Origin of the sequence: Colwellia sp. Bg11-28, from assembly GCF_002836245.1 — a bacterium.
Taxonomy (GTDB): Bacteria; Pseudomonadota; Gammaproteobacteria; order Enterobacterales; family Alteromonadaceae; genus Colwellia; species Colwellia psychrerythraea_A.
On sequence record NZ_PJBA01000018.1, the window covers coordinates 1,326,441 to 1,384,111 of the forward strand.

At 36.4% G+C, this 57,671-nt stretch carries 43 protein-coding genes (2 of these 43 cut by a window edge); 8 read left to right on the forward strand and 35 right to left on the reverse strand.

Translation table 11 applies throughout. The features are described from left to right. A protein-coding gene (locus CXF79_RS22870) for an EAL domain-containing protein (protein ID WP_101158095.1) crosses the window boundary here: on the reverse strand, nucleotides 1-2,437 show its 5' portion. Its footprint begins 2,153 nt before the window's first position; the window shows 2,437 of its 4,590 coding nt (coding positions 1-2,437); it begins with the start codon at nucleotides 2,435-2,437; its stop codon lies beyond the left edge, outside the window. Between the two features lie 282 nt (nucleotides 2,438-2,719). Between CXF79_RS22870 and prlC the strand changes: the two genes are divergently transcribed. Continuing rightward, on the forward strand, nucleotides 2,720-4,771 hold the full coding sequence (gene prlC / locus CXF79_RS22875) for an oligopeptidase A (RefSeq protein WP_101158097.1): 2,052 nt from the start codon (nucleotides 2,720-2,722) through the stop codon (nucleotides 4,769-4,771). Between the two features lie 171 nt (nucleotides 4,772-4,942). Next, on the forward strand, nucleotides 4,943-5,674 hold the full coding sequence (locus CXF79_RS22880) for a DNA-3-methyladenine glycosylase I (protein ID WP_101158099.1): 732 nt from the start codon (nucleotides 4,943-4,945) through the stop codon (nucleotides 5,672-5,674). 197 nt (nucleotides 5,675-5,871) lie between these two features. Here CXF79_RS22880 and CXF79_RS22885 read toward each other — a convergent pair whose 3' ends face one another. The 4 genes from CXF79_RS22885 to CXF79_RS22900 form a co-directional block, all read right to left on the reverse strand. Next, nucleotides 5,872-8,193 carry a hypothetical protein gene (locus CXF79_RS22885; protein ID WP_101158101.1) on the reverse strand — a complete coding sequence of 774 codons (2,322 nt, stop codon included), beginning with the start codon at nucleotides 8,191-8,193 and terminating at the stop codon, nucleotides 5,872-5,874. 60 nt (nucleotides 8,194-8,253) lie between these two features. Then, on the reverse strand, nucleotides 8,254-9,327 hold the full coding sequence (locus CXF79_RS22890; protein ID WP_101158103.1) for a sugar-transfer associated ATP-grasp domain-containing protein: 1,074 nt from the start codon (nucleotides 9,325-9,327) through the stop codon (nucleotides 8,254-8,256). Nucleotides 9,328-9,360: 33 nt separating this feature from the next. Beyond that, nucleotides 9,361-10,782 carry a mannose-1-phosphate guanylyltransferase/mannose-6-phosphate isomerase gene (locus CXF79_RS22895; RefSeq protein ID WP_101158106.1) on the reverse strand — a complete coding sequence of 474 codons (1,422 nt, stop codon included), beginning with the start codon at nucleotides 10,780-10,782 and terminating at the stop codon, nucleotides 9,361-9,363. Nucleotides 10,783-10,916: 134 nt separating this feature from the next. Continuing rightward, on the reverse strand, nucleotides 10,917-14,186 hold the full coding sequence (locus CXF79_RS22900; protein WP_101158108.1) for a VanZ family protein: 3,270 nt from the start codon (nucleotides 14,184-14,186) through the stop codon (nucleotides 10,917-10,919). A gap of 156 nt (nucleotides 14,187-14,342) precedes the next feature. On the opposite strand from CXF79_RS22900, the gene CXF79_RS22905 reads away from it, so the two are divergent. Further along, complete coding sequence (locus CXF79_RS22905; protein ID WP_101158110.1) at nucleotides 14,343-15,449, forward strand: hypothetical protein; 1,107 nt, start codon at nucleotides 14,343-14,345, stop codon at nucleotides 15,447-15,449. A 77-nt stretch (nucleotides 15,450-15,526) separates the two neighbouring features. On the opposite strand, the gene CXF79_RS22910 is transcribed toward CXF79_RS22905, so the two are convergent. The 23 genes from CXF79_RS22910 to CXF79_RS23010 all read right to left on the reverse strand — a co-directional run bounded on the left by CXF79_RS22910 (nucleotide 15,527) and on the right by CXF79_RS23010 (nucleotide 42,269). Further along, nucleotides 15,527-16,654, reverse strand: a complete 1,128-nt coding sequence (locus CXF79_RS22910) for an acyltransferase family protein (protein WP_101158112.1) — start codon at nucleotides 16,652-16,654, stop codon at nucleotides 15,527-15,529. A gap of 152 nt (nucleotides 16,655-16,806) precedes the next feature. Then, nucleotides 16,807-16,968 carry a hypothetical protein gene (locus CXF79_RS23445; protein ID WP_157825910.1) on the reverse strand — a complete coding sequence of 54 codons (162 nt, stop codon included), beginning with the start codon at nucleotides 16,966-16,968 and terminating at the stop codon, nucleotides 16,807-16,809. Nucleotides 16,969-16,999: 31 nt separating this feature from the next. Then, entirely contained in the window at nucleotides 17,000-18,175 is a 1,176-nt protein-coding gene (locus tag CXF79_RS22915) for a DegT/DnrJ/EryC1/StrS family aminotransferase (protein WP_157825911.1), read from the reverse strand. A 1-nt stretch (nucleotide 18,176) separates the two neighbouring features. After that, a complete protein-coding gene (locus tag CXF79_RS22920) occupies nucleotides 18,177-19,313 on the reverse strand; it encodes a carboxylate--amine ligase (RefSeq protein ID WP_101158116.1) in 1,137 nt (378 codons plus the stop codon). Nucleotides 19,314-19,315: 2 nt separating this feature from the next. Further along, nucleotides 19,316-20,815 carry a lipopolysaccharide biosynthesis protein gene (locus CXF79_RS22925; protein ID WP_101158118.1) on the reverse strand — a complete coding sequence of 500 codons (1,500 nt, stop codon included), beginning with the start codon at nucleotides 20,813-20,815 and terminating at the stop codon, nucleotides 19,316-19,318. Further along, nucleotides 20,812-22,035: a glycosyltransferase gene (locus CXF79_RS22930; RefSeq protein WP_101158120.1), complete on the reverse strand. Its 1,224-nt coding sequence runs from the start codon at nucleotides 22,033-22,035 to the stop codon at nucleotides 20,812-20,814. Before CXF79_RS22930 ends, CXF79_RS22925 begins: the two co-directional genes overlap by 4 nt. A gap of 5 nt (nucleotides 22,036-22,040) precedes the next feature. Beyond that, a complete protein-coding gene (locus CXF79_RS22935; RefSeq protein WP_101158122.1) occupies nucleotides 22,041-23,447 on the reverse strand; it encodes a hypothetical protein in 1,407 nt (468 codons plus the stop codon). 49 nt (nucleotides 23,448-23,496) lie between these two features. Next, nucleotides 23,497-24,588, reverse strand: coding sequence for a sugar-transfer associated ATP-grasp domain-containing protein (locus tag CXF79_RS22940; RefSeq protein ID WP_101158124.1), 1,092 nt, complete (start codon nucleotides 24,586-24,588; stop codon nucleotides 23,497-23,499). A 57-nt stretch (nucleotides 24,589-24,645) separates the two neighbouring features. Continuing rightward, entirely contained in the window at nucleotides 24,646-25,653 is a 1,008-nt protein-coding gene (locus CXF79_RS22945; protein ID WP_101158126.1) for a polysaccharide deacetylase family protein, read from the reverse strand. Continuing rightward, entirely contained in the window at nucleotides 25,632-26,864 is a 1,233-nt protein-coding gene (locus CXF79_RS22950) for a hypothetical protein (RefSeq protein ID WP_101158128.1), read from the reverse strand. Before CXF79_RS22950 ends, CXF79_RS22945 begins: the two co-directional genes overlap by 22 nt. A 65-nt stretch (nucleotides 26,865-26,929) precedes the next feature. After that, nucleotides 26,930-27,886, reverse strand: a complete 957-nt coding sequence (locus CXF79_RS22955; RefSeq protein ID WP_157825912.1) for a polysaccharide deacetylase family protein — start codon at nucleotides 27,884-27,886, stop codon at nucleotides 26,930-26,932. Beyond that, the gene (locus CXF79_RS22960; protein ID WP_101158132.1) at nucleotides 27,879-29,201 is read right to left on the reverse strand and encodes a putative O-glycosylation ligase, exosortase A system-associated; all 1,323 of its coding nucleotides are present in this window, start codon (nucleotides 29,199-29,201) and stop codon (nucleotides 27,879-27,881) included. Before CXF79_RS22960 ends, CXF79_RS22955 begins: the two co-directional genes overlap by 8 nt. A 2-nt stretch (nucleotides 29,202-29,203) precedes the next feature. Then, complete coding sequence (locus tag CXF79_RS23885) at nucleotides 29,204-29,338, reverse strand: hypothetical protein (RefSeq protein WP_269801497.1); 135 nt, start codon at nucleotides 29,336-29,338, stop codon at nucleotides 29,204-29,206. Between the two features lies 1 nt (nucleotide 29,339). Further along, a complete protein-coding gene (locus tag CXF79_RS22965) occupies nucleotides 29,340-30,695 on the reverse strand; it encodes a phenylacetate--CoA ligase family protein (protein ID WP_101158134.1) in 1,356 nt (451 codons plus the stop codon). Between the two features lie 23 nt (nucleotides 30,696-30,718). Then, the gene (locus tag CXF79_RS22970) at nucleotides 30,719-31,810 is read right to left on the reverse strand and encodes a glycosyltransferase family 4 protein (RefSeq protein ID WP_101158135.1); all 1,092 of its coding nucleotides are present in this window, start codon (nucleotides 31,808-31,810) and stop codon (nucleotides 30,719-30,721) included. Between the two features lie 5 nt (nucleotides 31,811-31,815). Further along, a complete protein-coding gene (locus CXF79_RS22975) occupies nucleotides 31,816-33,033 on the reverse strand; it encodes a TIGR04063 family PEP-CTERM/XrtA system glycosyltransferase (protein WP_101158136.1) in 1,218 nt (405 codons plus the stop codon). A gap of 14 nt (nucleotides 33,034-33,047) precedes the next feature. Beyond that, nucleotides 33,048-35,015 carry an XrtA/PEP-CTERM system amidotransferase gene (locus CXF79_RS22980; RefSeq protein ID WP_101158137.1) on the reverse strand — a complete coding sequence of 656 codons (1,968 nt, stop codon included), beginning with the start codon at nucleotides 35,013-35,015 and terminating at the stop codon, nucleotides 33,048-33,050. Between the two features lie 7 nt (nucleotides 35,016-35,022). After that, the gene (locus CXF79_RS22985; protein ID WP_101158138.1) at nucleotides 35,023-36,120 is read right to left on the reverse strand and encodes a TIGR03088 family PEP-CTERM/XrtA system glycosyltransferase; all 1,098 of its coding nucleotides are present in this window, start codon (nucleotides 36,118-36,120) and stop codon (nucleotides 35,023-35,025) included. Beyond that, nucleotides 36,113-37,591 (reverse strand): exosortase A, encoded by a 1,479-nt coding sequence (xrtA, locus tag CXF79_RS22990; protein WP_198560111.1) that lies wholly within the window; start codon nucleotides 37,589-37,591, stop codon nucleotides 36,113-36,115. The genes CXF79_RS22985 and xrtA overlap by 8 nt, the downstream gene beginning before the upstream one ends. Continuing rightward, nucleotides 37,578-38,870, reverse strand: a complete 1,293-nt coding sequence (locus CXF79_RS22995; protein WP_101158140.1) for a TIGR03087 family PEP-CTERM/XrtA system glycosyltransferase — start codon at nucleotides 38,868-38,870, stop codon at nucleotides 37,578-37,580. Before CXF79_RS22995 ends, xrtA begins: the two co-directional genes overlap by 14 nt. 4 nt (nucleotides 38,871-38,874) lie before the next feature. Next, a complete protein-coding gene (locus CXF79_RS23000; protein ID WP_232769294.1) occupies nucleotides 38,875-39,933 on the reverse strand; it encodes a FemAB family XrtA/PEP-CTERM system-associated protein in 1,059 nt (352 codons plus the stop codon). A gap of 66 nt (nucleotides 39,934-39,999) precedes the next feature. Next, nucleotides 40,000-40,866, reverse strand: coding sequence for an XrtA system polysaccharide deacetylase (locus CXF79_RS23005; protein WP_442871904.1), 867 nt, complete (start codon nucleotides 40,864-40,866; stop codon nucleotides 40,000-40,002). Next, a complete protein-coding gene (locus CXF79_RS23010) occupies nucleotides 40,866-42,269 on the reverse strand; it encodes a TIGR03013 family XrtA/PEP-CTERM system glycosyltransferase (protein ID WP_101158141.1) in 1,404 nt (467 codons plus the stop codon). Before CXF79_RS23010 ends, CXF79_RS23005 begins: the two co-directional genes overlap by 1 nt. Nucleotides 42,270-42,471: 202 nt before the next feature. On the opposite strand from CXF79_RS23010, the gene CXF79_RS23015 reads away from it, so the two are divergent. Genes CXF79_RS23015 through CXF79_RS23035 form a run of 5 tightly spaced genes read left to right on the forward strand, consistent with a single transcriptional unit; the run spans nucleotide 42,472 to nucleotide 48,238 of the window. Next, nucleotides 42,472-43,107 carry an XrtA/PEP-CTERM system exopolysaccharide export protein gene (locus tag CXF79_RS23015; protein ID WP_101158142.1) on the forward strand — a complete coding sequence of 212 codons (636 nt, stop codon included), beginning with the start codon at nucleotides 42,472-42,474 and terminating at the stop codon, nucleotides 43,105-43,107. A 51-nt stretch (nucleotides 43,108-43,158) separates the two neighbouring features. After that, the gene (locus tag CXF79_RS23020) at nucleotides 43,159-44,745 is read left to right on the forward strand and encodes an XrtA system polysaccharide chain length determinant (protein WP_101158144.1); all 1,587 of its coding nucleotides are present in this window, start codon (nucleotides 43,159-43,161) and stop codon (nucleotides 44,743-44,745) included. Nucleotides 44,746-44,747: 2 nt separating this feature from the next. Then, nucleotides 44,748-45,641, forward strand: coding sequence for an XrtA-associated tyrosine autokinase (locus CXF79_RS23025; protein WP_101158146.1), 894 nt, complete (start codon nucleotides 44,748-44,750; stop codon nucleotides 45,639-45,641). Then, nucleotides 45,601-47,196: a TIGR03016 family PEP-CTERM system-associated outer membrane protein gene (locus tag CXF79_RS23030; protein WP_101158148.1), complete on the forward strand. Its 1,596-nt coding sequence runs from the start codon at nucleotides 45,601-45,603 to the stop codon at nucleotides 47,194-47,196. Before CXF79_RS23025 ends, CXF79_RS23030 begins: the two co-directional genes overlap by 41 nt. A gap of 1 nt (nucleotide 47,197) precedes the next feature. Next, complete coding sequence (locus CXF79_RS23035) at nucleotides 47,198-48,238, forward strand: XrtA/PEP-CTERM system-associated ATPase (RefSeq protein ID WP_101158150.1); 1,041 nt, start codon at nucleotides 47,198-47,200, stop codon at nucleotides 48,236-48,238. A 24-nt stretch (nucleotides 48,239-48,262) separates the two neighbouring features. On the opposite strand, the gene prsR is transcribed toward CXF79_RS23035, so the two are convergent. The 7 genes from prsR to CXF79_RS23070 form a co-directional block, all read right to left on the reverse strand. Beyond that, the gene (gene prsR, locus CXF79_RS23040; protein ID WP_101158152.1) at nucleotides 48,263-49,612 is read right to left on the reverse strand and encodes a PEP-CTERM-box response regulator transcription factor; all 1,350 of its coding nucleotides are present in this window, start codon (nucleotides 49,610-49,612) and stop codon (nucleotides 48,263-48,265) included. 32 nt (nucleotides 49,613-49,644) lie between these two features. After that, nucleotides 49,645-51,678 (reverse strand): XrtA/PEP-CTERM system histidine kinase PrsK, encoded by a 2,034-nt coding sequence (gene prsK / locus CXF79_RS23045; protein ID WP_101158154.1) that lies wholly within the window; start codon nucleotides 51,676-51,678, stop codon nucleotides 49,645-49,647. A gap of 120 nt (nucleotides 51,679-51,798) precedes the next feature. Then, nucleotides 51,799-54,873: an efflux RND transporter permease subunit gene (locus CXF79_RS23050; protein WP_101158156.1), complete on the reverse strand. Its 3,075-nt coding sequence runs from the start codon at nucleotides 54,871-54,873 to the stop codon at nucleotides 51,799-51,801. 27 nt (nucleotides 54,874-54,900) lie between these two features. Beyond that, a complete protein-coding gene (locus tag CXF79_RS23055) occupies nucleotides 54,901-55,923 on the reverse strand; it encodes an efflux RND transporter periplasmic adaptor subunit (RefSeq protein ID WP_101158158.1) in 1,023 nt (340 codons plus the stop codon). Nucleotides 55,924-56,141: 218 nt separating this feature from the next. Then, nucleotides 56,142-56,903, reverse strand: a complete 762-nt coding sequence (locus CXF79_RS23060) for a hypothetical protein (protein ID WP_101158160.1) — start codon at nucleotides 56,901-56,903, stop codon at nucleotides 56,142-56,144. A 279-nt stretch (nucleotides 56,904-57,182) separates the two neighbouring features. Beyond that, nucleotides 57,183-57,491: a hypothetical protein gene (locus tag CXF79_RS23065; RefSeq protein WP_101158162.1), complete on the reverse strand. Its 309-nt coding sequence runs from the start codon at nucleotides 57,489-57,491 to the stop codon at nucleotides 57,183-57,185. 2 nt (nucleotides 57,492-57,493) lie between these two features. Then, nucleotides 57,494-57,671, reverse strand: partial view of an OmpA family protein gene (locus CXF79_RS23070; RefSeq protein WP_101158164.1) — the end only. The gene runs 491 nt beyond the window's last position; 178 of the gene's 669 nt are visible here — the last part of the coding sequence; the start codon falls outside the window, past its right edge — the gene reads right to left on this strand; its stop codon occupies nucleotides 57,494-57,496.

The window sequence follows — 57,671 nt, forward strand, 5'->3', positions numbered from 1 at the left end:
TAGCATAAAGTAATATCGCTAAAGGTGAACGCCATGGAGCAAAGCCTACGTTAAATTTAATATGTACAGGCGAAGAGAACTCTCCTGTATAAGGGGATTTAGCTTGAATTGATAAAGTATGTTTACCTGAAGCGAGGCTAGGGAAGGTAACATGAGCCTCACGACTTGCCGGAAAATCAATGTTGTCTTGTCCAGTTAAATGATATTTATAGATGATACTTTTCTCATTACCGTAAGAAAAAGTAGAGAAATCAATACGAATACCTACATCATCATGGTTTAGGTTAATAACAGCATTATCTTCAATGACTAAAGGTAGGACTAAATCTCGAGATAATAATTCTACGGCGGTAACTTTGACTGTAATATTTTCATTATCATATATTTTTTTTAGCTGTAAAGGGTCAAAAAGACTAATACCCTCCATAGAACCATAGACAAATAAACCATTCGCTAATTTTGCATTAGCCCTAGCATTAAATTCTGTCGCTCCAAGACCATTTTTACGAGTGAAATGACTTATATGTTGGTTATCAGAATCCAACATAAATATACCATCATGACTAGAGAACCAGATATCCCCAGATTCATCTGCCATGACACCATAAACGTTATTTTCAATAATGGAGTTAGCTTTATGGTAAAAATATTTCTCTTTAAAATCAGGTAATGTTAAACCAATAAGGCCTTTACCACTGAAGCTTAACCAGAGAACTTGGTTTTTATCAATCGCCCAATTATCGATATAAACGTTTTCACCTGCGAGTATCCCTTCCAGTTGATAAAGCTGTACAAATTCTCGTGTATTGACATTAAATCCCCATAAACCATCATTACTGGTGAGTAAAAACCAATCACGATTTGGTAATGAGCCCAAGAAATACAATAAACGTTCCGGGGAGAACTGTGCCGTAATTTCACTTAACGTATCAATTTGATAAGTAATTAAGTTAATTTTAAAAATACCTTTTTCATTCGTTAGCCATAAGAAATCACCTTCTTTTAGGATGTCAAATTGCTCTAATGCTAGTAGTTGATTAACTTCATCATTAAAGGGTAATGCTAATGTTTTCTCCTGCTTTTTATCAAATAGAAGTACACCTTGGGCAGTAGAGACAAGTAACTGCTCAGGCGATAACGTCACTAGACTATAAATATGGCTTTTGGTATAGATGCTTTTGGAGTCGTCATTCACCAAAAAGGGAGTCACTTGCTGCTTAGTTAGATCAATTAAGTTCAAACCATTTGAGGTAGCAACCCAAAGTAAATCATTATTGAGGCTGTCAGGTAAAGCATGCCACACTTCGTTATAACTCAAACTAGCGGGATTATTCTTTTTATAACCATAGTTTTTAACTAATTCTTTTTGAGGGTCCCATTGATAAGCTCCTACAGTATTTGAGCCTAGCCAGAAAACTCCGTGATTGTCTTTAATCAATGTATGTATGTTGTCATCGGTAATATTGTCAAAATAATCACTAAAACCAAACAAGAACTCACTACTATTATTGAGTGTATTAATAACATACAAACCTTTATCAGAGGCTACATACAGCATTTCGCCATCAAGTAAGGTCTGCCATGCGGCCATATTTTCAATAAGTTTTTGGTAGTTTGGTAATTGCGATTTTTCCGCAATATATGCTTTAATATCAGCTACGTTTATAGCAAAAAAACCATCGAAGGAGCCTAAATATAAAGTATGATTGTTATCTGCATGTACAGTATATATTTTATTAAGTTCTTCAATGCTTGATTGCTTAGATATATCAACGGGTATTTGCGGTAGTTTTTTCCAATGGTTTTTCTCAATATCATAAGCAAAAACACCTATCTTAGAAGCCAGGTATATCACGCCATCATACAATGACATCTGAAATAGTGATAAATTACCTGCTAATTCTGATTCTAAATCGACTACTTGCTTATACTCGTCAGTAACTTGATTATAAACACCAAGCGTTTTTGATGTTAACACCCATATTTTATTGTCATAATCATTAATTAAGTCAGTAATATAGTAATCAAAACCTTGCGCAAGTTTTATTGGAATATGCCGGTAACTATCTGTTTTAGGGTTATAACAATAAAGTTTTCGACCATCAACATTTAACCAAATCAAACCACTTTTATCTTCAAGTACATTGTATATAGCAACATTTTCAAAACTGTTTTTTGGTCCTGGCAATTGCCTAACTTCATTGCCATCATAAACATTGACACCACTTTCAGTACCTAGCCAAATGAAACCTGTTTTGTCTTGAATAATTGAATGAATACTACCTTGTGATAAACCATCATCAACAGAGAGGAGTTCTAGGGAAAGGTTTTCTATTGCAGCATAACTGGTACTAGATGCGACTATACCGCCAATGAAAATAACGCTAAAAATAATACTTAACAATAGTCGACAGGAAATAAGTAATCTCTTAAGCATAGTTACTCAACAACAGAATTAATTATAAAAATATAAAGGTCCCATAAAGTATAGTTTACGATGACGTTGTGCAAACAAAAATCAATAAAAAATACAACTGCTAACAACAGGTTTACTTACGCTATACAATAAAATCACACCAATAAGTAATTGAGTAAAACTTTAACAAGTGTATTTATAACTTCATATGATGAATATTTCATAACTATTGATTGAATAGCCTTGAATAAAGCCTCTCTAGGTCTTACATCTCTTAATAACATAAACTAATTTTTAAGCATTATGACCAATCCATTATTAGTATCTAGCGAACTACCTGCCTTTTCAAAAATTAAGCCTGAACATGTAAAACCTGCTGTTGAGCAATCAATTAGTAATTGCAAAAAAATTATTGAGCAAGTTCTCGCTAATGATGACGCCTTTACTTGGGATAATTTAGTATTACCCATTGATGAAGTTGATGATGTGCTATCTAAACTTTGGTCACCTGTTTCCCATATGAATTCAGTTGTGAGTAGTGATGCATTGCGTGATGCGTATGAGTCTTGTCTGCCTCTTTTATCAGAATATGGCACCTTTGTTGGTCAACATGAAGGTTTATATCAAGCCTACCTTAGCGTTAAGAACAGTAAGCAATTTGAACAGCTTAATATAGCTCAACAAAAAGTGATCACGAATGCCCTTCGTGACTTTAAACTATCAGGTATTGCTTTAAGTGATAATGATAAGAAGCGTTATGGTGAAATAGCGACTCGCTTATCAGAACTCAGCTCTAGTTTTAGCAATAATGTACTCGATGCTACCCATGCCTTTAGTATTGCCATTGAAGACGAAAAAGAGCTTACCGGCTTGCCGGAGAGTGCTTTAGCTGCGGCAAAAGAACTTGCCACAGCAAAAGAGCAACAGGGGTTTACTTTTACTCTTGATATTCCAAGTTATCTACCGGTAATGATGTATTGTGATAATGCTGATTTACGTGAGCAACTTTATACGGCATTTGTTACTCGTGCGTCAGACCAGGGGCCTAATGCAAATAAATTTGATAATAGCGCCATCATGGATGAGTTACTAAGCTTGCGACATGAATTAGCTAATTTACTTGATTTTGACAACTATGCTCAACATTCATTAGCCACTAAAATGGCCAATACCACGAGTGAAGTCATGGCGTTTCTTGAAAACTTAGCTATTAAATCACAACACCAAGGTAAACGAGACTTTAAAGAACTAAGCGACTTTGCTGCGACTGCATTCAAGACAGATAATTTACAGGCTTGGGATCTGGCTTATTACAGCGAAAAGTTAAAACAAAGTCGTTACGCCATTTCAGATGAACAATTACGCCCATATTTCCCTAAAGACAAAGTTGTTTCTGGTCTATTTGCAGTGGTCCATAAGTTATTTGGCCTATCTATCAAACATCGTGAAGGTGTTGATGTATGGCATGACGATGTTAACTTTTATGATGTATTTGATAAATCAGGTGAAAGACGAGGCAGCTTTTATCTTGACCTTTATGCCCGTGAGAAAAAACGTGGTGGGGCTTGGATGGATGACTGTGTTGGTCGAAGCCAACTAGCTGATGGCTCTATTCAATATCCAGTTGCCTATTTAACGTGTAATTTTAACGGCCCTGTAGGCAATCAACCGGCATTATTTACTCATGATGAAGTTGTCACCTTATTCCATGAGTTTGGTCATGGCATTCATCACATGTTAAGCCAAATAAACGCCAGCAGTGTTGCCGGTATTAATGGTGTTCCTTGGGATGCAGTAGAACTTCCTAGTCAGTTTTTAGAAAACTGGTGTTGGCAACCAGAAGCACTTGCGTTTATTTCAGGCCATTTTGAAAGTGGCGAGCCATTGCCTCAGGAAATGTTAACTAAAATGCTGGCGGCGAAAAACTTCCAATCAGCCATGCAAATGTTACGTCAGATTGAATTCAGCATCTTTGATTTTACTATGCATGAAAGCTTTGACCCGAAAGCATCGAACAATGAGAAACATATTCAGCAAGTGCTCGATAATGTTAGAACCAAGTACTCTGTAGTAACAGCGCCTGAATTTAATCGTTTTCAACATGGTTTTAGCCACATCTTTGGCGGTGGTTATTCAGCAGGTTACTACAGCTACAAGTGGGCTGAAGTATTATCCGCTGACGCATTTGGTTTATTTGAAGAGCAAGGCATCTTCAATGAAGAAACCGGTCAGTCATTCTTAAACAACATTTTAGAAAAAGGCGGCAGCGAAGAGCCAAGCGTGTTGTTTAAAAACTTCAGAGGCAGAGCACCAGAAATTGATGCGCTATTGCGTCACTGTGGTATTGAAGCGTAAATATTAATGTAAACATTCAACATGAAGGACGTCATCCCCGAGGTGTATTAATCGGGGATCCAGTATCTGTGTCACTTACACCCAAGGTTTATTGTGCATAATATGGATTCCTGCTCAGATAATGTGGAAATGACATCACCCAATAATAATGCCTAATTTAATTAAGAAGTTATGACCCACGAATCATTTAAATCATTATACCAGCGTGCCGCCGATCGAAAAGGTGGCAAGTTGGCACTTGAGCTATTGCTAGGTAAAAGAATATTGGGCAAGAAATTACTCGATGATAACGCCGCAGAAGAAAGTATTAGCCAACTCACTGACGATAGAGTTTTAGCTGCTTTTACCAAACAAATTTTTAAATCTGGTTTTGTTTGGCGAGTGGTTGAGAATAAATGGCCTGACTTTGAGGAACATTTTTTTAATTTTAATATCGAAAAAATGCTAATGATGCCTGAAGAAATGTTGGAACGAAAAGCGGCAGATCCGAAAATAATTCGTAATTATAATAAAGTAAAAACGATTAAAGCCAATGCGCAGATGATGTTTGATATCTCACTAGAAAAAAATATCAGCTTTGCGCAATTTATTAATGACTGGCCAAGTGAAGATATCATTGGCTTGTGGGCTTATTTGAAAAAGCATGGTCAACGCTTAGGCGGCAATACTGGCCCATACGCCCTTAGATTATTAGGCAAGGATACTTTTATTTTAAGCAGTGATGTTGAAGCTTACTTAAGAGCACAGCAAATCATTGATGGTGGTTTGCAAAGTAAAAAAAGCTTAACAGCTATACAAGCGCATTTTAATAAATTGCAAAATGAAAGTGGTTATAGCTTAACGCAACTGAGCCGACTAATTGCTTTTGCTAGTGGCGATAATTATGTGCAAGTTGAAGCGTAAATAGAAATTATTCCGAGAATTAAAAGCTTCTGATGCGTGGTATTTAAATCTTTTATACTCGTCCATCAGGAGCCATTTAGTAAGTAGAAAGTTTAAGATTGAATATCATCACATGAACCCGTTACATTCACTTTAACCGGGTTCATGTGGCCCTGAACGGGGGGTAATCCTTAAAGTATCAAAATTTAAGCTTGTAACTACTCGTTGTTAGTCTCATTTAATTGCTGCAAGTAATAGTTATAAAGTTGACCTTCATACTGTCCTTGCCACGTTGCCCATTTACCATAGGATTTTACTCCCCCAACGCCCTTTTGAACAAAGTTTATCGCATGATCTGCGTACTTTGCTTCGCCTGAAATCAAAGTATACCAAATAGCTGCGTCAACATAAGTAGCACTACTGCCTGAGGCTTTTGTTGAGATATCGTTGCTAATAATACTGCGATAATAGCCATAATTAGCGTAAGTAAGGTTCCACTTCATATAGTTTTGTATTAAAGCTAAGGTTTTTTCTTGGTCAGAAAATTCGTTATATAAATTAATAAAACCTTTTACTAAAAAACCTTGTTGGAAAACTGCCGCAGAAGGCTTTTTCTTATCCAAGCGACCAATAGATAAATTATGTGGCGGTAATAAATATTTACTATGTACTTTCACTACATAACTTGACAGCAGCTCACCTAATTGCAAATCACCTGTAACTCTATAAGCGGCAAGTGCAGTGTTTAATGCATGTCCTTCACTACGATTGGAGCGATCGGGCCAAGGGTCTAATTCTTGTAAATAGATTTTTTTAAACTCCGCCATAAAAACATACCAGTCTTTAATCCATTTATTACCCGACATCAAATAGGCCTGTTCGACATGATAAAACCATGCGTGTTGGTCGTCTCTAGGATTTGCTGTTTGTCGGCTACCTGGAATATATTCTCGCGTTAAAGTTGGCGCTTTATGATTAACAAACTGACGCCAGCTAGTACCGCCATACGGATTAGTTGATGGTGTAATTGATTTAAAATGTTTTGCATGTAAATAACCACCTAACCACTGCGGTCTGATATTAATCTCTGCTTTTGCCATTTCTTGGGCATAATAATAATCATTTGGATTACCTGACACGAAAAACTTTCGATTTGAATATGGCCATCCACCACCATTGGAAGTACGTTTTTTTCTATAGCTATCAATGGCATAATTATCCATACCAAATTTTAAGGCTCCATGTTTTTTCTTCGTTAATCCTTTAGTTCTATAAGTCAAACTACGTTGTTTTTTGGGCGAAATTTGTGTCTTAGGAAAATACCCCCCTAATTCTAGGGTCGCTTTTGTTTTTGCATAATAATCTTGTGGGATAATAGCAACGGGTGGATTTTGTACCGTTTTAGCAAAAGCTTCCACATGCTCTATAGAGTTATCTGTTGAGAAATCAAGCCAAACCTCATGATAGGTTTGCTTCATATCATCTAACCAATAAAGCCCAATATCAACAAAGTGGTCATTAAGAAATTGGCTTGTCCATGTTGGCCACATTTCTATTTTTAATTTTCCTTCTGCCGTTGATAATCCATTCGGGAAAGTTTGCCAAAAGTTTTGAAAGAAAACACTTACATTTTTACTGCTAATATACCCTGCTGAGGTTGATTGAATTTCTTTAGAATTAAGCTTATCAGCTCGTACCGTTTTTTCATGTTCAATTTTAACATCATCAAGAATCAGATTATGCCCTTTAAAATAAAGAGGGGCTGAAACTGTAGTATTTATCGCCGAGTTTTGTAATTGAAAATCAAGTTTGACTTGAGGTGAATTAGCATAAACATAAAGCCTAAGCGCCCAGCCATGCTTTATTTGTGTTGGTTTTTTATATTCAGTAGCCGAATATATTTTTAGTACTGTACGTATAGGACCAGACTCTTCAATATCAAACTGAATATTGGCGTGCTTAAATGAGTAATCGATTTCATTGTTTTCTTGATAAAAAACAGAATGGAGTTTACCTGCGGGTGTTGTGATAACTAAGGGATATTTTTTAATGTTTATTGACAGTAAATTATTACTAATATTTATTTCATTATTTCTGTCTTCTAACTTAACAGAGTTAAGTACCTCTGCTTTTTTAGAACCCGTAAACAACTGGTATTTTTTAACGCCTGAATTTGCTTGTCCTTGTTTATAAGCCGATAACTCAGCATTAAAAATAGCTTGGACATGACGTAATGAATTATCTTTCCCCCACCAACGATTTAATATTTCAAATTGAGCAGGAACAATGTTGCCTTTACTATCTTTAAGGTGAAAACTGTTAATATTTTCATACTCACCGTACTGCAAAGGGAATATCGCAACATTAGGGTAATTATTGGAGCCTACTTGAGCTGACTCTTTAACAACAAATGAAGTCAACATTATCGGCGGCGTATTATGTTCAAGGTTCGTCTGTGCAAACAATAGTTGATTATTTACTAGGTAAATAAGTAGCCCACAGAAAAAAAGGCTCAATGGTCTAAGTGCTTTTTTAGTCATGATTATTGTCCGTTAATATATCTAACTACAAAAGATAATTAAATCAGAAAGCTAATCCTCTTAGCTGTATTGACTCAATAACTGTGATAACTCTTTTTTCAGCCCTTTATCAAAAGAAATTTGTAATATGTCACAATCATAACGCCAATTCCCTTCAATTAAGCAAGGACCATTTTCTGTCAGTGCGACATCCCAACCCACGGTTTTTAATTCAGAAAAATCAGTTGACGCCTTATTTACTAATGCCAACATTTCATCCCAAAATGGAAACTGAAACCCTTCTATTTTAAATTGATTCGAAGGATGAACATCGACTTTTTCAACTAAGCCTAAACCTAAAGAGTCAGGACCATACGGCCGACTTAAACAACCTGTATCTAAGTCAACTGCGGCAATTAAATTTTTAGGGTGACCATGAGAAAAGTTATCAGTAACATTTTTTCCTACTGGAATTCTAAGACAAGGTAAAAATACAGCTAACTCCGAACCATGACCAATAGTCACCATGCGGACAGTCCCTAGACTTCCATCGGGCATTAACTGATTTAAACTTGAATGGGGTAACAAGCATCTTTGTAATATATAGCAATTTGCTGATAATTTAGTAGAAAAAAGATCTGACAAGTCAACTTCCAGATTATCATCATTTAAAATTTGGTTGTCTCGGAAAGAAAATCGCACAATACCTGCGCCATAGGAACCACCAATTGGTTTAAACAAAAAACGACCATCACCTTGTTTTTTAAGCTCTGGGATTAACTGATTTATATTTTCAATAAAATTAAACTCACCTCTGTATTGGCTATAACCATCATTGGCGATAATAGCCAAAATATCAGGTGTTGGTAAATCATGTTTACGACATTTTATATTAAACTCAAGCTTACTATTAACTAACTCCCTCACAGACTCTTTATTAATACGCGATTGGATAGCTTCCAATTCTAATTTCTTCATATACCCTGAAGCTTTGGAAAAGGGTTTACCATTAAAATTATATAATACGTAATCTTGAGGACCAAACTTATATAAAAGACGACAGGTAATCATCTGAATAAAAATAAAGAATTTATTTTTATCTTTATATATTGCAATATTATTAGCGGTATTCCAATATTCTTTTATTTTATCCATGCTGAATACCTACCCTTCCTTTTTGATATGAATTTATGACTCAACTCGGCCGTAACGGTCTTCAAAGCGAATGATATCATCTTCACCTAAATAACTACCTGATTGTACTTCAATCATCTCTAACGGTAATTTCCCTGGATTTTCTAATGCATGAACAGCACCAATGGGTATATAAGCTGATTGGTTTTCACTAAGTAGCACTGATTTATCATCTATTGTAACTTTTGCTGTACCCGATACAACAATCCAATGTTCGGCGCGATGATGATGCATTTGCACTGATAGTTTCGCACCTGGTTTTACAGTAATACGTTTAACTTGAAAACGTTCCCCGCTATCAACACTGTCATACTTCCCCCAAGGACGGTAAACTTCACGATGCAAAACGGCTTCTGTTCGCTGCTCTTTCTTAAGTTGCTCAACTATTTGTTTAACTTCTTGTACTTTATCTTTATTAGCAACTAAAACAGCATCAGGTGTATCAATAATAACTAAATTATCTACACCTATAGTTGTAATCAATTTATTTTGACTGTGGATGTAACTATTCGTTGTTTGATGAGCTATAACATCGCCTTTTAAGACATTTTTATCTTCATTTTTTTCACAGACTTCCCACAAGGCTGAATACGAGCCAACATCACTCCAACCAGCATCAAGAGGAATAACAACTGCTGCGTCAGTTTTTTCCATAACAGCATAATCAATAGATTCATTTGCACAGGCTAGAAAAGCAGTTTTGTTTGGTCTTAAAAAGTCTAGATCATATTCAACATCCGTCATTGCCTGTTGGCATTGTTCTAAAATATCAGGACGATATTTTGCTAACTCTTCAATGTAACGTGATGCTTTAAATAAAAACATACCGCTGTTCCATAGGAACTCACCTGACGCCAAATAGCTTATAGCTGTTGCTTCATCTGGTTTTTCAACAAACTGCGCAACTTTAAATGTACTATCTTTTTGCTGTTCACCTTTTTTAATATAACCATACCCAGTTTCAGCATGTGTAGGCACTATACCAAACGTCACAAGCTTTCCTTCTTCTGCAGCAACGCTGGCTTGAGAGACTACTTGATGGAATGCTTCGGTATTTTTTATAACATGATCAGCAGCTAACACTAATAAAATAGCATCTTCATCTTTTTTTAGTGCATTCAAAGCCGCTAATGCTACAGCAGGGGCTGTATTGCGGCCTTCGGGCTCAAGTAAAATAGTGCCTTGTGATAATGATAACTGCCTCACTTGCTCTGCAACTAAAAACCGATGCTCTTCATTACAAATAAATACGGGGTCACTACAGTTATTGGGCAGGCGCTTTAAAGTATCTTGAAGCATACTGGTATCATTGACTAATGGTAAAAACTGCTTAGGAAAAAGTGCACGGGAAAGTGGCCATAGACGTGTGCCACTACCACCACACATAATGACTGGGGAGATTGTTAATTGACTCATTTATATTCCATTAAAGATAATCGGCATGTAGCCATTATAGTAAGCTATGATGGTAAAGTTTTAAACAAAAAGACTTAATCTCATAGCTAAATACTTAAAAACATATTAACAAGATTCTAAACGTGCTCTTTGTCTTAATTATTATTCAATTCAGGAATAAATGGCGCAGCTTTAATAGATAACGCTTCACGATTTTCAAAGAAGAAATTATCATCTACATTAACCCCTTTCACATTGCCCACAACAAAATTTCCTTCCACTATAAATATATTAGGCTGTTTTTTTAGAGAGATCAGTTTAGCTTGGGATTTATCTGAAATAATGATGTTATCTTTAATGATGACTTGCTCTGATGGATGTTTTATTCCTTCAACCCCCCAACTTAATAAATCATGATTCTCGCTAAACGGTCCTTCAATTAGAATGTTATTTTTTATAATGAGCGAACCGCCATTAGGCACATCAATTAATCGGCTATCCCGACTTTGGCTACTCGCAATAATGGAATGGGTAATTTCGGTATGAGTCGAACGAGACTTGATTTCATGACCACCATTTCGGTTATTTAAAAAATATGAATTATTAATAAACAAACGGCTTGGAGCTAAGGTGTATATACCATGATAAAAGGCGCTATCACCTAAATGCTCAAAACGACTATTTTCTATCACAATATCACCGCCTTTTTTCGAGCCTAGTAAACCACCCTGAGCATGATGAAAATAAACATTATTAAGTGTAATCCCCCTACCTTCTAGGCGTATGCATACACCATTGTTGTCAGAAACATATATTGAGTGACACTCTAAGCCTTCGATATAATTATCATCTCCTTTGATTACTAAAGCTCCTTTACCATGCTTTGTTTTTCCAAAAATAACAGCCCCTGGCTCTGCAATAATAGATACGTGACTTGCCTTCAAAACTGCAGCTTGTTGGTAATACCCTTTAGATAGACGGATAGTGTCATGATCTTTAGCTTTGGCAAACGCTTTAACTAGGTTTTCTACTGGCTTTCCATTCAGGTAAATAATACCGCTGGTGATAATATCAGGGACTTGCGCTTCAGAGTTATCTAGATTAAAACTGCGTTCAGCATCTTGAGTGAAATATTGAGCCAATGTTTGCCAATGCAAGTGTTCACCAAATAAACGGTTACCAACATAACCAAAAATAATGAGTAAACACCCAAGGTATACATGGTGGGCTTTAACCTTACCTGTTTGATAGGGTAAAGAAACGTTGGGCAGATGCTTCAATGCAAATAAACCACTAAGCAGCAGGCCCTGAAATGCTATAAGAATTAAACTCCAGCGCATCATCAATGTTATCTCACTTAACTTCTCTACTCGTCCTGCACCAATCAAAAAATCAAAAGCTGAAAATATATAGCCATACTTAATTATTTGTAACTCAAAAACAGCCTGCGCAACAAACCACGAACACACACTTATACTGCCAATTAATGCGAAGGAAATTATATATTTTTTCTGAATAATAAATTTCCACTCCAGTGCTATTCCCGCAGCCAAAGCGACTAAAGATAGCGCGAGTATAATAGGACTGGCGATCAACTCAGTTAAGTTATCAGTAACAGCTGCATAAAAAGCTACATATAAGCACAGTGGTAAGATAACTACACTGGTTACAATATATTTCACTAATTTGAATTTTTTAACTGGCGAGGTAAAAATTAATAAGGCCATTGTTAATGGAATTTGCACTAAGCCATATAAGGCAATAAAGCGAAATAGAAATTCAAAAAACTGTGCCATTTTTGCCATCAATGACAAGCTTAATACATTAACTAACATTGGCATGAAGTGATCTGAGGTTTGGTTGCGATATAGTGATTGCGATAACTTTGATGAACCAACGAGATCTTCAAGACTCTCAATAGTTACTGCTAAATACAAACAAATAAACGCGAATGCTAAGGTGATACAATGCAGGCTAATAAACTTAACAATATTAACATCGTTCTCTGTTAATAATTTTTGAGTAATATAACCGCTGCCTCCCCCTAAAAATAGCAAGAATAAAGAAAAGAAAAACAAATCTAGTGCCGATGCGTTGTGAGAAAACAACTCAACAATGTTGTAAGGCACACCGGGTAGCTCTAATGCTATATTTACTATCGTATAAAACAAAACGAAGCATAGAATGAATAAACCAAGGTACTGCTGCAATGGTGTAAAAATACCAACAAACTTATTAGGTGCAGTTTGTTCATAGCTCGGTTGAGTTTTTGCTGATACAGGCACTTTAGTTGAAGAAGTAGTCACAGTCATTTCCAGTGAAGCTAAATAGTCTCCTAAATTCCTTACTGTTAAGTACGCAATTACCACTAAAAACACATCACCGAAATCTGTCACTCTTGTTGGCATAAATAGCTGTAAAAACTCAATGAAAAACACATAAATAGCGAGTAAACAGGATATTCTTTTAGCATTTTTTCCTAATTCAATCGCCAACCAGATAACACTAGAGAATATAAATAACTTAAAGAAAAGAGCTTCTATTCCCCTATAAAGTTGTCCATTTAAATAACTTTGAAAAGGGATAAAGGTTTCTAGGGATAAATAAAATGAATCCATAGCTGCCATTGAAGACACGCCAAAGGCGACGAGTAATAAGGATAATAGAGCCCTTGTCACTTTTTCGTGATTCACACTAATATTCGCAGCAATGACAATTGCAATTAATGGAGCAATTATGTCGGTAATAACGAGCACATTAATAACGATAACAATCTTGGCACCGAGCATTAAGCCCCATAAACCGACAATCAATTTGATAGGTGTTTTGGTTTGTTGAAATGACAATAAGCGGATGACGATCAACCAAATCGTACTCTTAATGAATAAATCCCACACAAAAGTGACTGAGGGTTGAATGAATAAGGGTTTTAAGCTGTCTTTGAATGATTGTAGGTCAATGGTAGGAACAAATGGTGATAACTCTGACAGAATATAGGTTAGCGCAATCATGGTAGGTAAATATTTCAGTTGAGGCTGAATATTAATTGATTGAGCATTAACAGCAGAAATCCCGATATACCCTATAGCAAAACCTGCCATGTTAAATAAAACATCGAGTATATTTTGATCTCGTTCAGGCATTGCTATCTGTAAAATCTGTAAAACAAAAGCAAACAAAAACACATAAAACCATAGCAGGTATGTATGTTTAGCCGATTGGCACGGCTCTGTAGAGTTCTTTAAAGCATAAAGGAAACCTAATGGTGTAAATAATAGAATATTCCCTAAGACATCACCAATACCTGAAACCTGAATGCTGAGTAATTGATCATAATGCTGACTAAACTCATCAACAGAGAAATGAAAAGGGAAAAGAGAGCCATAAGCTATCAGTAAATACACAAAAGCAATCAGTAAACGCATACTATATCCATGTTATGTGAATAGTATTTATACTTCCATCTCATACTATTTTTTAGAAGTTAATTTTGCCTGTATTAAAGGATTTCAACAAGGCATTTTATTTCTAGTCATAATATGCAAAAATCCCCTCTATTAAAGGCTAACTAAAGAAAAAACATGGAAGAATTAATCCATCCTTCAGCATTATCCGTTATCAAAAACAAACTTATGGTGCACTTTTCCACTGAAGAGTATTGTTTATGTAGCCAAGATCATTTTGTATTTAGTTATCACTACAAAAGCCAAAAATTACAACAGGTTTGTAAGATACCTCCTGTAAATAATCAATTGCCAACCGTCTTAAAAGACAAAATACGCCGAAGTGCATTAGCGCGTTCTTTGTCAGACTCTATGGGGTTAGGTCATGTAGTGCAATTACCCAATGGCACTATTATTATTATTTACGACAAAGTTTATCGTTATAGCGCTGATAACAAAGGCAAAGTAGCACAGCCGATTTTTGACTTAAAAAAACATAAAGTTCAGCCACCATTACGCAACGGAATTGGTGTTCACCCAAGATCAAACAATGCGTATTTTGGCGAATATGTAAATGGTATAAAACGAGCAGTACGTATTTTTCGTATTGCTGATAATGGCGAAAGATGTGAAGTATGTCATACCTTTAAAGAAGGGGAAATTAAACATGTTCATGGTATTTTTTGGGATAAATACCGCCAACGCTTTTGGATAACGACTGGCGATGCAGACAACGAATCGCATTTTTATTTCACAGATAATGAATTTAAAACAGTGCACAAATTTCGTGGTGGCGATCAAAGTTGGCGAGCAGTTTCATTGATTATAACCGAGCACCACCTTGTTTGGGGAATGGATGCAGGTAAGGATGCTCCTGCTGAAGCCATTAATCATGTTTATCGACTTAATCTTGCAACGGATAAACGTGAACAAGTGGCAACAATAGGAAACCCTGCGTACCACATGGTACAAACAGTTTCAGGCGCCATAATAATGGGCGTAACTTTTGAACCAGGAAGAAAACAAGCAACTAAAGAAGAAGCGTGTTTGTATTATAGTGAAACAGGTGAACATTGGCAGTTGCTTGCTTCTTTTCCCTATCAGAAACAGGGATTAACCGGTCGTAGTCAATATGCTTATTTATTTCCACCTTCAGGAATAATCCCTGATAATGAATTAATTTTTACCCCTATTAATGTCAAACATCATGATGCAAAAACTTTACATATAGATTTACCTAGTTAACGAAGAGTTAGCATACTGTAATGTATTCAAGATTGATTACAACTTTAATAATTGAAAGCGATTTCAGTTCTCCCACATTAACTACTCTTATTTGGAATACAAAAAGACTTTAATATAGGCATTGCTTTAACAAAATTAATAGCAATTTTGAGGCTATAGACAACAACAGGTTTAAATTTGTATTTACGCTGTTCCGTCAAAAGACCGACTCCCCAAGTTACGAATGCAACCAATAATAGTATACTGATAGAGGTGTAAATAGAATCAGTATTTAATACCATATTATGTTCGATTGTCTTCATAATAGGTGCATGTACTAAATACAATGTAAAAGTATATGAGGCTAAGGTAACAATTGGCTTTTTAAATTTGAGCACCCAAGTTAAATCTACATATTTAGCCGCATACAAGTGTAAAATAACAAAAATACATACAGCATAATCACTTAAGTATTTTTGTGCGCTACCTAAAGATAAATCCCCAAAAGGCCAAGTTTGTTTACCTAACTCTATTAAATAATGGTCTGCGCCAAATTTCTTGAATAAAAAGTAGCCCACTAAGCTCCCCACAAAAATAATATTTGCCAGCCAAGGTGCTAGTTTCCATCTATCATGATTTTTATATAACCAAACCCCAGCAAGCCATAATGGAAACAGTAACCACAACTTATAACCAACAAAAACAAATAATAAAGTAAAGATAACTACCCGCTTAATGCCTGAATAAAAATACAAAGCCGCAAACAAGACATAATACCAAACCTCATAACCTAATGACCAATACGGAGTAACAGTAAAAGGCTGTTCAGATATGGTCCAAATTTCACCTAAAAAACTTAAGTGGAATGGAATATATATATATAATTTTTCATATTGGTATAACCCAGTATAATTCTCAGGGTTAAACTGCAAACCAATAAGGTCCAAACTTACTGTTAGGGCGATAATAGGAATAGCAACCGAATAAATCCTCGTAGCACGAGACACAAAGTATTCCCGTATATCACTTTGTTTTTTTTCAGTTGTATAAGCAATGACATAGCCCGATAATAAAAAAAACAATATTACAGCATCCCTACCGCTCAACGGTAACCACTCTATCCACTCACCTGTAGCTATATCAAAGACAACCATATGAGCCAGCACCACTACTAAAGCAGCGGTAAAACGGCATAAATCTAAATATACGGAAAGTTGTGGTGTCATATAGTTTTTCTCACGTCATTTGTTATTCAATATATATTTAAAGTAAAGTTATATAAAAATTAATCCCTATAACCTTTGTATCCAAATTTTATGTAGTTTACTGAACTACAAGTGGATATAAATACAATGCATCAGACCTAAATATAGAACTCCTACAAAGAGTTAAACTCGTTATCTTCTGACTGCAATATAATATAAGCCAACTGCCATTTGATGCTGACCTTTTCATGGTCGAATACTGGTTCTAAATAACGATGAAGTACATAATAACTATTTGCACGTTGTGAAAATATGTCTTCGTAGGTATTAAACATTTAACATCCTGTATTAAATAAAAAATAAGTATTATACATATGAATTATCTTCAATTTTTTTAAGTGCACAGACCACCTTATCAATGTCTACAAGAGCTAAACCCTGCAAAGGGAGCTCTAACAAGCCCGAAAGGCTAGTTCCATCAAAAATTTTAGACCCAGTACCATAAACCGTATTGGAAACCACTCCTTGCTGCAATAGCAATTTTGCAAGTATGTTGGGCGCTATTCTTTTCGACTGAAGGATCATTCGAGTTAAATAAATATTGTCTTGTGTGATCTGAGGAAATGTAAAACTGGTCAATAATTGTTGGTTTGCTTGGTAATATTCAATATTTTTTTTTGTCGCACTGATTCTTTGCGACAAACTGGCAAACTGCGCTAAGGCAATCCCTGCCTCCATATTCGATATTTTGCTCACCTGAGCATAATAATCAGGATGAACATCCCATATTCTTTGTTTGAGGCGCTGAATATAGTAATCCATACGTTTCCACACTCGTTGCCATTTATATACCATTAAAAAATGACATAAAGTACTTAAACGACCCTTTGTAAAAGGTAACATTTGCAAGTTTTCTGTTAGTGCTCCGATTAAATCCTTATTGTTAACAAATAACACGCCACCAGAAGCACGCACACCTGTGACGATAGTTTTCGCTTGAGCAAAACTTAATAAACCTACATCACCAAAACCACCTAAAGGTTTACTCTCAATATTAACACCTGCAACTTGTGCCGCATCATCAATAAGATAAATTTTTTTCTCTTTTAAAAGCACCTCTGCTTGGCCAATATTCGCAGATTTTCCATACATATGAGGTAAAATAACGGCTAAAGTTTTTTCATTACATCCTGTATAAAGTGACGATATATTAAGATTTAAATCATCCGACACGGGTAAAAAAACGGGTACTAGACCACATTTTTTTACCGCTTGAGGCACACTATCACAAATGAATTCAGGGATAATAACTTGAGTTTTGTCTGGTTGTTTTTTTTTAAATAATAATAATGAAGCAATTAAGCCTGCTCGTGCAGAGTTGAGTACAAAAACAGTTGAATTAGGATATTTTTCTGCAAGAGTTTTAGATAATAATTCGACATTATTACCTTTATTCACACTACCTGAAATAATGCTCTTAGCAATATATAGCCATTCTTCTTTTCCCCAAACAGCGGTTTCAGGCTTAATAAGGTTGCCCACGCTAGGATACAACTTTCATTTTTATGCGCTTACAAAGTGCCGATAAATACGGCCAAGGATCATTCCACCGTTTAATTGCACCATAAACTTCGGCATCAAAAGGTTCATCAGGATTTCCTCCGTGGGCAAGTGCATTGGCATCAGCTATCTCATCACGCCATATGATAGGCTTCATCATAAGTGGGTATTTAAAGAGATTGTCATTCTTTAGATAACAATAAATTTGCCTTAATAAGTTATGCCCTGACAAGGTAGCAATTTCATGCTGATAATCTGTACGCCCTACCGTAGGTTCAATCATATAAAACTCTTGGCGTTGACTATCAAACTTATATTCCATCCCCATCAAACCGGAGTAATTTATCGCCTTAGCAAAATCAGCAGTTATTTTACTCAGTTCATCATGCTTTTCAGGCGCATTGGTGCAACTTGCCGTACCACCAATATTTAATGGCCATGATCTCAGCTTTCTGCCAGTAAAATCACCGACTAGTCGACTCTGTGTATCAAAATATGCTATACAAAAATAAATATCATTGTCTGCACCATGAATCCACTCTTGTAACATCATACCGGGCATCGTCGGCTTAATTTCTTTATACAAAGCCCTTACTTCAGCCAAGCTTTCTACTTTGTAAGCTTTTTTAAATAGCTTTGAGTAACCAGAGTCTTGATATAATGGTTTAAACACACAAGGAAACGTTAAATGCTCTGCTTGCTCAATATCATCATTTTTCTCAATAGACAGCGCTTTTGGGATTGGCGCATCATGGTCTTCTGCCAATTGCTGAAAACCACTTTTAGATTGCAAATCAATAATTTTGGTGTGATCGGTCAAATCAAACTTATAATAATCTTGTAATCGCTCACGGTGAAAACTAACCTGCTCAACTGTTTTCTCTTCACTCAAAAAGAGTACCGGGGGCTGAATAAAATGCCTACCTAACTTTTCAAGCTCATCAATAATGTCGATAGACTTAGTGTTTTTGACTAATTTTTTCTTGCCAAAACGAGATTTAAAAACAGGGTGGCTTTTCGTATCAGATAAAACTAAACAACGAGCATATGGTGCTAAAGAACGTAAAATCCCTAAACTATTAACTGATCCGCCAACAATCACAACGTCAATATTTTTCACTGCTAAACCTCTACTCTATTAAAAGGCCAGCGATCAAGTTTGCTATCAGAAAGACCTAAATCTTTTAAAACTGTTTTGAGCAATACTATGCCGTCTTTTTTTACATAAACAATCCATAAAACATAAGTCATTACACCCAATAAAACCTTAATAGCCAAAACAGTAGCTATATGTAAATTAAGGTTCATAGATAAAAGATAATCGGTTAATAGCAAAACTACTGACATTACAATACAGCCAGTAATAGGCGTTATAAATTGACTTAAATACTGTTTAATCGGTAGTCCAAAATGTTTCTTAGTAAGAGAAAGTAAAATAATGAGTAGGAACGGGGATAAAAGAGCAAGGCCTAAAGCTGCACCATTAATTCCATCTGTATACGCGCCAAAAAGAATAGTACTAGGAATACATACGGCACAAAAAGTAGTGTATTTAGCCGTTATATTAGCTTTACCAATAGAAATAAGAGCCTGTGTTAATAATGGATCAATAGACTTAAAAAGCCCTCTAACGCACAGTAACTTTAAAGGAATAGCTGCCGCTAACCACTGTTCTCCAAGCAAAATCGGCACTAACTCATCCGCAGTTAACATCATTCCGATTAAAACAGGGAAGCTGATTAATGAGATACCTGCACTTAACTTCATTAACGCATTATTTAAAGATTTTAGATCCTCTTGCAATCTAGAGAATAGCGGTGAAGCCACTTGGATAATTAAGCTGGTAATATGCGATGTAGGCAAAGTTGCGATAGTCGCAGCCATGCCATAAATCCCTGTTTGAGCACCGCCAGCAATGCGACCTAAAATTAGGGTTGAAGCATTTGTGTATAAATACCATGTTAATCGAGAATAAGTAACAGTTAAACCGAACTTCATTAAGTCTAATGCTTCTTTAATGCTGCCTCCAGCAGATGGTCGCCACTGAGACAACCACATGATGGCTAACGTTTTAAAACACTCCCCCACTAAAAACCCATACACTAAAGACCAGGTTTTATAACCCGCTAACGCAAACGCAAGCGTAACAATACATACTAATAAAATAGAAAAGAATTCAATACCTGAAATGTATTTGAACTTCATTTCTTTCACTAATAGTGCATCGGGGACCGTTTTAATTGCGCCTAAGATAAAGGCTAAGGACAGTACCTGAAGAATAGGTTCAATTTGAGCATTATCATAAAAGGTTGCCGCAAAAGGAGCCGAAAAATAGGTAATCACATATAAAATAACACTGGTAAACATAGCAATGTAAAATGCCCCAGTTAATTGTGCTGACGATGTTTCTTTACGCTGGATAATAGCGCTACCTAGGCCTATTTCATTAAAGAATCCAACAAAACCTGAAACGACCATAGCCATGGCCATTAAACCATAATCTTCCGGAGATAATATTCGAGCCAAAATAAGGGTATTGGCAAATGAAATTAGCCGACCTAATCCCTTACCCACGCCTAGAATTGCAATACCTTTTACTGCTTTATTACGTAAACTTGTCATTGGTTACTCGATAATCCTTTAAATAACTGAGCTAATTCTGCTGTTTTGCTTTCTCTTGAATATTGGCAAATATCCTCACTACAATCTATATCCGTTTGGATTAGATATAATAATGCTTCTATAATTTCTTTTTCGCTATTTGCAGTGACACCAAAAGCAATTCTTTTGATTACATCTGCTGTGGCTGAATTAGTAGGTGTTAGTGCCAAAATTGGCTTTTTAACACAAATATAATCGTATAGCTTCCCAGGAATTTGACGATGAAATATTTCATCTTGAATCAAAACGGTCGCTGATGCTTTTTGCATCTCTCGCACTGAACCTTCAAATGATATTGCGGGTAAGAACTGGACTAAATCATTAATATCTAAAGCAGATAATAAAGCAGAAAATGCTGTTGATTTACCCGGCCTAAAAGTCAAAATAAAATTGTCTGCAGCGATTATATTTTGTTTTTTTAGCTGCGACAATGCCTTAAACAATGGTTCAGGACTACGACCATTTGCATACAAAGATCCACTATATAATAATTGGAATTTTTTACTTTTACAGATAGGGATTACAACGTGGTCGTCCCCTTTTTCTAATGATTTTTCAGGTAAGTAAAAGCCATTTTCTATTGTGACAAATTTATCGGGTGATTCTTGAGGATACAGCTCTCGATACAAATCAGCTGCTCGACCTGAAGTAAAGACAACTTTAGAAGCATGTTTAACTACTTTTTTTTCTATCCACTTCTTAAACCATGCGTAGCGTTGAGCTGATTTGTCATAGCGACATTGCAGTGGATCTCTAAAATCAGCTACCCAAGGAATGTGGTATTTTTTTTTCAATTTAAAAGCAATTAAATGGGCGGTTAATACCGGATATGTTGACCAGATGGCATCCGGTTTTTCTTGTTCAACTATTTTTGAGGCTTGTTTAACCGCATCAAAATACCAAGGCCAATATCTATCAGGCAAGGTCATCCATTGAAAATAACGGCCTTTAAGAGCAAATTTTTTTGATGCATCTTCACATTTAGCTTGAACAACATGTTTAGCCACTTCTGGCGTAACTTGCAAGGTGTTATCAAGGCGATCATAAATATTTTCAGTGGCGGTCACAATAAAAGGTTGCCACCCATGTACTTTCAAATACTCGGAAAATCTTAAGGTGCGTTGTACTCCCGCACTTCGACATGGCGCAAACTCTAAAGCAATCATTAATACTTTTTTCATTTTAATTAATCATTACTTCTTATTGATTTACTTACTGAGCTAAATTGCTTTAAGGCATTAACGAACTCTTCAGGTAATAAATGATTATTATTAAAATGATGAATATATGTTAATGACTCCTTTTCAATGTCTACATTTTGACAAGCATTTTCAAAATCTTTTCTAAATGGAGCTTCTTCGAATTCCATATCCGGAAAACGCTTTAAGGTCAGAGCAAGTGCTAATTTGCACTCTTCTTTCAATCCTACACATTCCCATGGCTTAGTTTGAGCTGTCGTTAACGTTAATATGTGCTGACGTATTTTTTTCTTTTCAAATAAGTTCTCACCAAATACAGAGTTAAGATCTTCACTATCATTGAATGCGGCCATACAAAGCAAAATAAAGGCGCATTTTTCGCAACTTTTACACCACTGATTTTTACTAATACCAATATTACAGCTAATGAATTTATCAAAATACTGCTTATAGTTTGAAAAAACTTCAACAATTTTCAATTCATACCAAGGTCTCATTAGGCTAAAGTAATATACGTCATCAACAAGATGTTTTTTAACAAAATGATGATATCTTTCTTCAAACGCAAAAGATTTACCAAACTGGTGATTAACATGAGCATTACCGATCACTAAATTTGGCTCATTAGCAGAGTATTCATTACTTAAAATTACATACCTGTAGCCCAACATATAGCTAGTTAAAACGCCAAGTGTTGTGGCAAAAGTAGCACTAGCTAGAGGAGTGTAGCCAAACTTCCCTTCAGTCCTAATTGAATCATCTAGGAAATAATTCAAATGAATACTTTCTTCAAAGTGAGATTGCTCAACGACAAGTCGCCTTGGTTCATTTAGACCTACCGTAAACCAACAAGCATCCTTATTCATTGTATGGATTATTTCGCCTGACAATGAAGAGTCTTTGCCCCCTCCATTTAAAATTAATGTTTTATCTATTAATTGCTTTTGTTTCGTTTCGTAGTATTTTTTATCATTATTACCAATTACTTTTATGTCTCGATTAGGATCAAGTCCTTGTAAAAATCTAAACTCCATGAGCATATTTGTAATCGCAAATTCATAAAAATCAGACATTTCCTTTGTCACTTTTCCAAATGTACATTTGATGAAATCAAATTGGTCATATTTAAAAAATACAGGAGAAAGCAAGAAAGCAACATGAGTCAAAAGAGCAGCCCAAGAATCATATTCCATAGCATTGAATGCATCTTCATCACACACTCGATAAATTATTTTATTAGTAAACTTCTTATCACCCACAGAATAATAAAGTTTAATTTCAGGGTAACTAGTTGAGAAACCATCAAAACATAATGTCTTCCCTTGAATATCTGTGTATTTAACCTTATTAATAGCGCGTTTTATATAATGCTTTGTTTTTTCCTTATTAAACATTCTTTATCCTATGGGCTAGTTAATTTAAATAATAATATGGAGTAATAACTTATAATTTGTCTGCGGCTATCTTAAGCAGGCTAGAGCGAATCATACCATTAGCTGCACCATTTTTATCAGGAGAAACATTCACTTCAATAATAAGAGGACCCGTTGTTGTCATAGCTACATCAAGACCAGCAAATTTGGTATAGGGTAATTTTTTGAGTGTATCTTCAGCACAAGCTAAAATATCATGCCAAAAAGGCAATTGAATACCAAATATTTGTGCTTGGTGATCTGGGTGTTGCTCAAATTCTTCTCGAAAAGGAGTCGATGTTGTCAAGCCTTTATCTAGCACTCCTGTTTCAAGGTCCACTGGGCACATAATACCGCCCCCGCCACCATTATCAGTTAAATTACCCTCTCGACCAATTCGTAGATAAGTCCCTATGACTTCAACTTTATCATCTGTTTGAAGCACCCAAACACGCAAAGTATTAACACTTGATGGATTAAACTGAGCGAAGCTATCATGTTGCTCAATAAATGACTCAAACAATAGTCCTTCTGTTGCAATCACCTTACGATAACGCTCTAAAACTTGAGAAATTGTTAAGGTATCACTTTCATCTAATGCCTTTACTTTCAATGTACCACTATCCAAAGATAAAGTGCCTGCGAAAAAACCCTCTCCGCCAAAACCTTCTGGTATTTTAATGCAAATCGTTTGGTCTACATAACTTTGGAGCAAAGAAGATAATTGCTCTTCATTTGTTAAACTTAGTCCATTAACATCAAAACCTTTAACGGGCTCTAAAAAGCCAATGAATTTGGCGCAAGGAATATGAGAAAATTGTAAAAATGATTTTTCTGATAATTTATGTTGAGTAATTTTTCGATATGGACGAGGATTTAGCTTATCAAGCGCGGCATGGTAATCTTTATCGCTAATATGTGAGCATTTAAAATCCCAAGACATATTCTGATCAGCCATACCGGCTTGTAAATAATAATTAGGCCCTATTGAATTTTTTACATAAAGACGCATCATTTCAATAATAATCGCGATAAGGCCTCTATTCTTTCTTTGTGATTCTTTGTTAATTAAAGAAAAAGTATTTCCTATTTTCTTTAAAACTGTCACCTTGCCTAGATTCATATCTATATTTCTTCTTAATTAATAATCGTTTTCATCGATCATTTTATTTACTGAACACTAAAATAATTTTCTGATAAATGTTGTTAAACCACATAATTCAGCTTCAAATTCTAATTGATGTACATCTTCACCATCTAAAAACCGAGGAATTTGCAGTAAATCTGTATCTTTATTGAACATTCCTGAAGATATAGTTGTTGATGTTTTAATTGCATTTTTTTCTAACCAGGCAAGCTGTTTAGTGTAATACTCACCACTAGGATAACAAAAGTGCTCAAGCAAGGTATTTGGCACTATCTGTTGTAAGTAATCTCTATTCTGGGCAATCTCTTGCTGAAAAGATTCTTCATTTTGAGGTGAACAATGTCTATGACTATGGAGTTGCAAATCAACATTACTGGCGAGTAATTTTGTCAGCTCTTCTTTGCTTAACAAGCGAAAAAGTAACTGCGCATTAACCATCAAAGTTACATCGAGTTCCCTACTAATATCCATCAATATTTGTTGACGATCAGACGTATTTTCTAAAGTATCAATAGCCTCGCAAAGCTCAGTAACTATGTTATTTCGATTATCATTACTTATCACGTAACTTTTATTGAGACCAATATCTGCATTTTTCACTATCAGTGTTTTGCCTAACGAACGCCATAAAATATAAGCAAGCGCAACATTGATCACAGCCCCCTGTTTTTCAACATAATAACTCGTAACATATAACATTAACGGAAATTGATATTTCGATAAAACATCGTCAACTAACTCATATGTTCCTGCCCACCCGTCATCCATAGTTAATGCTATACGATTCTTCCCCTCTCCATCGTGGGCAACAGCATATTGTAAAGACACTACTTCATAATTACTCTTTTTAAGCCATTCCATTCTTCGAGCAAATGTTTGAGGACGCATAAATAATTTAGGACGAAATAAGTACTCATCATCATAAGAAAACCCGTGATAACAGAGCACACAGGTATTACCTTTGTTAAATTGACGAGTCAGCCAAAATCCTCCACAGGATTTTATAATAAATAAACAGGCTATTTTAAACGCTTTAAACACGAGCTGCTGAACTCCTTAGTAAACTTCCATAAATTGATGAAATATAGTTTTTTATCACCAGGGTAGAATAAATCTGCTTTGACAAAGGGGTTGAGAAAAAGTGCAAAAAATTCACAAATAATTCCTACTTTTGTCAGTATTGAGAGCTTGTCATCCTTTAAAGATGACAACACATACCCATAATCAGCGGGGAATGTGTTTCGAACATTTATCTTACCTGTTAAACGGATCGGCTCATCTGCTGATAAACCTTCAAAAAAGTAATCAAGGTGAATACAAGGAAAATGAATTCCCGCCAATATATCTAAATTAAGCGCAGCCCAGTAGCGTGAATTAAGTTCAATAAAGTCAAATTTCTGAGTACTATCATCCCACTTATATTCTACCATGGCAGGACCGTTCCAATTTAGAAACTGCATACGCTTCACTGCATCTTCGTACATTGGCTGGTGCCACCAACTATGTCTTAATGAGGTTAAGCCGCCAGTATGAGGGCTTTCATGAGTCGCTACGGCCATTGATTCTGCCAATAACTTACCATCTTGAAATAACAAGTTAACGGTCGCTTTTACGCCCTCACTACAATCTTGAACAATCACTTTATGAAACGCTTCAAATACTTCAGCAACAGCTGATTTTGCTTCTTCAAGAGTATTTGCTTTGACTATTTTTGCATCATCTCCTTGATGCGCATAAAATCCATCACCTTTTATAAATAAAGGATAATTCCACGCTGATGTTTCATCCCAGTCGACTGCTTCTATCGATGACACCACTAGAGTATTAGAAATGTGCTCAGTCATAGCAGTTTCACCACTATTTAAAAATGCATCAAATACATCCACTTTACACAAACACCGGTATACCTCTTCCTTTGATGATGTGAGAGGTAATAAGTGTGTAAACTCTTCATAGTGTTCTTTAATAATAAGATAAAAGCCTTCGCTAGGAATAATGGCATGTATATCGTTAGCTTTAATATATTGGCGTAACCAAACCAGGTATTCACCACCATATTCAGGACATTTAACTGCTTGCTTAATGAAGTTTGACTGGCAACCAAGAGCATCACTTTTTGATGAAGAAGCAAAAACATTATATCCATGTTGCCCAAGCGAACGAATTACCGCCACAGCTCCCATAGAGTCAGCTTGTGGCACTAATACGTTATACTTATTTCGCCAATTTTTTTCTATTGTTAATTTATCCATTTAACTTTTGCCATTTTATTTATTGAGCCTATAACAGTAGTAAAGCTAGTCAATTTGAGTACCCGTTATGATTTTCGATAATTCATTGCTAATCGCAAAATAAATTTGAACTCTGTTTTATCCCACGGGGTAAAGCGTTTAATTTTAAAACGTTCTTTTTGATAATCAGCCAAAGATCCCCAATCAGTAGACAGTGCAGCTTTAAAACCTAAGGACTCCACCATATCAATGTGACGTTGATCATAGTCTTGCTTAAATTTACCATTAGGGTAGGCAAAGTAATCTATTGGTTGCGTAATAATGTCTTCAAGAATAGTTTTACTTTGCTTAATTTCATCAAAAGCTACGTTATCATCTTCTTTTACTAAAATAGGGTGGCTATGTGTATGCGCACCTATTGTCATACCTGCTTGATGCATTTCTCGAATTTGTTCTGCAGATAAAAAATTATTAGGCTGCAGCGCCACACCTGTTTGTGATCTGATTTCATCTACAATTTTTTGACGTTGTTTTAAAGGAAGATATTTTGTTTCTTCAGTTAATTGATAACGTGTTTCTACTCGTCGGTCAAAGTTACTTATATCAAAAAATTTTCCATCAATATTGAGCTGTTTTATCTCTTCAGGTGCATTAAAAATTGCCACATAAATATCTTCATCCCATAAGCCACCTTTTGATAAACCTTGGGTACTAATGAAGAAAGCCGCCTTCACATTTTCTCGTTGAAGTGTTTTGAAAATATAATCGTAACTATCACGATAACCATCATCAATAGTGATACAAACAGCTCGAGGTGGTAATTCATTCTTTGCTTGCAACTCTAGAGCTATAGGCAAAGGTAGTATATTAAAATACTTGTTTAGCCATTTTATTTGTAATGCAAATAATGCCCAATGAATGCTTTTAGGATTTTTCTCACTAAAATGCTCACCCACCCGGTGGTAAGTGAGAATATTAAGCTTGGTTTGCTTTCCTTCATGACTCCAATGAGTTGCGATCTTGCGCAATAACCAACTAAACACGATATTTTATACCCTTAGATCCATCTACTACAACACTATCACTGCCAATAAGGCGATGCTCAATAACAAAAACAATAGCTAAAATAGCATAAAACATATCAAAATAGGCCAAACTGACACCAGCACCACCTGCACAATATGCAACCAAAGAAACTTTTACCAGGCTACAGAGCTTTATAATACTTTCATCTTGGTGTGTTTTCTTTGCTAATTTAGCCACTCGCCCTGCTTTTCTATAGGCGGTAACTATAATGCCTAAAAATAGAAATAATCCAATATAGCCATGATCCCCTAACACTTGAAAATAAATACTATGGGCTGCTTTAAATGCAACTTTGTCCATTCTTGATGTATCAATAACATCATTAAAGCTCCCTGCAGCATCATAACTCCACCACACATACGATGTTTGCCCTGCTTTAAATCCACCACCAGTAAGCAAGTTATCATTTGCCATCAAAATACTTTGTTTCCAGGCTAATGCGCGACCTAAAAATGAAGAATCACTTTGCGCCGTTTCAAGGGTATCCATGCGATTGGTCCAAGATGATGGTGCGTAAGTAGTGCCGATACTTATGGCGATAATAATTAATATCGAGTAGAGAAATTTTTGTTTACTTTGCAGCCAAAAATAACCACCTACAATAATTAAAGCAACAAAACCGCCACGTGAATATGTGCCAATAATAGCGACTAAATTCAAGACTATTGCAAACGACAATCCTAGCTTTATCCACTTATGTTTACTCACCCCAATAAGATAAACCATTAAAGGTAATAACATATTGAAAGCAAGTGCCAATTCATTTCTATCACTCAATACATGAGAGCCTAAACCTGCAATACGATGTCCGCCACCCGAAGATATATATTTCAACCCCTCTAAACAACCATAAAACCCAACGGATAAGACTAATGCCCAAATATATACATTAATATGTAACTTAGTTCGCAACACTAAAGTGGCAAAAATATATAAAAGAGTTATTTTTAAAAATTCGATCCACTCATCCCACACAATTTCTGGAATGGAGATGGTAAAAATACTAGTTATAAAGGTCCAAATTAGAAACAGAACGATCAAAAAAGTTAATTGATCAGCGTCCATTTTACTTTTATCTTTCCAGCGAAGGTAAGATAAAAACGCACACACTACGATAATTAAGTTATAACGAAAACTGCCTGCAAAGCCATATACCCAGCCATTTGGGAAGTGCATAGCAACCCATAACCACATAGCTGCACCAATGAAAGGACGCTGCAATGATGCATAAAGAATAAAAGGAATAATGAGTAGAAATACAATATCTCTCATTGTTATCGCTCAACCTTTTTTTCTACTATTTCTTTAGCCGATTTTTTTACTTCAATCTCTTTATTATCTTCTTTAATCGCCCAAAAGCAGAGATAAACTACCGCACATAAATTAATAGCCCACAGTGCACTTTCCATGTTATTTAACCTCTACTTTTGAAACGATATATCGAAATTTGCCTGATTTTTCAGCAGTAATATTCTTCACTACATCCAACTGAATTTCTACCTCTTGTCCTAACCTTGCTTTAAAGCCCTCAATAATACGAGCCGATAATTCATCACTAAGTGTATTAGTTGGTACAAGCTCTATTCGCGTCAATTGCTTACTTTCTTGGATAACTTTAAATTCTTCAATTCCTTCAAGTTCTCGCAAGATATAAATTAGCGCTAAACCATGCATCATAGTGCCATTAGCTGCGACCACAAAATCAGTTGTGCGCCCTTCAATATCTTTCAGCACAGGTAAGCCTCTACCACAGGCGCAAGACTTTGTATCTAAAGCGGCAATATCACCGGTACGATAGCGAACGAAAGGAAAATCAGATGTTGCCATATGCGTGATCACTATCTCCCCTTTTTCGCCATCTTCAACCACATGGCCATCATTATCAATAATCTCAACGATCAAGTCCTCTGCCGAGATATGCATGCTACCACTTGGGCATTGATGGGCGATAAAACCTGCGTCTCGGCTACCATAACCATTAGCTACTGGCGCTCCAAAAGCTTTTTCTATCATCTCTCGTTGATAGGGATATAAACGCTCAGAAGTAACGAAAACAACCTTAATACCTAGCTGTGTTAAGTCTATATTCTGAGCGAGTGCTAATTTAGCAATTAAACTAAAAACTGACGGGTAACCAAATAACATCTGTGGTTGGATGCTTTTAATTCTATCAATAAAACCTAATAACTTACTTTCATCAACATCAAAAGCAGGAATTAAGGTCGAACGAAAAAGTTTATCTCTCAAAATACGTATTTTATCTTGTGCGCCTAATTCTATAGGAGAGCCCCAAGCAACAATCTCTTTATCGCCAATATCAACATCCCACCAACGGGTCGCTCGCCATTTCTCTGCAACATCATGGCTTACACGCTCATCACCCAGTAGGAAAGTAAGAGGTGTTCCGCTTGAACCGCCTGTGGTAAACGAACTGACAGCGCCAGCTTGATTAGATTTCAATGCGGAATAATTTTCACGTATGGTGGTTTTATTTAAAAAAGGGAGCTTGTGTAAATCGGCAACTGAATTAATATCTGAAGAAGATAATCCAAGCTTATTAAAAAGCGCTTTATAATAGGGCACATCTTTAATTACCTGACCAATAAACTGTTGCAGACGCTCATTTTGAGCCTGCATAATTTTGTCTCTTGGTAACCACTGGCTTTTCTCTAACTGTACTTTAATCGCGACGGTATCGTGCTTCTTCAGCCGTTCGTGAAGAGGAAAAAGTAGCTTTGATACTAGCCTAGTGTATATCCCTGTCATGTTCTGTCGTGACCTTTTACTAATTATTTTACGCGATTATTGATGATCGATTCATCATAGCAAGCTTTTAACTTAAGCCAAACGTTTACCCAATAAAACTTTTCAATGGTATTTAAGCCATTATTAATCAAGGTTTTTTGTAATGTTTCACTGTTAAGTATGTCTATTACCCCCTCTGCCATTTTTTGATGATCGGCTATATTAACCAAAAGAGCATCATGCTGATGGGTAACTAATTTAGGAATACCACCAGCATCAGTTGTTACTACCGGCGTTGCGCATGCCAGTGCTTCAATTATAGAATTTGGCGTATTGTCTACAGTACTGGCATTAAGCATTATATCTGCCTGCTGATATAAGTTAGCCATTTCTTCTGGCCCTAAGCGTCCAGTAAAGGAAACACTATCCTCTAAGTTTAAATCAGTTATAAGCGCAGTTAATGGTTTTTTTTCAGGCCCTGTACCAGCAATTGACAGGTACGCTTGCGGATACTCTTTTTTTACTAATGCAAAAGCTCTAACAGTTGTAGCAACGTCATAAATGGCTTCTAAATTACGCGTCACTATCAAATGCGGTGACTTATCACTTGTAGGTTTATCTGTTTGAAAAAATAGGTTCTTATCTAGCACATTTGGAATAACGACTGATTCTTTGCCAAAATCATCAAAGACTTCTTGCAAAAATACCGATGGTACAATGATAGCCTGCGATTTTTTTAACGTTAAATTAACCCAAAACCAAGATTTACTAAAAAAGTCAGCGGCATACCCTCCTCGATAATTTACGATAACAGGTTTATTATAAAGACGGCCAAAGATAATGGCTGGTGCAGCAAATAAATGCCAAGACCAACCTGAATTTGCCATGATATGGATCACATCAGTATTTTTTAAACGCATTATTAAGGTGAGCTTGTAGCTTACTAAGCGAAATAAAGCTCTTAATACGGGTATTTTACCTATGAAAGCAGGCTTATAGTCCGGATTCGTTCTAATAACATCTACACTTACATTTTCAGAACGTAAAAATTCAGCCAATTTTTTGGTTTGATTTGCCATGCCCCCTGCAGGTGGTGCTAATGGCCCGACAATAGTTACTTTCTTAAATTGGCTCATATAAACTACTTATCAGTTAATTTTTTGTAAAGAGGTAAGTAATTACTGACACTATTGCGCCAGTTACGAACATCTTCTACATAGGCTCGGCCATTTGATAAAACACTATTAAGTTTATTTTCATCGGCCAACAATTCAATCAATCGTTCAGCAAGTACAACACTATCGCCGGCTTTGAATAAGAAACCTGTTTCATTATCCGTGATTAACTCTTTATGACCACCTACATCAGAAGCAATTACAGGCTTACCTTGCGCCATTGCTTCTAACGGCTTTAGTGGCGTCACTAAATCGGTTAAACGCATTGGTTTACGAGGGTAAACAAGCAAATCTACTAAGCTGTAGTACTTTCCGACTTCGCTATGTGGTACTCGACCCGTGAATATGACTTTACCTTCCAAGCCTAGTAACGTTACTTGTTGCTTAAGGTTTTGCTCTTGCGGGCCACCTCCAACGAGTAATAAGCGTGCTTTAGCGTTTTTCGCCAGTACTGCCGGCATGGCTGCTATAGCGAGATCTAAACCTTCATAAGCGTAAAAGGAACCTAAAAAACCTAAAACATCACAGTCAGTTAATTTTAATGTTGCAGCTAAACCGGCATTATTGGCTTTATCTTGCGGTGTAATCACATCAAATTGTTCAATATTTACCGCATTAGCAATAACCGTAAATTTACTTTCATCGAAACCTCTATTGATAAGGTCACCACGTAGGCCTTCACAAATAGTAGTCACTGCATTGGCATTTTTAACAACATGAGTTTCCATTTTTCGCGTTAAACGATAACGTAAGTCGTCTTCTTTACAGGTACCGTGATCAACAGCAGCATCTTCCCAAAAAGCTCTGATTTCATATACCACGGGTAATCCTGACTTTCTTCCTGCTTTTAACGCGGCTAAGCCATTTAATGCCGGAGAGTGCGCATGAATGACATCCGGTTTTTCAATATCGATAACCTCAAGAATTCTTTTAACCATTGGACCTATGTAGGACATTTGGTTCAAAACAGGGAGCTTTGACATTAATCCCGAAATAGGTGCGCTACGATAAAACCTAAGTCCGTCAACGTCTTCAATTTCAGCTTGGTCATTACCGTGTTTTGGACTAGTGACATGGCAGGTTTCAATGCCTAAAGCATGCTGTTGCTTTAGTATTGATCTACTGCGAAAAGTATAGCCACTATGTAGCGGGATTGAATGGTCAAATACATGTAATATTTTCATAATTTTCAAACCCTTTATGCTTCTTCAGCTTGTTTGTAAAAAGAAGCAAACATCAACAATGTCCATAGCGGAGCACTATATTCTTTCCGACCTGATTGATGGTCATCTAACCATTTTTCAATCGTTTTCATCTTAAATAAACCACTGTTTTTCATTTCTTCGCTTAATAATGCATCACGTAACTTCTGTTTTAAGGGTCCTCTAAACCAATCAGATAATGGCACTCTAAAGCCCATTTTCTTTCGATAAAGCACATCGTGCGGTAGATGCGGTTCCATGGCTTTTTTCAATATGTATTTACCACAGCCGTTTTTAATTTTTAGAGATGTTGGTATTTTTGCTGTCCATTCAACAAACTTATGGTCTAAAAATGGCACTCGAACCTCTAGACTGTGCGCCATACTAGCACGGTCAACTTTTGTTAAAATATCACCGACCAAATAGGTTTTAATGTCTAAGTATTGAATGAGAGATAACGGGTCATTACCATCAAAATTTTCTTGGTGCTCTCTAAAGACTTCAAGTGCGGTGTAGCCTTTCAGCTCTTGGTATAACTCATTTGAAAATAATGCTTTACGTTGTGCATCGTTAAGCAGAGATACACCATGGAAATATCCCTCCGCAGTATCCATTGCTAGCGATTGGAACGTTGTTTTAGCACGTAAAAATTGTGGTGCCCAATCAAGCTTAGGGTATAACTTACCCAGTGTACCAAATAATGGTTTTCGAACCGAATAAGGTAAGATTGAACGCACTTTTTCTTCGTTCATCATTAAACCATAACGACGGTAGCCCGCTAATAGCTCATCGGCGCCATCACCCGATAAACACACGGTGACCTTCTCGCGTGCTAACTGGCATACTCGATAGGTTGGCATGGCAGAACTATCAGCGTAAGGTTCATCATATAAGCCAGCTAATAAATCAACGAGTTCAAAGTCATCGCTAGCAACTATTTGTTCATGGTGATCGGTCTTATAATCTTTGGCGACCATCCGGGCAAAATCAGTTTCATTGTAATCTTTTACGTCAAAGCCAATGGAACAGGTTGTGACTGGCTTATTTGTTGTATCAGTTGCTGTACCGTCTGATTTCTCATTCGAAAGCTGCGACATCATGGCAACAACGGCACTTGAGTCAACACCACCAGATAAGAAAGAGCCTAATGGGACATCAGCATTCATATGACTATCTACTGCGCTCTTAAATTGATCAACCATAGCTTCAAGGTAGTCTTCTTCAGCCATTTCTACTTGCTCAGCGTAACTAACATCCCAGTATTGTTCGATTTTAGGGGCTTTATCGCCAACGTTGATCGTTAAATTATGTCCTGGGGGTAATTTAGCGACTTCTTGATAAATAGTGTGCGGTTCAGCTGCGTAACCCAGAGCAAAATATTGCTCAATGGCTTTAGCATCAATTTTTTTACTCAAACCTGGTATCAATGTAATACTTTTCAGCTCAGAGGCGAAGTAAAGTGTGCCATCAATCATGGCATAGAATAACGGTTTAATACCTAAACGATCGCGTGAAATAAACAAACTTTGCTGTGTTTTATGCCAAATAGCAAAAGTGAACATGCCTTGTAATTTATCAACACAAGCAGGACCCCATTGCATATAAGCATGTAGAATAACTTCAGTATCACTATGACTATGAAAAATATGACCCAATGCTTCAAGCTCTACGCGTATTTCTTTGAAGTTGTAAACCTCACCATTAAAAATCAGGACATATTCACCGTCATCACTTGCCATAGGCTGCTGACCTGAGGATAAATCAATGATTGATAAACGTCTATGCCCTAAAGCCACATGCTCATCAAGATACTCACCGCCCTCATCAGGCCCTCGATGAAATTGCGCTTGGTTCATTTGTGATAATAATTTTTGGTCTACCACTGAGTCGTTAACTGAACTACTTAACGAGCTATCGGCTGTATTCGCTGCTGAAAAATGTATAAAACCCGTTATACCGCACATTCTATTATTATCCTTTAACTAGTGCTTTATATTGCTGTAAATAAGCCTGCACCATGTGTTTTTCATTAAAATTTTTCAATACTTTGGCACGAGCATTTTCACCGTGTTCAAGAATTAATTCGGGTTGATTTATATAGTGCAATAAACCTTGTGCTAAAGCAGCTGAATCGCTCTTATCAACTAAAAACCCTTCTTTAGCCTCTTCGACCACTTCGGGAATACCACCCACTCGTGTTGCTACAATCGGTGTTTTTGCCGACATAGCTTCCAAAATAGTCATAGGGATACCTTCTGCAATAGAAGATAAAACAAAAACATCGGTTTGCGATAATATTTGCGCTATATCATCACGAGCACCAAGAAACTTCACAGTATCTAACCCATTTTCATCACAATACTGTTCTAATTTTTCACGTTGTTCACCATCACCAACAATAGCAAGTTGAGGCATTTTTTCATTACCTATCTCTTTATTTAGCAATACAAAGGCTTTTAGTAAGTTAAGGTGATCTTTTACTGGTGAAATACGAGCAACAATAGCAAATCGCAGTTGTTCGCTCACAGTTTTTGGCGCATTAAAACGCTCTGTGTTAATACCATTTTGAATAAGTAAGGCTTTCTTTGCTGGTATACCGACAGTGTTTATCGACCATTGATGTAAGTCTTCACTTACACTGACGTATCGATGAATAAAGATAGCCATGAGTTTTCGTAATAGATTATGTTTTTTATTCAAGCCTTGCGGATCGCCAATATCACGACCATGTTCAGCATGAAGATGGCCTTTAACTCCTGCAAGCCAAGCAATTGGGTGATATTCAATTGTCGCTAGATTATAGGTATGCAAAATCGCGGGCTTTATTTTTTTTAAAAGCTTATAAAGCTTAAAGTGAATGCCTAAATCACTGCCTTGCTTTTTACCTAAACAATAAATGTCAATTGGGTTATTTTCTGACTGAGAAAAATGATTAGCATCGGTTAATGAAATAATAATATGTTTAAAATTTTCATCTTCCATTTGATTAATACAATTAAGCATAACTCGCTCTAAGCCACCAATATCTAAACGGTAGATTAAATGAACGACTATCGTCTTATTACTCACTCATCTCCCCTTTAAACTCATACTGATTAAAAGCTTGGACTAAATCGCTTTCTACCTTAGTTAAATCACTCACTCCTGCCAATGAAATAGCGCGCATTTCACTAAAGTCAGACTGGCGAGATAGACTATTCCATGCCTGCATCAATTTCGCTTGATTATCACTGACAGTGTAAAAGTCACCTACTTTATACTGATACAAGTAACTTCTGGGTTGGCCATCAATAGTGCGCAAATGTACTAACATGACAGGTTTATTATTAAGCACTAATTGTTTCTTGTCGACAATCGTCCAGCGATCATAATCATGAGTAACATTTTGCCAAACAATTAACTCGCCCTTATTTTGCTTATTGCCATATATAGCTTGAAATACCTCAATGCCTTGTTCGTTTCTTTGATAGGCTTTTTCGTAGGCATCCTCAAAGTTAATGCCCCACGATGAAGTGGCCTCTGCTGTGATGTTATGCTCTTTTAAATTAACGCTCGGAATAGACTTTAATACAAAAAAAGTTAACATCAACAATGGCAAACTCAACAGCGGTATTAAAGTATGCTTCGAAACGTTCATTTGAGCTGCAGCGCCCAACAATTTTCTATCAGAACGTTTTGTTACCTGTACCTTATCGGCAAAAAATCCGCCAATCCAAAACATCAACATGATCACTAAACCAAAAAACAACCAACCATAAATAAGATGATCTGCGCCAGTGGCATATTTCATGTCTGAGTAATAAGCAATAGCAACAATGCCATAAGCACGAATACCATTAGCCAAAATAGGTAACGTAAGCGCAAATATTACAAACAATATCTTTTTATAAGTTTTGTCATACGTTAAATAACTAAATAAGGTGCCTACAGCGACTGAGGCAATTAAATATCGGATGCCAGAACAAGCTACCGCGACTTCAAACATACCTGTGGGTATTTGAATATATAAACCGTCAACATAAACAGGAATACCATTAAGCTTAAGAAAAAAAACAGTGAACCAAGCAGTAACATCTTGCAACAATGGTATGAGGTTTTCCCCCATAGGCACAGCAAAAAACAAATACATTAAAGGGAACTTATAACGCCAAGCTAATTTATTACCTATCACTAACCATATTAATAAAACTAATGAAGTTACTGCAGAGAGTTGCCCTAAAACGTTAATATCTGCCGAATAGGCAAATAACCACACAAACAAAGAAGCAACTAATAAAGGCAGTGCTAGCAAGCTTGGTTTTACTCTACTTTGTAAAAAGTTTTCTTTGTCTCGCCATATTAGCCACAAACTAATAGGCAAAATGAAATACCCATGGGCAAAGGTATCTGATGTAGACCAAATAGTTTCCATGGCACGTAAAGCATCTTGATAAACTACAACCCAAGCGAGTATTAACACAGAAAACATTAGCCATAGCCGTTTATCGGTTATGGCTAGGCAAGATGAAACCTTTCGCTCTACTTCACTAGTTGCTACCATTACTGTCATCCTTTTTAGTAAAAAAACCTAATAATGGTTCCAAGGTTTGTGGCCAAGTAAACTGCTCAATGATCCACTCTCTACTCGTAAATTTTGATATCTCTTTATTTGCTAAAAATACTAAACAAGCTTGTGCATACTCTTCAATATTATCAGTAATCACTACAGCTTCATTAGCATCTGCATTAATGCCTTCCATCGCCATTGGTGTCACAACTATCGCTTTATTCAACGACATTGCTTCAAGTACTTTATTTTGAATACCACGTGCTATTTGCAATGGTGCTACAACACACTTTGCTTGATTAATAAAAGGACGAACATCATGTACACGGCCAGTCACTAGAACACCTTGCTGTTTTGCTAAAGAGATAACATCGCTACTTGGGTTACCGCCTACAATACAAAAGACCGCTTCGGGATTTTTGGCTAAGACTAATGGCCAAACATGTTCCGTAAACCATAATACCGCATCAACATTAGCCCAATAATCCATTGCCCCCGTAAAAGCAATGAACGGTTGATTTGGTACAAGCGCTTCCTGTTCAAATTGTTTTTTCGGGTCAAAAAAGTGTATATCGACGCCATTTAATAACCCATGCACCTTATCTTTCAGCTCTAAGGCTTGTCGCTCACTAAATAACTGCGCTTCATCAGGAGAAACAAACAAGCTATGGTCAAATTCAGCACAAATATCATTTTCAACTTGTGCTAACAGACGATACTCGCGATTAAAAAACCAATTGGCTAAACCAGTCTTTTTCATCGCATATTGACGCCATTTATCGGAATCAATATCAACAAAATCAATGATACGCTCCAGTGAGGAAAACTGATTAGTCTGCGTATTTTTCTCTTGAACGTATTGTGCCATTGAAGAGCTATAAACAAATACTTTACAGATCTTATGCTGAGCAATGACTCGATGAGTCCATTGCTGCATTCGTTTATCGAAATAATACGGTAACGTAATAGGCTTATTAGTTAAAAAACCTGTTAAGCCTTTAATTTTTGAGAGTGTTTTATGCTGATCTAGATGAAAAATAGAAGCGCTGTATTTTTGCAAACCTGAAACATATTGTTTATCGAATGGATCATCGATAAAACATCCTAAATGAACCTCGTATCGTTCACTCAGTTTTTTCAATATATTAAACGAACGAATTTTATCGCCTTTATTCGGCGGAAAAGGAATTCGGTGACACAAGAACAGCAACGGCTCTTTCTGAATACTATTTTCTTCTTTTCTAGCACTGAGCTGTTCATTTGAATAACTCATTGGCTTATCCTAGGAATTTAGATAAAAATGGACCAACTATTTGACTAACTTTTAGTGGTAATTTTTGCCACAACTCAATGAATAATTTGTATTTCGGGTTATTAGGACTAAGGTTTGGTAATTCAGTTGCGTTGACTAGATGGTAATAATAATAGAGTGACTTAGGTTCCATACCCCAGTTTTTCTTATATTTATAAGGACCACTATCGTTTTTACTACGGCCAAAATCATACCAACGATAGCCTTTTTCACTGGCGCTGCACATTACTTGGTAATACATATAGTCAGCACTTTTAAGGCCACGGGCACTATCATTACCGCCACCATAATAAGGTAATACTTGCTCGTTGAAGTAAAAATTCATTACCGCACTTGATAATTGGTTATCTTTACTTTTAATAACAGCAATATCAATATTATCGCCGAAAACATCTACCAGATTATTAAAGTAGTCTTTACTAAAAATTGGCGTGCCTAAATTACGGTAACTTGTTGACAATAAATGATAAAAATCTTGTAAGTTCTTATTACCTGGCTCAAGCGAAAAGTTAAGCTCATTTTTAAAAGAGTGTCGAATAACAGCACGTTGCTTTTTCTTAATTGACGCGAGGATTTTCTCATTGTCTTCAGCCAATTCACAGCCAAAAGCACTGTGTGCTTGCTTTAAGAGTAACTTTGATTCTTGCTTTTCTTGATAACGTAGTTCTAAATAATCAACAGATAGCTTTTCAGCTAATAAACAGGCTTCTTGTTCTAATTGACGAACTAATTCAGGAGTATCAGCAATAGCCCCGCCATAAACACAAAAAGGCGTTGAAATAAGTGCATGACCAAATAACTTACTTTTCACCTCTACTAAAGGTAAAACACCGGCAATATTACCATCAAGCTCTATAAACAAAAAATAGCAATCATGATTAAAACTTTTTGATATGACTTGCTGCCAACCACTTAAGTGGAAGAAGCTACCCTGTTGATGATTTTTAACATAGTCATCCCACGTCGAAAATTCAGATGATGAGAGTTGTTTAATTGCATCATTAGTAATAGAAATATTATTCAAGTGTCCATTCTCTTTATATTTAACTTAAGGTGAGTTCACCACAGTCGCACTATAACTGTTTTGTGCTTACTTCTTATTCAAGTAAACACTTTTCATCGTGTCCCACTGGTAATCTTCTAATAAACGTTCAACCTTACCTTCCATACGAGATAAGTTTAAATAATGACGAAGTTTAGATTTTATCGAAGCACCTGCAACTCGAGGCTGCTCAGGATCGATTTCCCATGGATGAAAATAAAAACTATAAGGCTGTTGCTCTGTATTTAAGTAATTATCAATGCGTCTTTTAGACAACCAATAAGGATAGAGGCGAAAATAGCCACCACCACCAATACCCGTATTACGTTCATTTTTTCTAACTGTCGGTACCGGTATCTCAATAATACCTTCAGCTCTTTGATATTTAAAACGTGGCCAGTTAGGCACTCCGTATAAATCATGTTCAATAGGATAAGTGCTCGAACTGTACTCAAAACCCAGTTCAGCTAAAGTCTCATACACCCAAGTATTACTATCGTTAATAGAAAAACTTGGTGCCCGATAACCAATAATGGCTTGTCCGGAAGTATCTTCAAGTACGTGTTTGCTTTTACTCACATCGGCTAGAAATTGCTCTGGAGTCATTTCAGTCGCACGTTGGTGAGCAAAACCATGGCTCGCTAATTCATGTCCTTGATCAACGATTGCTTTAATTAAATTAGGGCAACGTTCTGCTACCCAACCTAAAGTAAAAAAGGTGCATTTAGCCTGTTTTTGTTCAAACAATTCTAATAATCGATAAGTATTTGCTTCAACACGTAATTCAAGGTTATTCCAATCAGCTTTATCGATCGCCTTTTCAAAGGCTGAGACATGGAAATAATCTTCAACATCTACCGTAAGCGCCTGTTTTCCAGGTAATGGACTCACTTTATCTACCGCTTGCATTATCATTAACGTCCTTTACCAAACAACACAATCTCAACCGTTCGAATTAAGATTAATATGTCTAAGAGAAAGCTACGATGCTTAATATAGTACAAATCATATTTCAGCTTTTCTAAAGAGTCAGCCTCAGTAGCGCCGTAAGGATATTTTAATTGCGCCCAACCGGTTAAACCCGGTTTAACATTATGACGTTCGTTATAATAAGGGATATTCTTGATAAGGCTTTGCACAAATTGAGGTCGCTCCGGCCTTGGGCCAACAAAGCCCATACTGCCATGCAAAACATTCCAAATTTGTGGCAGTTCATCAATACGATATTTACGTAAATACTGACCTACTTTGGTAATACGGTTATCGTTTTCGCTTGCCATTTGGGCGCCGTGCTTTTCCGCATCTAAACGCATACTACGAAATTTGATCATATTAAACGGTTCGCCATCTAAGCCTACACGCTCTTGCTTATAAAATATTGGTGCATTAAAACCTTCGGTAATCTTCATACACAACGCAGTAATAAGCATCACAGGCCAAGTAAGTAATAACAAGATCAGTGCCATTCCCGCATTAAAAATCCAATCTAAGGTATTACGTAAATAATTATTAGAGGCGAAGCCATTAGAATAAATAACCCAGCTAGGATAAATAAGGTTAACGGCTATTTGTCCTGTTTCACGCTCAATGAAATCTAATATATCTATTATTTCAATTCCGCGGATCTTGCAAGCAAACAGCTCATCTACAGGTAAGTTATTACGACGTTCATCATTAGCGACCACTATCTCATCAATATCATGAGCCAAAGTGTATTCAACTAATGATTCATTTAACTTAATGCGCGTTTCGCGCTGAATCCCATCAGATGAATCACCTTCCATGATAACAAAACCATGTACCGTAAAATCTTGCCTATCAACATCGCGTCGCATACGTCTTTCTATAATTGATGCTCGTTGGCCAGAACCTAATACCAAAATATTACGTTTGCCAAAACCAAAGAAATCTATTTTAAAGGTAAAATAGCGAAAAGAGCTGACGAGAAAAACACTAAGTGAAGAGGCAATAGCCAATAATTCTATAGGTAAATGATAAACCCCATAAAAAGGATTGATAAGTGTTGTTGCACAGAACCCAACAGAAACACACATCAACATGCGACGGAATATACCTCGAAAACTTTCTCTCAGTTTTGAGTTGTACAAACCTAACGCTAAGGCACTTAATTGATTAAGTAGCGCAAAGATAACTGCATAGAGTAATAAGAAACCATCAGATACCACAAGAAAATCAACAATATGATATTCTCCGTTCAAATGAACAGCTAACATCAAAGCACCAACAAATAAAATTTGTTCTACAATAATTAAAGATTTAGTACCTGCTGATAAATCACGAAATTTCGAACTAGACATAACTGGCTAGGTTTCCTTTAATTAAGATTTGCAAATAAATAGCAATTTTCTACCGACAAAAAACAGCGCTGATTCTAACAAAAAACGCACTAAAGTTAACGATTAATTTACACATGTTAATTTACATTGCTAAAAGACAATAAAATACCATACAATTACACATCGTTTTTCAAATCAAATTGTATTTAAAAAGGTGTAAATTATGGATAATCGCTTTGCCAGCACATTAAAAGTAGGTCTGCTATTACTAGCAACTTTTCTTTCAGGCTGTAGCTCACACAATACGTTACCTAGTGCAACTTTGCACCCCTCTAATACAGCCGATATAAATACTTATAAATATTTAATCGGCTCGGGCGATGTGCTTAGTATTTTCGTTTGGCGTAACCCTGAAGTTTCAGGCTCGTTTATAGTACGCCCAGATGGCATGATTACTACCTCCTTAGTTGAAGATATCGAAGTCAGTGGTAAAACGCCTACTGAATTAGCCCGCTCAATTGAAGAGATTTTAGCAACATATCTACGAGATCCCATCGTTACGGTCACCGTTGAAAATTTTGTGGGTCCTTTTAGTGAGCAAATTCGTGTTATTGGTGAGGCGGCACAGCCACGAGCCATTAATTATACTCAGCATATGACCTTGCTCGATGTTATGATTCAAGTTGGCGGTTTAACCGAATTTGCTGATGGAAACGATGCAGTATTAATACGTATTGAAAATGGTGCACAAAATCAATACCAAGTAATGATAGATCAGTTACTTAGAGATGGAGAGATAAGTGCTAATGTTGATATGCTACCAGGCGATATTATCATTATCCCTGAAGCTTGGTTTTAACAGACTAAAAGCTTAATACATCATAATTCAGCGCACAATTAAAGGGTAGTAATGCAAGATATATTTGAAGAGATAATTGATTATCTAAAAGGAATTTGGTTAAAACGTCGTTATATCATCATAGCAACTTGGCTTATTTGCCCTATTGGTTGGTATTTTGTCGCTGCTATGCCAAATGTTTATCAATCAGAAGCCCGGGTATATGTTGATACTCAATCTTTATTACGACCTTTACTAAAAGGTTTAACGGTTGAAACGAATCCAAATACGCAAATTCGTCTAATGGTAAAAACCCTATTAAGCCGTCCTAATTTAGAACGTATTTCGCGTATGACAGATTTAGATGTGCAAGCGAGCAATAGTGCCCAATATGAAGCAATAATCAAAAACCTAAAAGATAATATTAAAATATCAGGTGTTGGCCGCGAAAACATTTATACCTTGAGCATCGAAGATAAAAATCCAGAAATGGCGAAAAACATTGTTCGCTCAGCGCTGACAGTTTTCATTGAAAATACTTTAGGCGAGACTCGAAGCGATTCAGATAGCGCACAAAAGTTTTTAAATACTCAAATCAAAGATTATGAAAACCGCCTTTCAAATTCCGAAGCCAGACTGACAAGTTTTAAACAAAAGTATAGTGGTATTTTACCTGATCAATCAGGTGGTTATTATGCAAAACTTAATGGTAACAAAGAAAAATTAAAAGCTATTGAATTAGACCTTTTAGAGAATAAAACTCGTCTTGATTCAGCTAAAAAGCAACTAGCCCAATCAGTAGTAGCTGATAACGGTAGTGATAATAAAATTGAAAGTGAAAGTTCAATACGAACCACTTATGATGACCGTATAAATGAATTAGAAGTTCAACTGGATAATTTAAAGCTTCGTTATACCGACAAACATCCAGATGTAATCGAAATCAGCCGAAATTTAGAGCATTTGAATAAATCACGTAGCGCTGAGATTGAAAAATACCTCGCACAAAATAATGAAAATACGGGCAGTTTAAAGCGGTTAAGCGCTAACCCTGTTATTCAAGAAGTACAAATTCAAGTTAATCAACTGGAGAACTTGATTGCATCACTTAATGTTAGAGCTGACAATTACCGCCAACGTATTATCGAACTTGAAAACAGAGTGCATACTTTACCAGAGATTGAGGCTGAGTTAATTGCACTAAACCGTGGATATGGGATTACTAAATCTAAATACGAAGAGTTGTTATCACGTAAAGAAACTGCACAACTCGCTCAACAAGCTGATGAAACTACTGATAAAATTCAGTTTCGAGTCATTGACCCTCCTCGTAAAGCAACTAAACCTTCAGGGCCAAAACGCTTTATTTTATTTGGTGTCGTTACTCTGTTAGGATTTGGTGTTGGTATTGGTTTGTCATTGTTAATGAGTCAATTGAACCCTGTTGCAACCTCTACAGCTCAATTATCTAAAATTACTGGCGTACCTATATTTGGTGTTATCTCTGCCAATGAAAACTTAGGTTTACAACGATGGCATCAAAAGAAAACCTTCATTTTTATAGGCTCTAACTTGTTATTACTCTGCTTGTTATTGTTATTTGTTAGTTACTTTGTATTTCCTAACATTATTCAAGTACCATTAAAAAGGATCTTTTAGCCATGAGTACCATTGAAAAAGCCTTGGCTAAACAAAAATTAGCTCAGCATGAAAAAGTCGACAATTGTTCTGAGTATGAAGTTAAAGCCGATAGTAATATTCAAGAAATAAGTAGTGCTTCGGTGCCTGCAGCAGCAAAGAAAGCAAGCAGTAATAAAGACAAAATAATATTAAATGGTGACAGGTTAAATGAACGTGGATTTATTTATAGCCCTGACAGTGCTCATCATATTCAAGAAGAATTTCGCCATATTAAGCGAAAGCTACTGAACAATGCTTTTGGTCTAGCGTCAAAAACACTACATAACAGCAACTTAATTATGGTAACCAGTTCTCATCCTAATGAAGGGAAAACTTATGTTGCCATTAATTTAGCATTGAGTATCGCCCTTGAGCAGAATAAAACAGTACTCTTGGTAGATGCCGATGTATTGAGACCTAGCTTGCATAGAGAGTTAGAATTTGAGAGCAAAAAAGGCCTACTTGAGTACCTACTCTCTGAAGTGTCATCGTTATCCGATATAATTTACAGTACTAACATCGATAATTTAAAGTTAGTTCCAGCAGGTAAACCACATCATTTAACTAATGAATTATTAGCAAGTGAGCGCATGGAGAGCTTAGCTAAAGAATTAGCTGAGCGCTACCCAGATAGAATCGTTATTTTTGATTGCCCACCCATTATTGGTGTGACAGAGACTCCTGTGTTATCTGATCTTGTTGGTCAAGCACTTGTTGTTGTGGAAGAATCAAAAACTAAAACGGATGATGTTAAAACAGCGGTAAGTCAGCTAAATAGTGACATTGCTTTGGGCTTAGTAATGAACAAAACCATTAGATCTAAAAAGGATGTATATGGCTATTATGGATATGGCTATGGCAGAAAAAACCAGTAAACTTCAACTAAGATTACATTTTTTTGCAATCGCGAGCTTACTTTTTTCAGTCAGCTCTTTTGCTGGTGATTGGCAATTTAATCCAAGTTTAGGGCTAACCGAAACATTTACTAATAATGTAGAGCTGAATCAACAAGACAAACAATCGAGTCTAGTGAGTCAATTCATTATTGGTGCTGATGCGATTTATAGCTCTAGAAAATTACAGTTCTCATTTGCCGGCACGGAAACCCTTGCCGGTTATAGCCATAATAGTGAACTTAATGATGATTATCAGACTTTACGGGCTGATGCTTCATACTCAATTTGGCAAGACAAACTGCAAGTTGTTGCCAGCTCAGCAATAACTAACGTTAGTCAAAACGATAGCAACAATAGTTTAGCTGATTTAGTGAGTGGTGATACTGTCCAGCAACGTAATCATTCTGCTGGATTGCAATTTAACACGGCTAACAGCGATTATTATCTATCCTCTTCCCTAATGTACTCCATAGTGGACACTGAAGATGATATAGGCGAAATTAATGGCTACACTGCACTAATAAATAGTGAAAATGGTAATGCTGCCCGTTATGTCTTTTGGGAATTAACCGGTTCTTTTGCCAATCAAGAGAATAACGGTTTTACTAGTGAAAATCACCAAGTAGAAACCAAGATCGGTGCTATAACACCTTATAAACTAAATCCGTTTATTCGTGTATATAATGAAAGAGTCACCGGCACTTTAGCGGGTAGTAATCCTGATTCAATTCCCTCGTGGGGACCAGGATTTCGTTATCAAGCCGCTAAACATTTAATTATTGATGTATCGTACAACTATATTAGAGATGACTCAGCAGCGAGTGACGATTATGTTGCAGCAGATATAGATTGGCAACCATCGTCACGAACATCTCTAAAGGCAGGATACTCTAAGCGCTTTTTTGGAGATTCTTATAATTTAGATTTTTCTCACCGAACTCGACGACTAACCAATACTATTTCTTACCATGAAACCATTGAGGCTTATGATCGTAATAACTTTCAGTTAATAAATAGTGAGGTCTGGTGTCCAATTAATGCCATCGGCCCAGATGATTGTTTACCGGTGGGCGAGACACCTAGCGACACCACTGACTTTATAAGTGTACCCGTCAGCTCCCTTGAACCCGAAGATAATGTATATTCATTAAATAAACGTTTAGCATGGACATCTCGGTTAACTTTAGCACGCACTACTTTTACACTAGACTTATCTAACCGTGATAGAGAAAGTTTAGATACTGGCACCATTGATAATTACCTCGATGGCCGTATTACTGCTACTCGTCGTATGAGTGCTAGAAGTGACATTACAGCCTATGTTAGTTACAGAAAAAACATTTTTGATAAAAACAATCCTGACGGCCCAAGACAAAAAGATATTTATAAAACAGTATCAACAACTTACAATAGAAGCCTGGCATCATCACTCAATGCTTTTTTAACGCTACAATATCTTGATCGAGAATCAACTTTTGAGCGTTACACTTACACCGAAGCACGCGCTTCCATTAATTTAACAAAAGATTTCTAACATGTATGAAAGTTACTATGGTTTTAGTGAACGACCTTTTCAGTTAAGCCCAGATCCACGTTTCTTCTTTGCAACCAACCACCATCAACGTGCTTTATCTTATTTGCAATATGGCTTAGATCAAGGCGAAGGATTTATTGTTATTACTGGTCCTATTGGCACTGGGAAAACAACGATAGCTCGTAATTTATTGGCGAATATAGCCGATGAAAATATTGTTGCAGCACAATTAGTTACTACAAAACTAACCCCTGATGAACTACTTGATCTCGTTGCCGCTGAATTTAAAATTACAGTAACAGGTAACAGCAAAGCTGATGTCCTGCAAAGTATAGAAAAGTTCTTAATCAATTTGAATAAACAAGGTAAGCGCGCTTTATTGTTAGTTGATGAAGCTCAAAACCTACCTGTTGAAACGGTAGAAGAGCTAAGAATGCTGTCGAATTTTCAACTTGATAACAAACCACTTATACAAAGTTTTTTATTAGGTCAAGAAGAGTTAAAAGCAATTATATCGGCACCAGATATGGAACAATTTAGACAACGTATTATTGCTTCTGCGCATCTAAAACCACTGAATACCGAAGAAGTAAAAAATTATATCAATCATAGGTTAGCGCAAGCTAACTGCAATAGAGAAGCCTTGTTTTCAGATGAAGCGTTTCAGCTTATTTTTGAAAAAACGCTAGGCGTACCAAGAAAAATAAACATCTTTGTTGACCGTCTATTATTGTTTGGTTTTCTAGAGGAGTTAGAGAATATTGATTGCAATGCCGTCAATGAAGTTGCCGAGGAAATGTCTGTTGAACTTACAGGCTCACTGAGTGGGAATGCTCTTGAAAGTGATACAAAACATCAACCATTAGTCATAAACTCAACTGAACATGTTGAAAATATTAAAAATGTATTACGTGAAGTGGAAGAAATACTAGAAAGCTCAATTCAGCAAAAAGTTAAAATGACACGCTATATTGATAAGCTTTTAAAACAAAAAAATCGCGAGTTTGCTGAATTACAAAGTAAAAATGCTGATAGTAAATAACTACCAGCATTACAATTTTTAGTTCTAAACGTTAATCGCAATCTGATATTTTTCAATCAATGAATAAAGCGTCGGTCTGGTAATACCTAATAATTCCGACGTCTTCGACATATTTCCGTCCGTGAGCGCGTAGGCTTTTTGAATAGCTATAGTTTCGGCTTGTTCACGCACAGCACGTAAATTTAGTGACAGTTCATACTCTGCATTTTCTTTATCGAAGAAACCTAAATCAAAAGCAGTTACTTGATTACTGGTACTCATAATCACTGACGATTTAACTTTATTCTGTAACTCTCGAATATTGCCAGGCCACTTATGGTGTCTTAATCCATATAAAGCATCGTCCGCAAAGGACTTAGCATTTCGCTTATATTCAACAGCGTACTGCTGTAAAAAGAAATTAGCTAGGATAAGTACATCTTCATCACGATCACGTAATGGCGGTATATTTAAAGTAATCTCGGTAATACGATAAAAAAGATCTTCACGGAATGTTTTTTCTGAAACCATTACTTCAAGATTTTGGTTTGTCGCACATATTACACGAACATCAACGGGTATTTCTTTCCGTCCACCTAAGCGCTCTATTATTTTTTCTTGTAAAAAGCGTAATAACTTTGCTTGTAAATGATAAGGCATATCACCTATTTCATCTAAAAATAAGGTCCCGCCTTGTGCACACTCTATTTTTCCTAAAGTGGTTTTATGAGCGCCAGTAAAAGCCCCCTTTTCAAAGCCAAATAACTCACTCTCTAATAAGTTTTCAGGAATTGAAGCACAGTTAATAGCAATAAAAGGTTTATCACTACGATCACTCACTTTATGAATGGCTTTGGCCGTAACTTCTTTACCAGTACCACTTTCACCTAGAAGCAACGCTGTAATCTCCGTAGGAGCTATACGTTGCACCATAATGCGTAATCTATCAATACTTTCACTACTACCAATAATGCCAGTATCACAGCCTACAATAGACTTCATACTACGGTTATCTGTCTCTATCATTGCTAAGCTAAAAGCACGAGAAACGATGACATTAATAACATCAGCATCAACCGGTTTTTGATAAAAATCATAAGCGCCCATTTCGATAGCTTTTAGGGCATTACTTCTGTCATCATTACCCGTGATAACAATCACTTTAGTATGGGGAGCAATTTCCAATATTTGTTTTAGTGCCGCTAAACCTTCGCTAGCATTAGCTGCATCTGGTGGCAGACCTAAATCAAGCGTAACCACTTTAGGCTCATGACGTCTCACTGCAGCAATAGCACTTTCGCGGGTATCTGCAAGCACTACGTCGTAGTCAGCTAAACTCCATTTAAGTTGTTTTTGTATGCCTAAATCGTCATCAACAATTAATAACTTTTCCATAACAATGCCATATCCTTTATTTTTATTCTTTTCTAATCAGTGATACTACAAGGAATAATAAGTGTAAAAATACTACCTTCATCTTCGAAGCTAGTTACCTGCATAGCGCCACCAATACCCTCAACAAATTGCTTAGCTTCATAAACACCAATACCCATGCCAGCATTTCCTTTGGTGGTATCAAAGGGTTTAAATAAGCGATCTTTAATAAAGTGACTCGACATACCACAGCCATTATCAACAATAGCAATGTGTAAGTTGTTGCTTATCCTTTCTGCGCTTATTTTAACCCAGCCACTTTCATTTGTCGCTTCTTGTGCGTTCTGTAATAGATGATTTAATACTGAAGAAAACGTTTCTTCATCAATTGAAATCATGTCATCAATAGCTACCTTTGCACTAATGTGTGGTAACTGCACATTTCGCTGTTTGACTACCCTCTGAATTAGCGTTTGTACATCTGTACTTTTTTTAGTTGATTCCACCACTTGCTTGTTGCGTAGCTGTGTTAAGACTTTATCAAGTCGTCCCGTTGCTGATTCTATGGTTTCAAAAACATCATCAATAAAGTCGGGATTATCTCTATGGCGCTTGGCATTACTATTAATTAACGCCAGCTGTGCTTGAATATTTTTTAAATCATGAACTAAAAAAGCTGACATGCGATTGAAAGCATCAAATTGCTTAGATTCAGCCAAGCTCTCATTAGCTTCATTAAGTGATAAGTAATTACTGAGTTGTTTGGAGATAGAAAAAAGTAAATCTCGATCTTCCCAATTCAATACCCCTTGCTCTTCAGGCAGTGCTAACAAGAAAAAGCCGTAAACTGATTTATTCATAAAAATAGGTATGATTATATCAATATTCTTTTGTCCGCATGCTTTAGCATCCAACGCTAAGCCAGGGTAACTTTCCTCAACCATTGCCAACTCTCTGATATCAATAATCCAACCGTGTTGTTGACAGAATTCTTCAACCGCAACTAAAAAGTGTAAATCACTTTGCTCGAGTTGAAAATTTTGCTGATAGAGAGGTTGATAATGACCCACGGTGGGTTTTTTGATTAATGCACCTTGATGGATATTCAACGATGAACACATAATGTGAGTTGCAGTGTGATAACAATCATTATTTTCACCGATTTCGAGCTGTTCAATGGATTTGAGCCACTCAACTCGATAATCATACTTATTAGCGAAAAAGTGCTTAGTAATGAATACCTTAACCTCTCTACGTAACCTCTCAGTTATTAATAAGGCCGCTAAAACACTACCACCTAAAATAATAAACGCGATACTGATAACGTCGCCCCAAGCTCCACCAAAGAAATTAATTACGTAACCCGCTATAGCCAATAAAAGTAGGTATAAACCCGAAATCAGTAACATTGAGCTATAAAAGACCACTTCACGGGAAACAAAAACATCTACCGACCAATCTTTAATACGCCGAGTACTTACCAATATTAATGGCATACCTATGGCCGCAATAAAACCACGCGCATACCAGTAAGAAAAGTCTAATTGGTTAACCATAGCCGCCTGCGCAAACAGCACAAAATCAAAAACAGTTGCCATGCCCAAGGCTATAATTAAAGACCAAATGGCCCATTTAACTTTAACATCGGCATTTCGATATAGCTGTTCAAGTAAAACGAGTAACCATAAGTTAAGTAATAAAAACAATGAAAACAGATATTTCACACTATCGGGCATAAATAGCGCAGCCCCCCAACAAAGCACAGATAAGCCACTGAATATTTGCAGATATTGCTTAACTTTGGGGTGAGAAATTAGTGCTTTAACCGACGTGATATTTGCTTGAGTACAAATAATCAATAAGGACCAAACAGCAACTTTAAACGTTTCTATTGCCATGACGATAAGCAATGAAAAACCTTGTTTAGGTTGTAATGCTGCGCTAAGAGAGGAAGAAAAAACTAATAATGCCGCTAAAAGCATTAAACCACCGGCTAAAGTTTTATTACGAGCAGCTAAAAGTAATAAAATAAAAACCGCATAAGCACAGGCTGCTAAAAAATAACCTGAGGTGCCAATTACTTCCATTTATCTAAATCCTAAAATGTTGGTATTACTATGGTGACATCTTTGTTGTAACAGAAATTATTATATAGTAATTCATCATGATGTCTTAGTTTTATTGGCCTAATTTAGCCATGAAATAGCCTAGTCAGCTCTATTTTCGGACGCTCGCTCTGTAAAGAGTTCAGTTAAAATAGGTACCAATAAAAAGCTTGAAATAGCTGACACACATAAACCAGAAATAAGTACCACACCGAGTGGTTGCCATAAACTGCCACCATATAATGTTAATGGAATTAAACCGCCTATGGTCGTTAGTGTGGTTAACAATATTGGCGTAAAACGAACAGCACTAGCCTTTAATACTGCCGAATGCTTGTCTAAGCCTAAACGCAAATTAACGTTGGTACTATCAATCAAAATAATGGCATTGTTGACAACAATACCAAACAGACTAATCAAACCTACAAAAGCCATCATAGAAAAAGATAACCCTGTTAAATACAAACCTATGATAGAGCCTGCCATGGCAAAAGGGATTGAACTAAAAATAATCATTGGCTGTAAAATAGATTTAAACTGTAACACTAATACTGCAAATATTCCCATCGCCGTAATCAACATAACTTGTGTTAAACCTGCAAAAGTCTTCTGTCGAGATTCTTCTTCTCCACCTAAAGTAAAATGCATACCTGCAGGTAGATCATACTGTTCAAGATAATTGACCAATTGTTTAGTGATTTCGCCAACTGAATAACCGGTTTCAACATCGGCAGATACTTTAGCCATACGTAACTTCTGATAATGAAAAAAGTCACTGTCACCCTTTTTTAACTCCATAGTGGCGAGTTGCTCAAGGGGAATTGAAACCCTTTGATTATTGCTAATTTCAATGGCTGACAAACTATCAATACTGGGATTTTTTTGACGAATCATTATAGGATAATCTTCGCCGTTAACGTCATTAAACTGGCCAACAGTCGTACCTGATAAGATGGTACTAATGGTTTTATCTAATCGTTCAACACTCACACCACTTAATGCTGCCTGCTGGTAGTCAATCGTTAGCGCCAACTCAGTGTTTGCCATGCCAATAGGGTTATCAATATTTACAATACCTGATAACTGTCGCATTTTAGCCGAAAGATCATTGGCAACGTGCTCTAAGTCAGTTAAGGATTCGCTTAACAACCGAATAGCAATAACCTGATCGGTCACCGGACCTTGAGTAAACTCTTTAACAGTGATTTCAGCCTGCTGCCAATTTTTAAAATCATCACGTAAACGTTTTACTAACGTGGTGACTTCATCAGCCTGATAATCCTTTAATACCAATAACGCTTGGCCAAAACGAATCATGCCGCGTTTTGGGACCTCATTATAATAAATACGTGGATTTGAATTACCAATATTTAGCGCTACTTTATCAACTAAATCATACTGCTTAACATGCAGTCGAACTTGCTGTAGCACTTTATCTGTATATGCCAGAGATGAGTTAGCAGGAGTAGTAACATTAATTAATAACATAGGTTTTTCTGCTTTTGGAAATAAGCTTACACCTACTTGCCCAAATAAAGAAAACATAGCTACTAACATCAGTAAACTCACAACAATAACGGCAGCTTTATTACGCATTAAAATCGTTAACGTATTGGTATAGCTCTTTTCAGCAAATTTATTGGCGTAGTGTTGCAGGGTCTTAATTTTAATCTTTTTAGGTTTATCGTCTTTTTCAATAACAACAAGTAATTTACTGGCTAAAAGTGGTGTTAACGTTAATGCCACTAATAACGAAGCAAATAATACTAACACTACAGTTACGGGCATTGAGCGAATAAAGTCGCCGGTATTACTTTGAATCATCAGCATTGGTAAAAAGGCTAACATCGTCGTGATAGTGCCACTAGCAATTGCCCAAGCGACTTTACTGGTGCCTGATGCTGCAGCAGTCCTTATATCTTTACCAAGCTTACTTTCTCTATGAACACTCTCAGTTACCACAATAGCGTTATCAACTAACAAACCCAGCGCAATAATTAAACCAACAATCGACATTTGCTGTAAGCCATAGCCACTAAAATCAAGCCAACCAATAGCCATCAAGAATGAAATCGGAATAGCGAGGATCACCACTAAGGCTTCTCTGATGCCCAAAAATAGTAAAGCCATTAAACCTACTATAACTAGGCCTTGCGTTAAATTATCAAAAAATCCATTAACACGCACATTAACACTGTCCGCTTGTTGAAATAATTTTTCCAGCTTAATACCACGAGGTAAACTATTTTTAAACTGCTCAACTTCTTGATTTATTTGCTCAGTTAAAACAAATATATTAGTTTTTTCACGTTGCTCCACCGTAATAAATATCGCTGGTATATCATCAAAATAAGCTAAATAACTTGGCTCAGCATCAGTAAAAGTAACGCCCGCAATATCTTTTACTTTTAATACACCATTCGCACTGACCATATTGTTATCGCTAATAACAGTATTTTCTATATCCACTAATTGAGTGAAGTTACCACTGGCTTTTACATTAAAACGTCGTGTGCTGGCATCTACAAATCCAGGCGTGATATTTAATGCTCGTCCTTGAAGCACTTGCGTAATATCAGTAAGCGCTAAGCCATAATATTTTAATAAGGGTAAATTAATATCTATCGCAACAATTTGCCGCGGATATCCCCAAATACTTGCCTTACGTACACTGGCTATTGTTTCTAGTCGTTTTTCCAATAACTTGGCATGCAATTCCATCGTTTTATAGTTGGTAGGCTCAGACCACAAAGCCAACTGCATTATAGCAACACTGCTTGGTGTTGCTTTTAATACCAACAACTCTGCGATACCTGCAGGTAAGCTAGGTCTTACGGTAGATACCGCCTGTTTTACTTTATTAAACGCAGTTTCACCGTCCGTGCCATAAAGAAAATCTATGGTAATCCTTACCGCACCATTATGGATTTTTGCTTCTATCTTTTTAATATTTTCAATATCAGCAATTTCTTTTTCAAGTGGGTCAACCACTAAAGTTTCAATATCACTGGGCGAAGCGCCAGGATAAACCACTTCAATTAAGGTGACCGGTAAATCAAACTGAGGGTCTTCTGAGCGAGGCATATTCAAATAGGACACTACACCCACTAAAACCAACAATAAAAATATTGTTAAGGTGAATTGTGCATTATCTATCGCTAATCTAGGGAGTTTCATTGCTTATTTCTCTTTACTGAGCTTCATCTACGGCTTATTTTCAATTAATGCTAGATGTTGCCAGCCCCGCGTGACAATAGTTAAGGGAGGAGAACTTGGTTGAGCAGATAAATAGATATATTCATTTGAGAGCTGTTTAATCAAAAACTCTTGCTGACGATAATTTTTGGTTTCTGTTGCGTTAGTATCTAACACCATAACTAACGCTTTCCCTTGGCTATCAACACTATTTAGCGCCTCAAGCGGTAATCGATAGGAAAACGTATCAGTCATGACTTCAGCTAATACATGAACTAATTGTCCAACAACAACTTGATTCACTTTTAAATTTTCTAATAAAACTTCAATAGTAAATAAATGACTTTGTTGATCTGCAATAGCTGGAACCTTACTCACAGTGCCAGTGACTAAACCATATTGCGTTAAATTAAGATCTATTCTTTGCTGTAAATTAACTAGATTAACTTCCGATGCAGTTAACGCGACACGAACGACTAAATTATTTTCTACTGCGGCTATTTTTAAAGCGCTTTGGCTAGGGCTTTGCAGTTCACCTAAATCAGTATATCGAGCGAGTACTACACCATCAAAAGGTGCAATTAACTGCGCTTTAGTGAGATTGTATTGGGCTATTTTATGGCGGGCACGTGTGGTTTCAACTGAGGTGATAGCGTCATCTAATGCTTGTTGTGAGCTTAGTTTTTTACTTAGCAGCGTTTTAATGCGCTTAATTTCACGTTTTGCTTGTAACAAACGTGCATAACTAGCATTTTTTTCCGCGGTAAGTTCTTCGCTGTCAAGCTGAGCTAATAACTGGCCTTTAATAAAACTATCACCTTCATCAATAGTAAGTTCTTCGAGATAACCACTACTTTTAAAAGATAAATTTAACGTTCGCTTAAAGGTTAATTTGCCCGTGCGGTTAATCTTCTTAACAATAGGTTCAGCTTCAATTGTTTTAGTTTCAAGTTCTTGCGCATAAATAGGCGCATTTAAGAACAAACTGGTAAAGAATAGAACAGAAAGCAATCTAAAAAGACGAGGTTTCATTTTGAGAGTTTAGCCGAAAATTTATTAGAGGATTCATAACTTTAGGCAGTTTTACTTACAAAGTACATAAATATTAATCATAAGGTAAATATAAATTTTCCAGATCAAATAAACGGGCTAATTAATTAGGGTTTTATTGAGTGATAAGCACTAATTTCGCGTAGCTCAGGCTTTAAGCACAAGCTACGCGGAGGATAGTCAACGACTCGTGTTTGCAGTTAGAAATTAAAAGCTAGGCCAATCACAGTGCCATGAGTCACGGTGTCATAACCAAAATATCCCTGTTGTCCTGCGCTACCTTCTTCATAATCGACCCAAGTCGCTTTATATTTAAGATCTAAAGTCATTAAATCACTGATTTTGTACATAACGCCACTTTGAACAGAAGAAGTAAAGTCAGACCCAAGACCAAAACCGCCTACATCTGCTTGAGCTAAAAACGTCCACTTATCATCGATATTTTTTATCCACCTAACACCAACGACAGGGTCTATCCAATCAGCCTCAACCTCTTTTTCAAAATTATTTTCAGGGCGAATTGCAAAATCAAGCGTTACGTCTATATCGTTATCCCACCACCTAACACCGGCAAAGTAATCAATAAATCCATCATTCAATTTATTTCGGTATAAGGCATGAAGTTCAAGTACGCCTTGTCGAACACTAACATCAGTAGAGTTGCCATTGTCATTGGTTTTATCTCCACCAAGATCCATAAAGCCATAATCAAACATAACCCCCCAACCTGAGTCATGATGAGCTTCAAAATGAACCATAGCCGCAGCGTCCAAGTTATCTAATATGGTTCCAAAATCAACATCCACATCAGCTGTATTAGTACGACCAATTGTTGCATCACCTTTAATAGAAGTGACCATTAAATAGGGCTCTAGTTGATAACTCCATTCGTCGGCAGAAACACCTGCAGAATAAGTACCTATTGCTGAGAGTAGTAAACTTAATAAAACTTTATTTTTCATCTTATTTCCTTTTTATTTAATATCCTGAAATTTACTTAATTATGAATTTATCCATATAAATTAGACTTAACAGATTAATATTGATGGTAATAACTATTAGGGATTAGATCAATTACATTCAAAGATTTAACACTGTTTACCAACAGAGTTAATAATTAATTCGCGTTTTGAAGAATAAAGGTTGTATGAAGTGTATGTATTATTTTTTTCAGTATATTCAAAAGTGGAGAACTTTTGAATAAGCAACCAGGGTAAGGTCACCCTGGTTATAAAACGCTATTAAATTGCAGCGCAACCTTTCAGCATTAATGCAGTATTAACCCCTGTTTTTACCATACCAAAATAACTGGCAGTATTTGAGCTATCGAAGCTACTGCTATCAATACCTACCATGTCAGTAATTTGTTGTAATGCGGGGAATGAATTTTTGTCTTTGTCGTAAGCGTCAAAGGTTGTTTCAATTTTATCGCAAGTAAACATATTAGCCATGCCATCAGATGAAGCATTTTTAATAGCATTACTAGTCTGACACCCTGCCAATAACACAGCGGATAAAGCCACAATACCGATATTCATTGTTTTAATCATTATTATGACTCAGCAATAGGTAATAAAGTTATCTCAACACGTCGGTTAAGTTCGCGACCGCCAGTTGATTGATTGTCTGCTACCGGCTGTGCTTCACCAAAACCAACTACCTCTAAACGCTCACTAAGAATTTTTTGACCACGTAAATAATTGGCTACCGAGCCCGCACGTTCTTCAGAT

Bases quoted from the DNA above. Each gene is read 5' to 3' on its own strand.
- CXF79_RS23015 (WP_101158142.1), top strand. From the start codon at position 42,472: ATGGATAATCGCTTTGCCAGCACATTAAAAGTAGGTCTGCTATTACTA.
- CXF79_RS22900 (WP_101158108.1), bottom strand. From the start codon at position 14,186: ATGCGTTTACTGATTGCTTTTGTGTATTTACTGATAGCTTATGGCTCT.
- CXF79_RS23065 (WP_101158162.1), bottom strand. From the start codon at position 57,491: ATGATTAAAACAATGAATATCGGTATTGTGGCTTTATCCGCTGTGTTA.
- CXF79_RS23445 (WP_157825910.1), bottom strand. From the start codon at position 16,968: ATGTTTAATACCTACGAAGACATATTTTCACAACGTGCAAATAGTTAT.
- CXF79_RS22935 (WP_101158122.1), bottom strand. From the start codon at position 23,447: ATGTTTAATAAGGAAAAAACAAAGCATTATATAAAACGCGCTATTAAT.
- CXF79_RS23050 (WP_101158156.1), bottom strand. From the start codon at position 54,873: ATGAAACTCCCTAGATTAGCGATAGATAATGCACAATTCACCTTAACA.
- CXF79_RS22880 (WP_101158099.1), top strand. From the start codon at position 4,943: ATGACCCACGAATCATTTAAATCATTATACCAGCGTGCCGCCGATCGA.
- CXF79_RS23035 (WP_101158150.1), top strand. From the start codon at position 47,198: ATGTATGAAAGTTACTATGGTTTTAGTGAACGACCTTTTCAGTTAAGC.
- CXF79_RS22975 (WP_101158136.1), bottom strand. From the start codon at position 33,033: ATGAAAATATTACATGTATTTGACCATTCAATCCCGCTACATAGTGGC.
- CXF79_RS22940 (WP_101158124.1), bottom strand. From the start codon at position 24,588: ATGAATCTAGGCAAGGTGACAGTTTTAAAGAAAATAGGAAATACTTTT.
- CXF79_RS22905 (WP_101158110.1), top strand. From the start codon at position 14,343: ATGGAAGAATTAATCCATCCTTCAGCATTATCCGTTATCAAAAACAAA.
- CXF79_RS22895 (WP_101158106.1), bottom strand. From the start codon at position 10,782: ATGAGTCAATTAACAATCTCCCCAGTCATTATGTGTGGTGGTAGTGGC.
- CXF79_RS22890 (WP_101158103.1), bottom strand. From the start codon at position 9,327: ATGGATAAAATAAAAGAATATTGGAATACCGCTAATAATATTGCAATA.
- CXF79_RS22995 (WP_101158140.1), bottom strand. From the start codon at position 38,870: ATGAGTTATTCAAATGAACAGCTCAGTGCTAGAAAAGAAGAAAATAGT.
- CXF79_RS23885 (WP_269801497.1), bottom strand. From the start codon at position 29,338: ATGGAAAGTGCACTGTGGGCTATTAATTTATGTGCGGTAGTTTATCTC.
- CXF79_RS23005 (WP_442871904.1), bottom strand. From the start codon at position 40,866: ATGATAATGCAAGCGGTAGATAAAGTGAGTCCATTACCTGGAAAACAG.
- xrtA (WP_198560111.1), bottom strand. From the start codon at position 37,591: ATGGTAGCAACTAGTGAAGTAGAGCGAAAGGTTTCATCTTGCCTAGCC.
- CXF79_RS23030 (WP_101158148.1), top strand. From the start codon at position 45,601: ATGGCTATTATGGATATGGCTATGGCAGAAAAAACCAGTAAACTTCAA.
- CXF79_RS23020 (WP_101158144.1), top strand. From the start codon at position 43,159: ATGCAAGATATATTTGAAGAGATAATTGATTATCTAAAAGGAATTTGG.
- prsR (WP_101158152.1), bottom strand. From the start codon at position 49,612: ATGGAAAAGTTATTAATTGTTGATGACGATTTAGGCATACAAAAACAA.
- CXF79_RS22980 (WP_101158137.1), bottom strand. From the start codon at position 35,015: ATGTGCGGTATAACGGGTTTTATACATTTTTCAGCAGCGAATACAGCC.
- CXF79_RS22965 (WP_101158134.1), bottom strand. From the start codon at position 30,695: ATGACAGGGATATACACTAGGCTAGTATCAAAGCTACTTTTTCCTCTT.
- CXF79_RS22970 (WP_101158135.1), bottom strand. From the start codon at position 31,810: ATGAGCCAATTTAAGAAAGTAACTATTGTCGGGCCATTAGCACCACCT.
- CXF79_RS22960 (WP_101158132.1), bottom strand. From the start codon at position 29,201: ATGAGAGATATTGTATTTCTACTCATTATTCCTTTTATTCTTTATGCA.
- CXF79_RS23010 (WP_101158141.1), bottom strand. From the start codon at position 42,269: ATGTCTAGTTCGAAATTTCGTGATTTATCAGCAGGTACTAAATCTTTA.
- CXF79_RS22910 (WP_101158112.1), bottom strand. From the start codon at position 16,654: ATGACACCACAACTTTCCGTATATTTAGATTTATGCCGTTTTACCGCT.
- CXF79_RS22950 (WP_101158128.1), bottom strand. From the start codon at position 26,864: ATGGATAAATTAACAATAGAAAAAAATTGGCGAAATAAGTATAACGTA.
- CXF79_RS22925 (WP_101158118.1), bottom strand. From the start codon at position 20,815: ATGACAAGTTTACGTAATAAAGCAGTAAAAGGTATTGCAATTCTAGGC.
- CXF79_RS22930 (WP_101158120.1), bottom strand. From the start codon at position 22,035: ATGAAAAAAGTATTAATGATTGCTTTAGAGTTTGCGCCATGTCGAAGT.
- prsK (WP_101158154.1), bottom strand. From the start codon at position 51,678: ATGGAAGTAATTGGCACCTCAGGTTATTTTTTAGCAGCCTGTGCTTAT.
- CXF79_RS23060 (WP_101158160.1), bottom strand. From the start codon at position 56,903: ATGAAAAATAAAGTTTTATTAAGTTTACTACTCTCAGCAATAGGTACT.
- prlC (WP_101158097.1), top strand. From the start codon at position 2,720: ATGACCAATCCATTATTAGTATCTAGCGAACTACCTGCCTTTTCAAAA.
- CXF79_RS23025 (WP_101158146.1), top strand. From the start codon at position 44,748: ATGAGTACCATTGAAAAAGCCTTGGCTAAACAAAAATTAGCTCAGCAT.
- CXF79_RS22885 (WP_101158101.1), bottom strand. From the start codon at position 8,193: ATGACTAAAAAAGCACTTAGACCATTGAGCCTTTTTTTCTGTGGGCTA.
- CXF79_RS23055 (WP_101158158.1), bottom strand. From the start codon at position 55,923: ATGAAACCTCGTCTTTTTAGATTGCTTTCTGTTCTATTCTTTACCAGT.